At 66.3% G+C, this 56686-nt stretch carries 54 protein-coding genes and 4 tRNA genes (2 of these 58 cut by a window edge); 37 read left to right on the top strand and 21 right to left on the bottom strand.

The window, feature by feature from the left end; translation table 11 throughout:
* From menE to ACFXHA_RS24095, 6 genes are all read right to left on the bottom strand, one after another.
* A protein-coding gene (gene menE, locus ACFXHA_RS24120; RefSeq protein WP_379360701.1) for an o-succinylbenzoate--CoA ligase crosses the window boundary here: on the bottom strand, positions 1-630 show its 5' portion. The gene continues 507 nt to the left of window position 1, outside the view; only the first 630 of its 1137 coding nucleotides appear in the window; the start codon lies at positions 628-630; the stop codon falls past the left edge of the window.
* Between the two features lie 109 nt (positions 631-739).
* Complete coding sequence (locus ACFXHA_RS24115) at positions 740-1084, bottom strand: DUF3349 domain-containing protein (protein ID WP_379360332.1); 345 nt, start codon at positions 1082-1084, stop codon at positions 740-742.
* Between the two features lie 25 nt (positions 1085-1109).
* Complete coding sequence (locus ACFXHA_RS24110) at positions 1110-1379, bottom strand: hypothetical protein (protein ID WP_379360331.1); 270 nt, start codon at positions 1377-1379, stop codon at positions 1110-1112.
* Positions 1380-1388: 9 nt separating this feature from the next.
* Entirely contained in the window at positions 1389-2618 is a 1230-nt protein-coding gene (locus ACFXHA_RS24105) for an anion permease (protein ID WP_379360329.1), read from the bottom strand.
* Between the two features lie 120 nt (positions 2619-2738).
* Complete coding sequence (locus tag ACFXHA_RS24100) at positions 2739-3128, bottom strand: VOC family protein (RefSeq protein ID WP_379360328.1); 390 nt, start codon at positions 3126-3128, stop codon at positions 2739-2741.
* Between the two features lie 81 nt (positions 3129-3209).
* Positions 3210-4103 carry a 1,4-dihydroxy-2-naphthoyl-CoA synthase gene (locus ACFXHA_RS24095; RefSeq protein WP_379360326.1) on the bottom strand — a complete coding sequence of 298 codons (894 nt, stop codon included), beginning with the start codon at positions 4101-4103 and terminating at the stop codon, positions 3210-3212.
* Between the two features lie 351 nt (positions 4104-4454).
* On the opposite strand from ACFXHA_RS24095, the gene ACFXHA_RS24090 reads away from it, so the two are divergent.
* Positions 4455-4901: a DUF6918 family protein gene (locus tag ACFXHA_RS24090; RefSeq protein ID WP_379360324.1), complete on the top strand. Its 447-nt coding sequence runs from the start codon at positions 4455-4457 to the stop codon at positions 4899-4901.
* A gap of 142 nt (positions 4902-5043) precedes the next feature.
* Here ACFXHA_RS24090 and ACFXHA_RS24085 read toward each other — a convergent pair whose 3' ends face one another.
* Positions 5044-5871, bottom strand: a complete 828-nt coding sequence (locus ACFXHA_RS24085; protein ID WP_379360322.1) for a siderophore-interacting protein — start codon at positions 5869-5871, stop codon at positions 5044-5046.
* An 88-nt stretch (positions 5872-5959) separates the two neighbouring features.
* On the opposite strand from ACFXHA_RS24085, the gene menD reads away from it, so the two are divergent.
* Positions 5960-7594 (top strand): 2-succinyl-5-enolpyruvyl-6-hydroxy-3-cyclohexene-1-carboxylic-acid synthase, encoded by a 1635-nt coding sequence (menD, locus tag ACFXHA_RS24080; protein ID WP_379360320.1) that lies wholly within the window; start codon positions 5960-5962, stop codon positions 7592-7594.
* Here menD and ACFXHA_RS24075 read toward each other — a convergent pair.
* The gene (locus ACFXHA_RS24075) at positions 7591-7794 is read right to left on the bottom strand and encodes a hypothetical protein (RefSeq protein ID WP_379360318.1); all 204 of its coding nucleotides are present in this window, start codon (positions 7792-7794) and stop codon (positions 7591-7593) included. The genes menD and ACFXHA_RS24075 overlap by 4 nt on opposite strands.
* Positions 7795-7893: 99 nt before the next feature.
* Positions 7894-8127 carry a hypothetical protein gene (locus tag ACFXHA_RS24070; RefSeq protein WP_379360316.1) on the bottom strand — a complete coding sequence of 78 codons (234 nt, stop codon included), beginning with the start codon at positions 8125-8127 and terminating at the stop codon, positions 7894-7896.
* Between the two features lie 184 nt (positions 8128-8311).
* On the opposite strand from ACFXHA_RS24070, the gene ACFXHA_RS24065 reads away from it, so the two are divergent.
* The gene (locus tag ACFXHA_RS24065; protein WP_379360314.1) at positions 8312-8887 is read left to right on the top strand and encodes a TIGR03086 family metal-binding protein; all 576 of its coding nucleotides are present in this window, start codon (positions 8312-8314) and stop codon (positions 8885-8887) included.
* A gap of 55 nt (positions 8888-8942) precedes the next feature.
* Here the strand turns inward: ACFXHA_RS24065 and ACFXHA_RS24060 are convergent, their stop codons facing one another.
* On the bottom strand, positions 8943-9578 hold the full coding sequence (locus ACFXHA_RS24060) for a TetR/AcrR family transcriptional regulator (RefSeq protein ID WP_379360312.1): 636 nt from the start codon (positions 9576-9578) through the stop codon (positions 8943-8945).
* An 82-nt stretch (positions 9579-9660) separates the two neighbouring features.
* Between ACFXHA_RS24060 and ACFXHA_RS24055 the strand changes: the two genes are divergently transcribed.
* Positions 9661-10695, top strand: a complete 1035-nt coding sequence (locus tag ACFXHA_RS24055) for an aldo/keto reductase (RefSeq protein ID WP_379360310.1) — start codon at positions 9661-9663, stop codon at positions 10693-10695.
* A gap of 4 nt (positions 10696-10699) precedes the next feature.
* Here the strand turns inward: ACFXHA_RS24055 and ACFXHA_RS24050 are convergent, their stop codons facing one another.
* The 4 genes from ACFXHA_RS24050 to ACFXHA_RS24035 all read right to left on the bottom strand — a co-directional run bounded on the left by ACFXHA_RS24050 (position 10700) and on the right by ACFXHA_RS24035 (position 17762).
* A complete protein-coding gene (locus tag ACFXHA_RS24050; protein ID WP_379360308.1) occupies positions 10700-11788 on the bottom strand; it encodes an alpha/beta hydrolase in 1089 nt (362 codons plus the stop codon).
* Positions 11789-11828: 40 nt separating this feature from the next.
* Entirely contained in the window at positions 11829-16259 is a 4431-nt protein-coding gene (locus tag ACFXHA_RS24045) for a molybdopterin-dependent oxidoreductase (RefSeq protein WP_379360306.1), read from the bottom strand.
* Positions 16260-16403: 144 nt separating this feature from the next.
* Positions 16404-17117: a demethylmenaquinone methyltransferase gene (locus ACFXHA_RS24040; RefSeq protein ID WP_379360304.1), complete on the bottom strand. Its 714-nt coding sequence runs from the start codon at positions 17115-17117 to the stop codon at positions 16404-16406.
* 150 nt (positions 17118-17267) lie between these two features.
* On the bottom strand, positions 17268-17762 hold the full coding sequence (locus ACFXHA_RS24035) for a DUF3592 domain-containing protein (protein ID WP_379360302.1): 495 nt from the start codon (positions 17760-17762) through the stop codon (positions 17268-17270).
* A 39-nt stretch (positions 17763-17801) separates the two neighbouring features.
* On the opposite strand from ACFXHA_RS24035, the gene ACFXHA_RS24030 reads away from it, so the two are divergent.
* Entirely contained in the window at positions 17802-18305 is a 504-nt protein-coding gene (locus tag ACFXHA_RS24030; protein WP_379360300.1) for a DUF2505 domain-containing protein, read from the top strand.
* 57 nt (positions 18306-18362) lie between these two features.
* On the opposite strand, the gene ACFXHA_RS24025 is transcribed toward ACFXHA_RS24030, so the two are convergent.
* Positions 18363-18806: a VOC family protein gene (locus ACFXHA_RS24025; RefSeq protein WP_379360699.1), complete on the bottom strand. Its 444-nt coding sequence runs from the start codon at positions 18804-18806 to the stop codon at positions 18363-18365.
* 205 nt (positions 18807-19011) lie between these two features.
* Between ACFXHA_RS24025 and ACFXHA_RS24020 the strand changes: the two genes are divergently transcribed.
* Positions 19012-20661, top strand: coding sequence for a purine-cytosine permease family protein (locus tag ACFXHA_RS24020; RefSeq protein WP_379360298.1), 1650 nt, complete (start codon positions 19012-19014; stop codon positions 20659-20661).
* Between the two features lie 3 nt (positions 20662-20664).
* Here ACFXHA_RS24020 and ACFXHA_RS24015 read toward each other — a convergent pair whose 3' ends face one another.
* The gene (locus ACFXHA_RS24015; protein ID WP_379360296.1) at positions 20665-21084 is read right to left on the bottom strand and encodes a helix-turn-helix transcriptional regulator; all 420 of its coding nucleotides are present in this window, start codon (positions 21082-21084) and stop codon (positions 20665-20667) included.
* Positions 21081-22355 carry a geranylgeranyl reductase family protein gene (locus ACFXHA_RS24010; protein WP_379360294.1) on the bottom strand — a complete coding sequence of 425 codons (1275 nt, stop codon included), beginning with the start codon at positions 22353-22355 and terminating at the stop codon, positions 21081-21083. The genes ACFXHA_RS24015 and ACFXHA_RS24010 overlap by 4 nt, the downstream gene beginning before the upstream one ends.
* Positions 22356-22544: 189 nt before the next feature.
* On the opposite strand from ACFXHA_RS24010, the gene ACFXHA_RS24005 reads away from it, so the two are divergent.
* The gene (locus ACFXHA_RS24005; protein ID WP_379360292.1) at positions 22545-23567 is read left to right on the top strand and encodes a polyprenyl synthetase family protein; all 1023 of its coding nucleotides are present in this window, start codon (positions 22545-22547) and stop codon (positions 23565-23567) included.
* A gap of 126 nt (positions 23568-23693) precedes the next feature.
* A complete protein-coding gene (gene htpX / locus ACFXHA_RS24000; protein WP_379360290.1) occupies positions 23694-24578 on the top strand; it encodes a zinc metalloprotease HtpX in 885 nt (294 codons plus the stop codon).
* A gap of 3 nt (positions 24579-24581) precedes the next feature.
* On the opposite strand, the gene ACFXHA_RS23995 is transcribed toward htpX, so the two are convergent.
* On the bottom strand, positions 24582-25073 hold the full coding sequence (locus tag ACFXHA_RS23995) for a YajQ family cyclic di-GMP-binding protein (protein WP_379360288.1): 492 nt from the start codon (positions 25071-25073) through the stop codon (positions 24582-24584).
* A 140-nt stretch (positions 25074-25213) separates the two neighbouring features.
* Here ACFXHA_RS23995 and ACFXHA_RS23990 point away from each other — a divergent pair.
* The 10 genes from ACFXHA_RS23990 to rplA all read left to right on the top strand — a co-directional run bounded on the left by ACFXHA_RS23990 (position 25214) and on the right by rplA (position 30240).
* Positions 25214-25296 (top strand) — tRNA-Tyr (locus ACFXHA_RS23990).
* 217 nt (positions 25297-25513) lie between these two features.
* Positions 25514-25586, top strand: a tRNA-Thr gene (locus ACFXHA_RS23985).
* 80 nt (positions 25587-25666) lie between these two features.
* Positions 25667-25739: transfer RNA gene (locus ACFXHA_RS23980), tRNA-Met, on the top strand.
* A 43-nt stretch (positions 25740-25782) separates the two neighbouring features.
* Positions 25783-25953, top strand: coding sequence for a 50S ribosomal protein L33 (gene rpmG / locus ACFXHA_RS23975; RefSeq protein WP_029925945.1), 171 nt, complete (start codon positions 25783-25785; stop codon positions 25951-25953).
* Positions 25954-26149: 196 nt separating this feature from the next.
* Positions 26150-27196, top strand: a complete 1047-nt coding sequence (locus ACFXHA_RS23970) for a fused (3R)-hydroxyacyl-ACP dehydratase subunits HadA/HadB (RefSeq protein ID WP_379360697.1) — start codon at positions 26150-26152, stop codon at positions 27194-27196.
* Between the two features lie 197 nt (positions 27197-27393).
* Positions 27394-27466 (top strand) — tRNA-Trp (locus ACFXHA_RS23965).
* 30 nt (positions 27467-27496) lie between these two features.
* Complete coding sequence (gene secE, locus ACFXHA_RS23960; RefSeq protein WP_379360286.1) at positions 27497-27880, top strand: preprotein translocase subunit SecE; 384 nt, start codon at positions 27497-27499, stop codon at positions 27878-27880.
* A 135-nt stretch (positions 27881-28015) separates the two neighbouring features.
* Positions 28016-28858: a transcription termination/antitermination protein NusG gene (gene nusG, locus ACFXHA_RS23955; protein WP_379360695.1), complete on the top strand. Its 843-nt coding sequence runs from the start codon at positions 28016-28018 to the stop codon at positions 28856-28858.
* Positions 28859-29023: 165 nt separating this feature from the next.
* Positions 29024-29458: a 50S ribosomal protein L11 gene (rplK, locus tag ACFXHA_RS23950; RefSeq protein WP_213559194.1), complete on the top strand. Its 435-nt coding sequence runs from the start codon at positions 29024-29026 to the stop codon at positions 29456-29458.
* Between the two features lie 71 nt (positions 29459-29529).
* Complete coding sequence (gene rplA, locus ACFXHA_RS23945; RefSeq protein WP_379360284.1) at positions 29530-30240, top strand: 50S ribosomal protein L1; 711 nt, start codon at positions 29530-29532, stop codon at positions 30238-30240.
* Positions 30241-30394: 154 nt separating this feature from the next.
* On the opposite strand, the gene ACFXHA_RS23940 is transcribed toward rplA, so the two are convergent.
* Complete coding sequence (locus ACFXHA_RS23940) at positions 30395-30649, bottom strand: hypothetical protein (RefSeq protein WP_379360282.1); 255 nt, start codon at positions 30647-30649, stop codon at positions 30395-30397.
* A gap of 229 nt (positions 30650-30878) precedes the next feature.
* On the opposite strand from ACFXHA_RS23940, the gene ACFXHA_RS23935 reads away from it, so the two are divergent.
* From ACFXHA_RS23935 to ACFXHA_RS23855, 17 genes are all read left to right on the top strand, one after another.
* The gene (locus ACFXHA_RS23935; RefSeq protein WP_379360280.1) at positions 30879-31622 is read left to right on the top strand and encodes a hypothetical protein; all 744 of its coding nucleotides are present in this window, start codon (positions 30879-30881) and stop codon (positions 31620-31622) included.
* 302 nt (positions 31623-31924) lie between these two features.
* Positions 31925-32494 carry a 50S ribosomal protein L10 gene (gene rplJ, locus ACFXHA_RS23930; RefSeq protein ID WP_379360278.1) on the top strand — a complete coding sequence of 190 codons (570 nt, stop codon included), beginning with the start codon at positions 31925-31927 and terminating at the stop codon, positions 32492-32494.
* Between the two features lie 63 nt (positions 32495-32557).
* On the top strand, positions 32558-32932 hold the full coding sequence (gene rplL, locus ACFXHA_RS23925) for a 50S ribosomal protein L7/L12 (RefSeq protein ID WP_379360276.1): 375 nt from the start codon (positions 32558-32560) through the stop codon (positions 32930-32932).
* A gap of 276 nt (positions 32933-33208) precedes the next feature.
* Positions 33209-34270, top strand: a complete 1062-nt coding sequence (locus tag ACFXHA_RS23920; RefSeq protein WP_379360274.1) for an ABC transporter ATP-binding protein — start codon at positions 33209-33211, stop codon at positions 34268-34270.
* Positions 34271-34280: 10 nt separating this feature from the next.
* On the top strand, positions 34281-35075 hold the full coding sequence (locus ACFXHA_RS23915) for an MlaE family ABC transporter permease (RefSeq protein ID WP_379360272.1): 795 nt from the start codon (positions 34281-34283) through the stop codon (positions 35073-35075).
* Between the two features lie 3 nt (positions 35076-35078).
* Positions 35079-35945: an MlaE family ABC transporter permease gene (locus ACFXHA_RS23910; RefSeq protein ID WP_379360270.1), complete on the top strand. Its 867-nt coding sequence runs from the start codon at positions 35079-35081 to the stop codon at positions 35943-35945.
* Positions 35942-37294 (top strand): MCE family protein, encoded by a 1353-nt coding sequence (locus tag ACFXHA_RS23905; protein ID WP_379360268.1) that lies wholly within the window; start codon positions 35942-35944, stop codon positions 37292-37294. The genes ACFXHA_RS23910 and ACFXHA_RS23905 overlap by 4 nt, the downstream gene beginning before the upstream one ends.
* Before the next feature lie 8 nt (positions 37295-37302).
* Entirely contained in the window at positions 37303-38379 is a 1077-nt protein-coding gene (locus ACFXHA_RS23900; RefSeq protein ID WP_379360693.1) for an MCE family protein, read from the top strand.
* Positions 38379-39386, top strand: coding sequence for an MCE family protein (locus ACFXHA_RS23895; RefSeq protein WP_379360266.1), 1008 nt, complete (start codon positions 38379-38381; stop codon positions 39384-39386). Before ACFXHA_RS23900 ends, ACFXHA_RS23895 begins: the two co-directional genes overlap by 1 nt.
* 3 nt (positions 39387-39389) lie before the next feature.
* Positions 39390-40661 (top strand): MCE family protein, encoded by a 1272-nt coding sequence (locus tag ACFXHA_RS23890; RefSeq protein ID WP_379360264.1) that lies wholly within the window; start codon positions 39390-39392, stop codon positions 40659-40661.
* A complete protein-coding gene (locus ACFXHA_RS23885; RefSeq protein ID WP_379360262.1) occupies positions 40658-41899 on the top strand; it encodes an MCE family protein in 1242 nt (413 codons plus the stop codon). The genes ACFXHA_RS23890 and ACFXHA_RS23885 overlap by 4 nt, the downstream gene beginning before the upstream one ends.
* Positions 41896-43140: an MCE family protein gene (locus ACFXHA_RS23880; protein WP_379360260.1), complete on the top strand. Its 1245-nt coding sequence runs from the start codon at positions 41896-41898 to the stop codon at positions 43138-43140. Before ACFXHA_RS23885 ends, ACFXHA_RS23880 begins: the two co-directional genes overlap by 4 nt.
* A 45-nt stretch (positions 43141-43185) precedes the next feature.
* Positions 43186-44064 carry a hypothetical protein gene (locus ACFXHA_RS23875; RefSeq protein ID WP_379360258.1) on the top strand — a complete coding sequence of 293 codons (879 nt, stop codon included), beginning with the start codon at positions 43186-43188 and terminating at the stop codon, positions 44062-44064.
* 13 nt (positions 44065-44077) lie between these two features.
* Positions 44078-44824 carry a hypothetical protein gene (locus ACFXHA_RS23870; protein ID WP_379360256.1) on the top strand — a complete coding sequence of 249 codons (747 nt, stop codon included), beginning with the start codon at positions 44078-44080 and terminating at the stop codon, positions 44822-44824.
* 578 nt (positions 44825-45402) lie between these two features.
* The gene (locus ACFXHA_RS23865) at positions 45403-48891 is read left to right on the top strand and encodes a DNA-directed RNA polymerase subunit beta (RefSeq protein WP_379360254.1); all 3489 of its coding nucleotides are present in this window, start codon (positions 45403-45405) and stop codon (positions 48889-48891) included.
* 95 nt (positions 48892-48986) lie between these two features.
* Positions 48987-52940 carry a DNA-directed RNA polymerase subunit beta' gene (locus ACFXHA_RS23860; protein ID WP_379360252.1) on the top strand — a complete coding sequence of 1318 codons (3954 nt, stop codon included), beginning with the start codon at positions 48987-48989 and terminating at the stop codon, positions 52938-52940.
* Between the two features lie 137 nt (positions 52941-53077).
* Positions 53078-53533 carry a hypothetical protein gene (locus ACFXHA_RS23855; protein WP_379360251.1) on the top strand — a complete coding sequence of 152 codons (456 nt, stop codon included), beginning with the start codon at positions 53078-53080 and terminating at the stop codon, positions 53531-53533.
* Positions 53534-53550: 17 nt separating this feature from the next.
* Here ACFXHA_RS23855 and ACFXHA_RS23850 read toward each other — a convergent pair whose 3' ends face one another.
* Together ACFXHA_RS23850 and ACFXHA_RS23845 are read right to left on the bottom strand one after the other, a co-directional pair.
* Positions 53551-54267, bottom strand: coding sequence for a hypothetical protein (locus ACFXHA_RS23850; RefSeq protein ID WP_379360249.1), 717 nt, complete (start codon positions 54265-54267; stop codon positions 53551-53553).
* Between the two features lie 77 nt (positions 54268-54344).
* Positions 54345-55298, bottom strand: coding sequence for a DMT family transporter (locus ACFXHA_RS23845; protein ID WP_379360247.1), 954 nt, complete (start codon positions 55296-55298; stop codon positions 54345-54347).
* A 39-nt stretch (positions 55299-55337) separates the two neighbouring features.
* On the opposite strand from ACFXHA_RS23845, the gene ACFXHA_RS23840 reads away from it, so the two are divergent.
* Positions 55338-55874 (top strand): CGNR zinc finger domain-containing protein, encoded by a 537-nt coding sequence (locus ACFXHA_RS23840; protein WP_379360245.1) that lies wholly within the window; start codon positions 55338-55340, stop codon positions 55872-55874.
* A gap of 144 nt (positions 55875-56018) precedes the next feature.
* A protein-coding gene (gene mqo, locus ACFXHA_RS23835; protein WP_379360243.1) for a malate dehydrogenase (quinone) crosses the window boundary here: on the top strand, positions 56019-56686 show its start. 838 nt of this gene lie beyond the right edge of the window; 668 of the gene's 1506 nt are visible here — the first part of the coding sequence; its start codon is at positions 56019-56021; its stop codon lies off the right edge, out of view.

The following is a 56686-nucleotide window of genomic DNA, read 5'->3' as shown; positions in this document are numbered from 1 at the left end:
CTCGTACACGCAGCCGCCGCAGGTTTCGCTCATGCCGTAGGTGCGGAAGATGGTGAGGCCCGCCGCACGAGCGCGTTCGAGTACCGGCTTCGGGGTTGCGGCTCCGCCGACGAGGATGCCGTCCAGCGAGGCGAGGGCCGCGGTGGCGGCGGGCTCGTCGAGCGCTTTGATCAACTGGGTGGGGACCAGCGAGGTGTAGCGGCGCGGGCCGCGCATGCTCGCGATCGCGCCGACCAGCGCCTCGGGGAGGAAGCCGCCGGAGACGTCCAGCATGGTCGGTTCGGTCCCGGCCAGAATGCTGCGTAGCAGCACCTGAATGCCCGCGATGTGATGGGTCGGCAACGCCAGCAACCACTGGCCGGGCCCGCCCAGCCGGTCGTGGGTGGCATCGCCGCTGGCCCGCAGATTGGCCGCGGTGAGCATGGCGCCCTTGGGGTTTCCGGTGGTGCCGGAGGTGGTGACCACCAGGGCCACCTCCTCGTCGATCTCCTCGCCGGGCCGCAGGCTGCCGCTCAGGCGCTGGGCCTCGCGGCGGTCGGCGGTGGGAACCGGGAGCCAGGCGGGACCGTTGCCCTCCAAGGCTTCTCGGAGATGCGGCAATACTTCGCCCACCGCTGCGCCGGTGGGCATGGGAAGAATTCGGAGGGTATTGCTCACGTTCGCGATCGTGTCATTCCGTGGGGTGGCGGCGCGCGGAGGGGTCGGCGCCCGGTTGTCGATGCTGCAGGGTCTCGTGCGGTCAGTCGGACGTCGGTGTCGCCAGCGGCCATCCACCGGCTGCGAGCCTGGAGGCCACCCGAGCGATATCGTCCTCGCCGGGCTGCTCCTTGGCAACTCGGGCAATCGCCGCCTCGATGTCGGCGCGCTCGATGTCGGAGGCGGCCACGCGGTCGCGGATCAGTTCCTCCACGACGAGGTGAACCTCGTAGTCGGTGAGCCGCCGATGCAGTACCGCCAGCAGCGCCACGTAGTCCGATTGCGGAATACCCTGCGGGTATCCGGCTTTCAACCACGCCAGCACCTTCTGCAGAACATTGGTGCGCGGCGGCGGATTCGGGGCCGGGTTCGATTCGGGGGTGCTCACGAGCGTGCCTTTCGATGAGGCGGCGTCACGCGCCGAGCAGGTGAATTCCGAGTCGGGTGGCCAGGAAGTCCTTGGCGATGTAGAGCACACCGAGGACCACCGCGATCATGACCACCCCGAAGCAGAGCATCGAGACGGCCATCGCCACGGTCCGGGCGGAACCGGTCGCACCATCGTCCACCTGGGCGCGGAAGCGGATGCCGGCGGCGAACACCGTGGGCAGTCCGGCTCCGAAGATCAACGCGGCCAGCGTCACTCGCCACAGATCGGTGAGGTTGTGCAGGAAGTTGTGCATCCGGTCCTCCTAACCGATTCCGACGGTGTCGTCCTTGCGGCCAGCCGCAGTGTCGTCCTTGCGGCCGGCCGCGGTGTTGTTCTTGGGGGCCGGGGCGGGCGTGTCGTCCCAGTCGTCGGTGACGTTGTGCGAGTTCACCGCCGCGCGCCTGGACCGCATCCAGATCAGCGTGGCCATGACGATCAGCAGCGCGAACACCACCAGCACACCGGTGGTGCCGCCGATGCCGTGCAGCAACGCCCAGCACAGTCCGCCCACGATCGCGGCCAGCGGCAGCGTCAGCACCCAGGCGGTGGCCATCCGGCCCAGCACGCCCCAGCGCACCTCCGCGCCCGGCCGGCCGATGCCCGAACCGAGGATGGATCCGGTGACCACCTGGGTGGTGGACATGGGCAGGCCGAAGTGGGCCGAGGTCAGAATGATCGCCGCACTGGTGGATTCGGCGGCGAAGCCCTGCGGCGGCACGATGTCGACCAGGCCCTTGCCCAGGGTGCGGATGATGCGCCAGCCACCCACGCAGGTGCCCGCCGCCATGGCGACGGCGCAGGCGACGATGACCCAGAGCGGGATCTGATCGGTGGGCTTGGCCGTACCGTGCGCGATCAGCGCCAGGAAGATGATGCCCATGGTCTTCTGCGCGTCATTGGTGCCGTGCGCCAGCGAGACCAGGGAGGCGGTACCGATCTGCCCCCAGCGGAAGCCTTTCGACACCGTCTTCTCGTTGCTGCGCTGCGTGATCCGGTACACCACCCAGGAGGCGGTGGCGGCCACCAGCGCGGCCACGACCGGGGAGAGCACGGCCGGAATGATGATCTTGGCGAGCACACCGTCGCTGCCGCGGGCCCAGATCACGCCGTGCCAGCCCAGTGCGGCGATGGTGGATCCGATGATGCCGCCGAAGAGCGCGTGCGAGGAACTCGACGGCAAACCCAACAGCCAGGTGAACAGATTCCACAGAATGCCGCCGACGAGACCGGCGAAGACGATGTCGAGCAGCGCCCGCCCGCTCACCTCCGAGAGGTCCACGATGCCCTTGGCGACCGTCGCGGCGACGGCGACGCTGAGGAACGCGCCGATGAGATTCAGCGCGCCGGACAGGAGTACGGCGGTACGGGGCTTGAGCGCACCGGTCGCAATGGAAGTGGCCATCGCGTTCGCGGTGTCGTGGAATCCGTTGGTGAAGTCGAATGCCAAGGCTGTGCAAACAACGATCAGCAGAACGAGCAGTTCGGCAGACACACCGATCAGTCTGCGCTATACCGTTTGTCCGCCGTTAACCGGTGCCCCCCGACGCATTTCACAGTTACCTTCGTGCTAAGGAGGTGGTGGGGCGCTCGGCGCGGTCGCGGTGGGGCGGACTCAGTCGCCCCGAATGTCCCGCCGGATCGGGTGATTCGCGGGAATTTCCACGAAGACCAGGGGCACCCCGTCGGGGTCGAGGACCCACATTTCGATGAGCCCCCACGGTTCGCGCTGCGGCGCGCGGTCGATCGGCACGCCGCGCAGCGCGAGTTCCGCGGCGGTGTCGTCACAATCACGCACCTGCAACCAGATGGCCCCGGCGAATCCGCTCGGGGCGTCGTCCGCACGCCCGTGCCCGGCCACCTCGATCAGGTTCTGTCCCGCGAAAAAGACCGTCCCGCCCGGATACTCGCGGGCAATGGCCAGGCCGAGCGAGTCGCGATAGAACGCCAGCGTCCGCTCGTGGTCAGTTGGCCGCAGGATGACCCGACTGCTCAGTATCTCCATGAATGCAGCATGACAGCTCGCTGTTTGCCGTATGTGGGGGTTCGGGGGCGAAGCCCCTGAGAGTCTGGAGAGTTCAGAAACTCAGAAGTAGTACGGGTACGGTTTCCAGTCGGGCTCACGCTTCTGGAGGAACGCGTCGCGTCCCTCGACCGCCTCGTCGGTCATGTAGGCCAGGCGCGTCGCCTCGCCCGCGAACAGCTGCTGACCGACCAGTCCGTCGTCCTGGAGGTTGAAGGCGTACTTCAACATCCGGATGGCCTGCGGCGACTTGCCGAGAATCTCCGCACTCCACTCCAGCGCCACGTCCTCGAGCCGCTCGTGATCCACGACCGCGTTGACCGCGCCCATCTGATGCATCTCCTCGGCGGTGTAGGGCCGCCCCAGGAAGAAGATCTCGCGGGCGAACTTCTGTCCCACCATCTTCGCCAGGTAGGCGCTGCCGTAGCCGGCGTCGAAGCTGCCCACGTCGGCGTCGGTCTGCTTGAACCGCGCGTGCTCGCGCGAGGCCAGGGTGAGGTCGCAGGTGACGTGCAGGCTGTGCCCGCCGCCCGCGGCCCAGCCGTTCACCAGCGCGATGACCACCTTGGGCATGAAGCGGATGAGCCGCTGCACTTCCAGGATGTGCAGCCGGCCCGCGCGGGCCACGTCCACGGTGTCGGCGGTCTCGCCGGAGGCGTACTGGTAGCCGTTGCGCCCGCGGATGCGCTGGTCGCCGCCGGAGCAGAAGGCCCAGCCGCCGTCCTTGGGGCTGGGTCCGTTCCCGGTGAGCAGGACCGCGCCGACATCGGGGGTCATGCGGGCGTGGTCGAGGGCGCGGTAGAGCTCGTCGACGGTGTGCGGCCGGAAAGCGTTGCGTACCTCGGGGCGATCGAAGGCGATCCGTACCGTGCCCTGCTCGATGTGCCGGTGGTACGTGATATCGGTGAGGTTCTCGAATCCCGGAACGGGCCGCCACAGCGTCGCATTGAAGGTCACGGGTTCGAACATACTGTTCCGCTTTGCGCCGTGGTGAAGCCCCACCGCAGTTCGGCGCGGTGTTTTGTGCGTCACGTCGGACCCTCGGCGGCGGGATTCGGCCATCGGACAAGCGCGCTGATTGTTAGCGGACAGGGTTGCCGGAAGATGCGATCGGTCGCTTGCTACTCGCCGTTAATGAACGCGGACCGAATGGTTGCCGAAAGTGAAACGCTGCCAATCGATTGCGGAGGGCTTACAGTGCTGTTGCTGCTACGGCAGTAACAGCACGTAGGCGTCGGTGTGCGGGGAAGCCGATGCGTATAGTTGCGTGCGCTCGTTCATCGAAAAACTATCCGGAGGAACCTGAAAGTGGTTGCAGCACTGTCTGAATCCCTGCTCGATGACGCCAAGCGTTCGGCCTTCATCGGCGACGCCGTGAAGGTTCTTGATGAGGAGGTGTCGGACAAGGGCGGCGCGTCGGGCCTCGTCGTCAAGGGCGGCTACGCCGCGATCAAGAAGGTCAGCCCCTCGATCGTGGGTGACGCGCTGGAGTCGTTCGCGCCCAAGTTCGTCGAGCAGCTGGAGCCGTACTGGGCGGAATACCAGAACGGTGGCTCGGGGTCGTTCGCCGATCTGCTCGTCTCGAAGCAGGACGAGGTGGCCGACGCGCTGCTGTCGGTGACCGACGCGCGTGCCGAGGCATCCTCGCGTCCGGCGCTGACCAAGGTCTACAACTCCATGCGCTCGTCGGCGAAGAAGCATGTCGCCGAGGCTCTTCCGCGCCTGGGTGACCTGGTCCAGAAGCACGCTGGCTAATTAGACCGACCGGTTCGCGGCCCGGCGAGGGGCCGCGAACAGTCACTGAAGGGTCGCCGAAAGTAAGACTCGGTGATGATCGCGAATGCCCGCGGAGGTGGTTCCCGGGCACTCGCGTCCCGAATTCCGGAACGTCCCGAATTCAGCCCTGGGACTTACCGACTCGCCAGTAACCGGTGAAAGTGATGTCCGCCTTGGGGATCTCGCGCTCCTGCGCCAGCTGCCGGCGCACTCCCGCGGCCAGCTTCTGCTCGCCCGCGACCATGGCGTAGACGCCCCGCCCGGGCAGGTCCGCCGCCCGTACCGCCTCGGCGGCCAACGCCCCCACCTCGCCGTGCGCATCCGCGCGGACCAGCCAGTTCACCTGCACGCCTGCGGGTTCGCCCAGTTCCTGGGCGTCGTCGGCATGCGGAATCTCGATGTACGCCGCGCCCTTCGTGCCGCGCGGCAGTGACCGCAGTACGCCGCCGATGGCGGGCAGCGCGCTCTCGTCGCCGACCAGCAGGGTCCAATCACTGTGGTCGGGAGCCTGATACGTGATGCCCTCGTCCAGCAGGCCGACCTTGCTGCCGGGGGTGGCGTTGTTCGCCCACGCCGAGGCTGGGCTGTCGTCGCCGTGCGAAACGAAGTCGATGTCGATCTCCGCCGTGCTGCCGAACTCCCCGAAACCGGCGGCCCGGTAGTCGCGCACGGTGTAGTTGCGCGCCAGCGGCCGATGCTCCTTGCCCATCATCAGGTACTGCGCGTACCAGCCGAGGTTGCTGGCGGAGGTGGGCAGTTTCAGGCTGCCGTCGCGGCCGGGCATGAACAGCCGGAACCACTGGTCGAATCCCATGGCGGTGAATCCGGCCAGTCCGGGCCCGCCGAGGGTGACGCGGACGAAATTGGGGCTGATCCGTTTGCTGGCCAGGACTTCCGCGGTGAGTATCTCGCGGTGCTCGGGCTTGACATATTTGCTGCGCTTCGCCATTGGCTTAGGTTAGCAAAGCCTAACTTGTCACAGTAGGTGTGAGCGGGGCGACGCAGCGCGAATGATCGCTGTCTGGGAGGCTTGGGGCGTGAATCCTTCGACTGCACAGGCGCACGTCGTCGTCGACGAGCTCGCCCGCGGCGGAGTGCGGGACGTCGTCCTGTGCCCCGGATCGCGAAACGCACCGCTGGCCTTCGCATTACAGGCCGCAGACCAGGCCGGACGCATCCGGCTGCACATGCGTATCGACGAGCGCAGCGCCGGATTCCTGGCGATCGGTCTGGCCGCGGCCGCCGGGCGGCCGGTGCCCGTGGTGATGACCTCCGGTACCGCCGTGGCGAATCTCGGCCCGGCCGTGCTCGAGGCCAACTACGCACGCATTCCGCTGATCGTGCTGAGTGCCAACCGGCCGTACGAGATGCTCGGCACCGGCGCGAACCAGACAGTCGAACAGTTCGGGCTCTTCGGTAGCCAGGTGCGTGCGGCCATCAGCCTCGGGCTCGCCGAGGTCGAAACCGGCGAGGATCTCTACCCGTCGCAGAACAGCGTGTGGCGTTCGGCCGTGTGCCGCGTGCTGGCCGCCGCCCGCGGCACCCGTTCCGGCAATGCCGGACCCGTGCACTTCGACATCCCGCTGCGCGAACCGCTGGTCCCGGACCTGGCCGCCGGTGCCGCGATTCCCGCCGGGCGGGCCGATGACCGGCCTTGGACGGCAACGCAATACGCCACCCTCGATGTGCCGCTCGATATCGATCTGACCCCGGACACGGTGGTCATCTCCGGGCACGGCGCGGGCCACCGTCCCGAGCTCGCGGCCCTGCCCACGGTCGCCGAGCCGACCGCGCCCATGCACGGGCCCGCGCTGCATCCGCTGGCGTTGTCGCTGCTGAAGCCCAAGCAGGCCATCATCACCGGGCGGCCCACCCTGCACCGGCAGGTGTCGAAGGTGCTGGCCGATCCGGAGGTCACCGTGTACGCGCTGACCACCGGTCCGCGCTGGCCCGATGTCTCCGGCAATGTGGTCGGCACGGGTACCCGCGCGGTCACCCACGGCACGCCCCGGCCGGAGTGGCTCGAGCAGTGCCGGGAGCTGAACGAGAAGGCGGTGTCGGTGGTGCGGGCCGAGCTGGCCGGACATCCGAAGCCGACCGGTTTGCATGTGGCGGCGGTGGTCATGAACGCCCTGCGTGAGGGCGATCAACTGCTGCTCGGCGCATCCAATCCGGTGCGCGACGCGGCGCTGGTCGCGCGGCCGCGACCCGGCGTCCGGGTGCTCTCGAACCGTGGCGTCGCGGGCATCGACGGCACGGTCTCCGCGGCAGTCGGTGCGGCCCTCACCCATTCGGGTCGCACGCTGGCCCTGATGGGTGATCTGACCTTCCTGCACGACGCGTCCGGGCTGCTCATCGGCCCGGGCGAACCGCGGCCGGAGGACCTCACCATCGTGGTCGCCAATGACGACGGCGGCGGCATCTTCGAACTGCTCGAACAGGGCGATCCGCAATACGCGGGCGTGTTCGAGCGGGTCTTCGGGACCCCGCACGGCATGGACCTGGCCGCGTTGTGTGCCGCCTACCGGATTCCGCACCGGCAGGTCGACCCGTCGGAACTGGCCGTCGAGCTCACCGGAAACGCCCACGGCATGCGCGTGCTCGAGGTCGCGACCGAACGCTCGAGCCTGCGCGAGTTGCACGCCACCGTGCGGGCAGGCGTGTCGAGTTAGATCGGGTAGTCGTCGTCCATGGGGACGACGATGGACTGCTCCACCAGATCGCCTTCGGAGGCGGTCCAGCCGTTGTCGTCGGCCGGGAGCGGATTGATCTCGGAATCAGGGGTTTCGAGCTCTGCCGCTTCCGCCGGGTACGCGGGCATGCTCTGCTCGGCGTAATCGGCCTCGGGTACGGCGTCGATGCGATCGATCATGGGTTGCTCCTGTCTGCCGGGCGGTGCAGTCGGGCACTCGGATGCAGTCGGGCACTGTCGAGAATGCGCCCTATCGGGGCGCTCGGCAACCGCCGTTCCTCACTCGCCGGGCAGCGGACCGTCGTCGGCCGGATGCTCGACGAGCGCCAGCACCCGGCCCGCCATGAAGCGAGCGGTGCGTACCGAACTCCCGGTCCGGGTCACCTCGCTGACTTCCACAATGCCGCGCGCGATGCGGGTCTCGATCCGCCGCCCGGCTCTGGTCGCGATAATTTCGTAATTCCGAGACCCGTCGCCGGTATCGACGACGATCTCCACACGATCACCCTTCATCTATCAATTCTCCTCCCCACCAGGGGATTTCGCCGCTGATCGCAGCTAACGAACGGGTTGCGACGCGAGGTTGCAAGCACATCTCGAGCGCCCGCGATGAATTTCTGTGCCCCGCTTCGTCCTAACCGGTGACCGGGCCGCACCGGTGGTTCGGCATGTCGTTCGCACTGCTCCGGGAGGACCCATGACCACACCGGCCTTCGATCTGGAAGCCGCCGCCACCGCGGTGGAGGCGGTCGTCGCCGCCGTCGCCGACACCGATTTCGACCGGCGCACGCCGTCCGGCATCACCGTGCGCGAGATGCTCGCCCACACCCAGGGCTTCACCGAGGCCTTCCGGCAGGGCGCGACCAAGGAGATGCTCGGCCGCTCGCAGCCGCCCGGGCCCGGGGCGCAACTGGCCGGGGACTGGCGGGATCGGATTCCCGCGCAACTGAAGGCGCTGGTCGCCGCCTGGCGTGAGCCCGCCGCCTGGGCAGGCGACACCGAGGTCGGCGGCGTGGTTTCGCCGGCACCGCAAATGGCGATCTTCGCCCTAGACGAACTGGTGGTGCACGGCTGGGACCTGGCCCGAGCCATCGGCGCGCCCTACACTCCCGCCGAATCGGATCTGGCTGTCCTGCACGGCTTCCTGCGCGACACCCCACGTGAAGGCATCCCCGGCCTCTTCGGCCCGGTCATCGAGATCCCGGCCGAAGCACCCCTGCTCGATCGCGTGATCGGCCTGACCGGCCGCGACCCGTCCTGGGCGGCGGACTGACCGGAAACCCCGGCCCGCAGGCGCGGCGAGGGGTCGCGCCCGCGGGGCGTTTTGTTCAATCCGTGGATTTCTTTGCGGCGAAGGTGAATACGCCGTTCCGGGCGGCGAGCGCCGCGGCCTCCGCGGCGGCGGTCATCGCTGCCTCGTCGACCGGGTCGCCGCTGGCCAGCAGGCGGTAGTAGAGCGGGGCGGAGACGGCGGAAAGGACTGCGCGCGGGTCGGTTTCGGCGGGGATCTCGCCGCGGGTGATGGCCGCTTCGATGCAGGGGGTCCATTCGCGCAGGCGGGTGTCGTAGAAGGTGTGCAGGGCGGTGGCGGCGGTGTCGTCGCTGGTGGCGGCGGCGATGACGGCGCGGAAGAGGCGGCCCTGGCGGGGGTCGGTGAGGGTCTTGCCGACCAGGCGGGCGTTTTCGAGCAGGTCACCGCGCAGGGTGCCGGTATCGCTGTGGGGGAGTGAGGTTTCGGCCATGTCGGCCAGTAGGTCGGCGACCAGTCCGGCGGGGGTGCGCCAGCGGCGGTAGACGGTGGTCTTGCCGACTTCGGCGCGGGCTGCCACCTCGCCCAGGTCGAGGGTGGCGAAGCCGTGTTCGGCCAGCAGGTCCCCGGCGGCGCGCAGCACGGCGTCTCGAACGCGGGCGGTGCGACCGCCCGGGCGGATCGAGCCTGGGGTGATGTCCTCGTCGAGGCTCATAACGGGTCTCCGGTTTCATTTGCGGCGAGATGAGTGTAGCGTCCAGGTTGTTAATGAAACTGCAGTACCGTTAGGAGTCATCATGGAATACCGTCGGCTCGGCGCATCGGGTCTGCTGGTTCCGGCCTTGAGTTTCGGTGCGGGCACCTTCGGCGGACGGGGCGAACTCTTCTCCGCCTGGGGTGACACCGACGCCCAGCAGGCGCGCCGGCTGGTGGATATCAGCCTGGACGCGGGCGTCACCATGTTCGACACCGCCGACGTCTACTCCGACGGCGCCTCGGAAGAGGTGCTGGGGGAGGCGATTCGGGGCCGCCGCGATCAACTGCTGCTCTCGACCAAGGCGGGTCTGCCGACCGGCCCCGGCCCGGCCGACGCGGGATCCGGTCGCGCCCGGCTGGTTTCGGCGGTCGAGGGCTCGCTACGCCGGCTGGGCACCGATCACATCGACCTGTTCCAATTGCACGCCTTCGATGCCGGCACACCGGTCGAGGAGGTGCTCTCGGCGCTGGATCAGCTGGTGCGTTCGGGCAAGATCCGCTATGTCGGCGCTTCCAACTTCGCGGGCTGGCAGCTCATGAAATCCCTTGCCGCAGCCGACAAGTACGGGTTCCCGCGCTATGTCGCGCACCAGGTCTACTACTCGCTGGCCGGCCGCGATTACGAATGGGAGCTCATGCCGCTGGGCCTGGATCAGGGTGTCGGTGCCGTGGTCTGGAGCCCGCTCGGCTGGGGCCGGCTGACCGGGAAGATCCGCCGCGGCCAACCACTTCCGGCGGGCAGCCGCCTGCACACCACGGCCGAGGCCGGGCCGCCGGTCGATGACGAGAAGCTCTACGACATCGTCGACGTGCTGGACGAGATCGCCGCGGAAACCGGCCGGACCGTCCCGCAGATCGCCTTGAACTGGCTGCTCCAGCGGCCGACCGTGGCGACCGTCATCGTGGGCGCGCGCAATGAGGAACAGTTGCGGCAGAACCTGGGCGCGGTCGGCTGGAGTCTCGATGCCGAACAGCAAGCCCGCCTGGACAAGGCGAGCGCGGTCACGCCGCCGTATCCCTACTACCCGTACTACCGGCTCGCGGACTTCGCCCGGCTCAATCCGCCTGCCGTCTAAGGGTTCACGGGTTCGAGTAGAGGCCTTGGGCGAGCACCGGCCACGACGCCTTCAAATCGTCCTGCCAGTAACCCCAGATATGGGTTCCGGTGGTCCGGAATTCGAAGGTCGCCGGAATGTTCAGCGATTGCAGACGGGTCTGCAGGATCGAGGTGGACAGTTCCACGTTCGCTTCGATGAACGAGCCCAGGGCCACCGTCTTGGTGGTGTCTGCCGGATTCTTTTCCATGCGCCCGCGCGCTCCCGGCACGTCGAACGCGCCGGGAATGCCATTGCCGGTGGAGATGAAAAGGTTGGTGCCGCGCAGTTTCTCGGCATTCAGGGTGGGGTCGTTGGCGGCCCACAGCGGGTCGTTGTCGGGGCCCCACATGTTCTCCACCTTGCCGCCGCCGTAGAGCTCGGTGACCATGCGGATGGATTCGCGCCCCAGTGTCGAGGTGGTCTGGAAGAACCCGCTGTAGACGGCCGCGCTGCGGAACAGGCCCGGATTGAAGATGACCGAATTCAGCACGGGCAGACCGGCCATGGAGATTCCGGCGATGGCATTGACGCCGTTGCTCTCCAGCGCGGCATTCATCAGCGGCGGCAGTTCCTTGCCGAGGTAGGTGGACCACTTGTTCACCCCGAGCGCGGGGTCCGGATTGATCCAGTCGGTGTACCAGGTGAACGCGCCGCCGATGGGCTGCACCACGTTCACGTTCTTGTCGGCCAGGAAATCCAGTGCGTCGGTGCGCAATTGCCAGGTGGCCTGGTCCACGCCGCCGCCCGCGCCATTGAGCAGGTAGAGGGTGGGGCGGGGTTGCGAGGTGTCCTGGGGGCGCAGCACGTCGACCGGGAAGACCTGGTTCATGGCGGCGGAGTAGATGGTGAAGGTGACGGTGTGCTCGTCCTTGGCCGCTACGTTCTTGATGTAGGAGCCATCATCGGTTTTCAGGTCCGGCAGGCTGACACCGGGCAGGGTCGCCGGGGCGGGCGGGACGGCGGGTACGCCGTCATCGGCCCCGGCGGGGATACCGCCCATGCTCAGCGCCGCGGCGGCGGTGAGGGCTGCGACCGCCAACCGTGTGGTGATTCGACTGATCCGGACCGACATTGGTCTTAAATATCATGATTTCAGATATGCCGGACCGAAATCAGTAGACGTCGCGCACGTAGCGCTTCTCCGCGACCATTTGCTTCTTGAACGCCAGCGCGCCCTCTTCACTGAGCTTCCCGTGAATCCGTGCGATCCGCAGCAGCGTGTCATCCACATCCTTGGCCATGCGCGCGGCATCACCGCACACATAGAAATGACCGCCCTCGCGCAGCCACGCCCACAGTTCCGCGCCGTGCTCGATCATCCGGTGCTGCACGTAAACCCGTTCGCGCTGATCGCGCGAGAACGCCAGATCCAGGCGAGTCAGGAAGCCCGAGCGGAACATGTCCTCCAGTTCGGACCGGTAGTAGAAATTGTCCCTGGCGTGCTGATCGCCGAAGAACAGCCAGTTCCGCCCGGTGCAACCCAGCGCACGGCGTTCCTGCAGGAACCCCCGGAACGGCGCGATCCCGGTGCCCGGACCGACCATGATCATGGGCGCGGTCGGATCCAGGGGTGGCCGGAAATGCGGGGCCCGCTGCAGGAAGATCGGCACCGGGGCGTCGGCGCGATCGGCCAGGAAGGTCGAGCACACCCCACCGCGCCGGGCCTGCGATCCGATCGCGGCCGGATCGCCGTAGCGCACCACGCCGACGGTCAACTGCACCTCGCGCGGGTCCACCAGCGGACTCGACGAGATCGAATACTGGCGTGGTTGCAGCTTTTTCAGCGTCCCCAGCCACTCCACCAGGTCCGCCTGCACCGGGAAGTCGCGCAGCACGTCCACGACCTGCCGATCCCACAGGTACCCGTCCAGCTCATTGCGATTGTCGCGCCGCAACAGCTTCGCCAATCGCGGACTGGCATTGTGGTCGGCCACGAAGGACAGCAGATCCGTGCTCACCCGGGTGATGTCGAAGCGGGTCCGCAGCGCCTGCGCCAGCGTCATCTCATCGTCGTCCACATCGATGATCCGACGTCCGTCCAATCCGGTCGCCGCGAGCCATTCCGCCACCAGCGCATCGCAATTCGAGGGCCGGATGCCGAGCGAATCCCCGACCTCGTAGCTCGCCTCCAGATCGCTGAGATCGAACCCGAACCGCCGCACCTCTTTCCCGGATCCGTCACGCGAGAGCAACTCGTTGCGAACCAGTTTCGCGAGCACCGGCGCGTTCCGGGTGAACGGCGCGGCCTCCAGGGTGCGCGTGCGCCCCGAGGTGAGACCCCCGGTTGTCCGGGAGGTGGGCTGTCCACCGTTCGGCCGGGCACCGGAACCCTGACCCGGCGCGGTCCAATTCGGCACGGGGCCGTCACCACCACGAGGTCCGTTGGACCTCGGCACGGTGCGACCGGCTGCGGTCGCGGATTCGCCGTGGGAGTCGCCGCCGACCGGGGTGCCGAATCCAGCCGGACCGAATGCGGTGTCACCGCCGCCGGATTCGGGCGCCGGGGCGGTGAGGATCGCGGCGACCTCGTCGATCCAGGTCGCCGACAGCTCTTCGTGATCGGGTTCGCTGTCGACGCGGGGCAGCAGGCGGGTGGCGCCGCGCGCGGCGAAGAGTTCGTCGAGCTTGCGGCCGTGGCCGCAGAAGTCGTCGTAGGAGGAGTCGCCCAGCGCGAAGACCGCGTACCGCATGCCGGTCAGCCGGATCGCGCTGTCGTTGAGCCGCTCCCAGAAGTCCGCGCCATTATCCGGCGGCCCGCCGTCGCCGAAAGTGCTGCTGATAACCAGCACATCGCCGGTCAGATCGGACAATTCGGCCGAATCCATATCGAGCAGTCGCGGTTCGATGCCGGAATCGAGCAGATACGTGGTGAGCGCGGCGGCCAGATCTTCGGCCGTGCCGGTCTGCGAGGCCCACAGCACGGTCACCGTGCGGATCGCGAAACCCATTGCGCCCGAGGGTTCCCCGCCCGCCACACCGCCGAGCATCGGCGTCCCGGCCGCGTCGAGAATCGGCGAACCGGCCTGTGGCCCACGGGAGTACATCCCACCCAGCAGCCCGTTGAGCCAGGTCCGGCTGCGCTCCGAGATCGGTGCGGTCTCCGGCAGCACGGGCACACCGCTGACCGGCAGGCTCTGCAGCGCAGCGAGATATCCGCCGAGGTAGGTGCGCTCGATCTCGCTCAGCGTCGGCGCACTTCCGGTCTCCAGCCCGAGCATGACCGCCAGCGGATGCGGCCCGCCGACGGCGACGGGCGGCATCCCGAAGCCGCCCAGGGTGTTCGAATCACCGCTCGCGGCAACCGGTTCGGTGTCAGCCACGACATCCGGGTTACCGGGGGTCTGATCCGTATTCGCGCTGCGGGGCACTGCCACTTTGCGCAGTCGGACCGCGCACGCTTTGAATTCCGGCTGCAGCGAGATCGGGTCGACGGCGTCGTTGGTGACGGCGTTGATGGTCAGGTATTCGCCCTGCTCATCGTTCCAGTGGAAGGGCGCGAAGCAGGTGCCGGGCAGGACGCGGTCGCTGATCTGGACGGGCAGGACCGCGCGTCCACGCCGCGAGGCGATCTCGAGCTGATCACCGTCGCGCACCTCGAGTTTCGCGGCGTCGTCCGGGTGCACCTCCAGGAACGGCTTGCCATTGAGCTTGTTCAGCTTCGCCACCTTCCCGGTCTTGGTCATGGTGTGCCACTGGTGTTGCAGGCGGCCGGTATTGAGCACGAACGGGTGATCGTCGTCGGGCATCTCGGCGGGCAGCAGGTGCGGGCGCGGGAAGAACACGGCGCGGCGGCTGGGGGTGGCGAAGGCCAGGCGCGGCGTGTGGCCGTGTTCGTCGGTGTACAGGGTCTGGCTGACACCGTCGTTGCGATAGCGAATCGGGTTGCGGCGCTGCGCCGGATCGGGGCACGGCCACTGCGCAGGACCGTCGGCGAGCCCTTCGTAGTCGATGCCGCGCAGGTCGTAGCCGGTGGCGGGATTGTTGAATTGCCGCAGCTCGTCGAAGATCTCGGCGCTGGAGGCGTACTCGAAGCCGGGAAAGCCGAGCGCGGTGGCGAGCTGCGCGATCAGCTGCCAGTCCGGCCGGGCGTCGCCGATCGGGTCGACCGAGCGCCGCAGCAAAGTCAGGTTGCGTTCCGAATTGACCTGGACGCCATCGGATTCGGCCCACAGGGTGGCGGGCAGCAGCAGGTCGGCGTAGGCGTTGGTGGCGGTGTCGGTGTACACGTCCTGGGCGATCACCAGCTCCGCGGCCTCCAGCCCGGCGATCACGGTGCGCCGATTCGCCATGGACGCCACGGGATTGCTGCAGATCACCCAGGCGGCCTTGATCTCGCCGTCGGCCAGCCCTCGGAACATCTCGATGGAACCAGGCCCGGCCTCGTCGCGGATCGTGCCCGGAGCCAGCCCCCAGATCTCTTCGGTGAAGGCCCGGTCGGCGGCCGAGAGCAGGCTGCGCTGCCCCGGCAGTCCCGGTCCCATGTAACCCATTTCGCGCCCACCCATGGCATTGGGCTGCCCGGTCAACGAGAACGGGCCGCTGCCGGTGCGGCAGATGGTGCCGGTGGCCAGGTGCAGGTTGATCAGGGCGTTGGTGGACCAGGTGCCGTGGGTGGACTGGTTGATGCCCATGGTCCACAGCGACATCCACTCACCGGCCGCGCCGATCCACTCGGCGGCGGTGCGGATATCGGCCTCGGCCAGCCCGGTCACCTCGGCCACCAGCTCGGGCTGGTACCCGGCCAGAAATTCCGGCATGCCCGCCCAGCCCTCGGTGTGTTCGGCGATGAACTCGGCGTCGATGTCGCCGTTCGCGACGAGCAGGTGCAGCAGACCGTTGAGCAGGGCGAGATCGGTGCCGGGCCGGATCTGCAGGAACAGGTCGGCGCGGTCGGCGGTGGCGGTGCGCCGCGGATCCACCACGATAAGTTTCGCGCCCGTCTTGAGTCGATCGGCCATGCGCAGGAACAGGATCGGATGGCAGTCGGCCATGTTCGCGCCGATGACGAAGAACAGGTCGGCGTGATCGAGGTCGTCATAGGAGCCGGGCGGGCCGTCCGCGCCGAGCGAGAGCTTGTAGCCGCCGGCCGCGCTGGCCATGCACAGCCGCGAATTGGCCTCCATGTGCACGGTGCGCAGGTGGCCCTTGGCGAGTTTGGTGGCGAGGTACTGGGCCTCGATCGACATCTGGCCGGACACATAGAGCGCGATGGCGTCCGGTCCGTATGTGTCCAGGATCACCCGAAGTCGTTCGGCCGCTTCGTGAATCGCCTCGTCGACCGGCAGCGGCACGGGCGGCTGCCCGCGTTCGGGACGCCGGTAGGCAGTCTCCATCCGGCCGGGCGCGGCCATCAACTCGGCGTGCGTCGCGCCCTTGGTGCAGAGTCGCCCCGCATTGACCGGGTGGTTCTTGTCGCCCTTGACCTTGGTGATGATCGGCAGCCCGCGCGCATCGGGCTTGGTCTCCACGGTGATTCCGCACCCCACCCCGCAGTACGAGCACGCGGTCCGGGTGCTCGTCGGGGGCGTGGACTGATCCGGCATGGTTTCGAGTTAAGCCAGCGCGGGTTGCGGGCGATTTACCGAACGTTATCTCCAGATGACAATCGGCCTCACAGCCGGATTTCACGACGGTGAGGCCAGGTCAGAGCGCTGTAGTGAGCGATCCCACACCGGCGGGGCGGGCGTTCAGCCCAGCTTGTAGCCGCGATGCAGGGCCACGATCCCGCCGGTGAGATTGCGCCACTTCACCGAGGACCAGCCGGCATCCGCGATGCGCATGGCCAGCTGCGGCTGGTTCGGCCACTCTCGGATGGATTCGGCCAGATACACGTAGGCATCCGGATTGGAGCTGACCGCGCTGGCCACCTGGGGCAGCGCCTTCATCAGGTATTCCATGTACACCGTCCGGAACGGTGCGAGGGTCGGGGTGGAGAACTCGGCCACCACCAGCCGGCCGCCGGGTTTGGTCACCCGGGCCATTTCGCGCAGCGCCAGATCCGGGTCGGCGACATTGCGCAGCCCGTAGGAGATGGTGACCGCGTCGAAGGAGTCGTCGGCGAACGGCAGCGCCATGGCATCGCCCGCCACCATCGGCACATTCCGCCAGCGTCCGGCCCCGAGCATGCCCTGGGAGAAATCGGCGGCCACGCACCAGGCACCGGACTTGGCCATCTCCACGGTCGAAACGCCGGTCCCCGCAGCGAGATCGAGCACCCGTTCACCGGGCCGCAGCGCCAACGCTTTTCGGGTCATGAGCCGCCAATAACGGTCGATACCGCCGGTCATTACCGTGTTGGTGATGTCGTACCGCTTGGCGACGCCATCGAACATCGACGCGACATCGCGCGGCTGCTTGTCCAGCTGGGCCCGAAACGATTCCCGCTGCCTGATTTTCGCCACGGTGCTTATTTTGCCCTCCGCTTCGCTTCGGGCGGGTTCGCGGCCCCGAAGTCTCGTTCTTCCCTCCCTCCGCTCCTCCGCTTCGCTCCCCCGCTCCACTCAGTCCAGAACGAGACGGCCGCGAACCTGGTAGGTGGACGATGGGACTGTCTACTGCCGGAGCCTAGTTCGCACGCGTGCCCGCAGCGCGCCCAGCCAACGCCGTGGCGAGGAGCCGAGCAGCCAGAGGATGGGCAGGGCGACGGCCCAGCAGACCACGATGACCGAGGCCGCCGGGATCACGGCGACACGCGCATCGCGACCCGCCACCCGTACGAGATCGGGATCGCTGCGCCGGTATTCGACATTGATGCGTTCGCCGACGGTCAGTTTGGTCGGATACAGCACGCCGGTCTTGGGATTGTGGGTCTCGCCGTCGGGGGTGACGAAGATGACCGCCGAGCGCAGCGTGCCGGCCGAAAGAACTTCGGCGCTGGTCACGCCCTTGTCGGAGTTGATCAGATGGTCGTCGCGCCAGGCCGCCAACACCAGCAGGACCGACAGGAAGCTGATGGTCGCGGCGGCGACCACGATCCCGATCCGAGCCCGCCGAAACCGAACCGCCCGATGCTGTTCAGCCCTATGAGACTGGCTAGTTTCCGACACTTCAGCAGGCTATTCCATCGCTGAAGTACGGTCTTCGCCATGTCCCGAAAATTCAGCTTCACCGTGCAGTACAGCGTTCCGGTCGAAGATCTTCACCGGGCACTCACCAACGACGAGATGTGGCAGTCCCGCTTCGCCGAAGCGACGACCGCCACGCTGGAGCTCACCCACCCGGACGGCCCCGGCACCATCAGCATTCATATGACCGAAAAAGCTCCCGAAGATCAGATTCCCGGCATCGTCAAGAAGGTCCTCAAGAGCGAGCTCGAGCTCGAGCGCACCGACACCTGGGGCCCGCTCACCGACGGCGTCGCCAAGGGTTCCTTCACCGGCCGCTCCGGCGGCATCACCACCGAGATGGCGGGCGCGTTCGAATTGCGGCCCACCGCCGAGGGTTCCGAGATCGAGGTCACCGGCACCGTCGACGTGAAGGTCCCGCTGGTGGGCGGGGCCATCGAGCCGCTGGTCGAGAACCTGCTCAAGAAGGTCATGAACAGCGAGCGCAAGTCCGTCGAAACCTGGTTCGCCGCGCAGAACGCCTGATCCCGGTAAAACCGTGGATGCGGGGGTGGTCCCGCATCCACGGGGCGAAACGGATCGCTACTGCGGCCCGAAGTCGCCCTTACTGGGATCGAATTCGCGGTTCTCGACCAGGACCAGCCAGTTGCCGGAGTTGTCGCGGATGATGGCCTCCACGCCGTAGGGGCGTTCGGCGGGCGGCTGGATGAACTCGACACCCTTCGCGGTGAGTTCCTCGAAAGCCTTCTGGCAGTTCTCGGTTCGCAGGCCGAGCGCGCCGTGCGTGCCGTTGGCCATGGAGCGGCGGATCGCCTCGGCCAGGTCGTCGGTGAGCGGGGGACCGGGCACCATCAGAGTGACCTCCAGTTCCGGATGGTCCGGGTGCGCCACCGTGACCCAGCGGAAGCCGTTGTCTCCCATGGTGATGTCGGAAGTCTCCACGAAACCCAGATTGTCGATGTACCAGCGCTTGGACTCGGTCTGGTCGGTCACGTACACGGTCACGAGCGAGACATTCGAGATGATCGTCATGCCCCCAGGCTATGGATCGCCGGTTCGTCCGTGCTTCTCCAAAATTGCTGAGTCGGCACACTCGGAAATTGCTGAGTTCACACACTCGGAACCTCGGTGAGCCTGACGTAACAACCCGGCAACGGTTCGGAAAGCCATGATCAACATTCGCTGACCACTCTCGAACTCGGAACAAGCTCGTGACGAGCCCGAACGAGGAGTGCCGGTGGTTCAAGTAGAAACCCCGACGGCCAATGCGGTCGCGGCGTCCAAAGAGACGCTGGAGGATTACACGCTGCGGTTCGCGCCCCGCAGCTACCGCAAATGGAGTCCGGCGGTGGTCGGCGTCTCCGCGCTCGGCGGCATCGCGTACCTGGCCGACTTCTCCATCGGCGCCAACATCGGCATCGCCAACGGCACCGGCAACGCGCTGGTGGGCATCGGCATCTTCGCGATCATCATCATGATCACGGGCTTCCCGCTCGCCTACTACGCGGCCCGCTACAACATCGACCTGGACCTGATCACCCGCGGCAGCGGCTTCGGGTACTACGGGTCGGTGGTGACGAACATCGTGTTCGCCTCCTTCACCTTCATCTTCTTCGCGCTCGAGGGCTCGATCATGGCGCAGGGCCTGAAACTCGGCCTGCACGTGCCACTTCCACTCGGCTACCTGGTGTCGACGCTGATGATCTTCCCGCTCGTCATCTACGGCATGAACACCCTCGCCAAACTCCAGGTGTGGACCACCCCGCTGTGGCTGATCCTGATGGTGCTGCCCTTCGGCTTCCTGCTGGTGCGCCACCCGGATTCGGTCGGCACCTTCCTGGCCTACGGCGGCCAGGACGGCAAGGGCGTCTCATTGTCGGGCGCGCTGCTCGCCGCCGGCGTCTGCCTCTCGCTCATCGCCCAGATCGCCGAACAGATCGACTACCTGCGCTTCATGCCGCCCCGCACCCCCGACAACGCCCGCAAGTGGTGGGGCTGGATGCTGCTGGCCGGACCCGGCTGGGTGCTCTTCGGTGCGATCAAGCAGGTCGTCGGCCTGTTCCTGGCCGTCTACCTGATCGCCAGCCTGCCCGGTGCGCAGAACATCGCCAATCAGCCGGTGCACCAGTTCCTCGAGATCTACCGCGACATGATGCCGGCCTGGCTGGCCATGACCCTGGCCGTCGTGCTGGTCGTCATCAGCCAGATCAAAATCAATGTGACCAACGCGTATTCGGGTTCGCTGGCGTGGACCAACTCCTTCACCCGCGTCACCAAGACCTACCCGGGCCGCCTGGTGTTCCTCGGCCTGAACCTCGCGATCGCGTTGATCCTGATGGAAGCCAACATGTTCGACTTCCTCAACAACATCCTCGGCTTCTACGCCAACTGCGGCATCGCCTGGATCGTCACCGTCGCAACGGATATCGCGATCAACAAGTACGTGCTGAAGCTCTCGCCGAAGGAGCCCGAGTTCCGCCGCGGCATGCTCTACGACTTCAACCCGGTCGGCCTGGTCGGCTTCGGACTGTCGGCCGTGCTGTCCATCGCGACCTTCTTCGGCCTCTTCGGCGAGACCCTGAAGCCCTACTCGCCCATCGTGGCCGTGCTGGTCTCGTTCCTCGCCACGCCGCTCACCGCCATCCTCACCAAGGGCAAGTACTACCTGCGCCGCGACCACGACGGCATCGAACTCGACATGTTCGACGAGCACGGCAACCCGTCGGGGGAGACCCTCACCTGCGCGGTCACCGGCATGGAATTCGAACGCCCCGACATGATCGCCTCGGCGGTCCCGGGACCGGAGGGCGAGATCCAGTACATCAGCTCGCTGGCGCTCTCCACCGACAAGACCGGCATCCACGTGCTGCCCGCGAAATAACCGCTACGGCTGCGGTTTCCGATCCGAGAGACCGTGCATGAAGACGTAGCAACCCGGGATATGGGGTGCGCCCTCGGCAGCGAATTTCGCTTGGTACTCCGAGGGCGACATCCCGACCAGGTCGGTGAATTTGCGGCTGAAGGAACCGAGACTGCTGTAGCCGACCAGCATGCAGGTCTCGGTCACCGTGATATTGGTGGCGCGCAACAGATCCTGCGCCCGCTCGATGCGCCGCTCGGCCAGATACACCGCCGGGGTCTTGCCGTAGGTCGCGGCGAAACATCGCAGGAAGTGATACTTCGACACCCCCGCGGCCGCCGCCAGCGCGTCCAGGTCCAGCGGCTCCGCGTAATGCCGGTCGGCCAGATCCCGTGCTCGCCGCAGATGCGGCAGCAGATCCTCGGGAACCGGCCGACTCGTCACGAGAACGGCCGGATCTTGTCGAATCGCAGCGACGCCCGTCCCGACGCCCGCCACAGCCGGGCCGTCAGATCCACGTCCTCATCGGTGACCAGATTGCCCATCACCCGGACCGCGGTGCGCTGCAACAGCTTCGAGCGCATCATCGGCGGCCCGCCCAGCGGCACCGTGCGCGGATGCGTGGCCAGCCCCGCCAGCCGCCGCGCCACCGAATAGGTGCGGCCGTAGCGCTCCCGCAGCATCTCCGGCCAGATATGCGTCAGATCCGGCTGATCCAGGATTCCGGCGAGCATGTGCCCGCCCTCCAGGCCGTAGTCGATGCCCTCACCGTTGAGCGGATTCACGCATCCGGCCGCGTCGCCCAGCAACGCCCAGTTGCGGCCCGCCAGATTCGACACCGCGCCGCCCATGGGCAGCAGCGCCGAGGCCACCGCCCGCGCCTCACCCTCGAAACCCCATTCCGCGCGCCGCTGCGAGACATAGTGCTGCAGCAGCGGTTTCAACGCGATATGCGACGGGCGCTTCTCGGTGGCCAGCGAACCGACCCCGATATTGACCTCACCGTTGCCGAGCGGGAACACCCAGCCGTAGCCGGGAATCAATTCCCCGGCGGCATCCCGCAATTCGAGATGCGAGGTGATCCACGGATCGTCGCTGCGCTCGGATTTGATGTACGCCCGCGCCGCCGTCCCGTACGCGTACTGCCGATGCCAGGTGCGGCCCAGCATCTTTCCCACCGGCGAGCGCACCCCATCGGCCACGATCAGCGTCTTACATGCCACCGCCCGCAGCCCGCCGTCGGTCTTGATCGTCACCCCGGTGACCCGGTCGCCCTCGCGGGCCACCTCCACCACCTTGGCCCCGTCGACCATGCGCGCCCCCGACTGCACCGCGGTCTCGCGCAGCTTGTCGTCGAGTTCGGTTCGCGGCACGGCACTTCCGTAGGTGGGGAACGACCCGTCCGGCCAGCGCAGCAGCGCCTCCCGCCCGAACCCGGCCATCCGCAACCCGTGATTGACCGTGTGCGCCCGCACCCAGTCACCCAGCCCGAGATGCTCGAGTTCGGCGGTCGCGCGCGGCGTCAAACCGTCACCGCAGGTCTTGTCTCTGGGGAACACCGCGGAATCGGCCAGCAGCACATCGCGTCCGGCGCGTGCCGCCCATGCGGCCGCCGCGGAACCCGCGGGACCCGCACCGACCACCAGCACATCGACATGCGAAGGCAAAACGTCCGACGATTTCCCCTGCTCGGGCGCGACTTCCGGTGAACCCATGCGGTCAATACTTGCAGCACATCACCGAGCGCGCATATCTGCCCCGTACTCCATCCGGCCCCGGCCTGGGCCGTTTCGATTCACATAGCGATTGTTTCCTGCGTCGCACTACGGTGGTGTGCATAGGGGGTGATCGGTCCACACGCTAGGTTCTTTGGCGTGGGGTCGGACGCGGCACTGGGAGATGAAATGAGCGCATCAGCTGTGAGCGATGAGAGCACCGTGGTCGCGGGGGTGGATCTGGGTGATCCCGAGCTCGCGGCGACTGTGCGCAAGGGTCTGATCGAGGTCGAGGATCTGTTGATCACCGAGCTGTCCGACGGTGAGGAGTTCCTGCAGGAGGCCGCGCTGCATCTGGCCAAGGCCGGCGGCAAGCGTTTCCGTCCGCTGTTCACCATCCTCACCGGCCAGCTCGGACCGGACCCGACCAGCCCCGACCTGGTCATCGCGGGCACGGTCGTGGAACTCGTGCACCTCGCGACCCTCTACCACGACGACGTCATGGACGAGGCGTCCATGCGCCGCGGCGCACCCAGCGTGAACTCGCGCTGGGGTAACAGCGTGGCCATCCTGGCCGGCGACTACCTGTTCGCGCATGCTTCCCGCCTGGTCTCCACCCTCGGCCCCGATGCCGTCCGCATCATCGCCGAGACCTTCGCGGAGCTGGTCACCGGTCAGATGCGCGAGACCATCGGCGCGCGGCAGTCCCAGGATCCGGTCGAACACTACCTGCGTGTGGTGTGGGAGAAGACCGGTTCGCTGATCGCGGCCGCGGGCCGTTTCGGCGGCACCTTCTCCGGTGCCGGCCACGACCACGTGGAACGCCTGGCCCGCCTCGGCGACGCCGTCGGCACCGCCTTCCAGATCGCCGACGACATCATCGACATCTCCTCGGTGTCCGAGCAGTCCGGCAAGACCCCGGGCACCGACCTGCGCGAGGGCGTGCACACCCTGCCGGTCCTCTACGCCCTGCGCGACGAGGGCGCCGAGGGCGACCGCCTGCGCAAACTGCTGGCCCAGCCGCTGCAGACCGATGCCGAGGTCGACGAGGCCCTGTACCTGCTCTCGCGCTCGCGCGGGCTGGTGCTGGCCAAGGAGAAGCTGCACGGCTACGCCGATATCGCGCACGCCGAACTGTCGGCGCTGCCGGGCGGTCCGGCCAACGAGGCCCTGGAACAGCTGGTCCGCTACACCATCGAACGCGTCGGCTGATCGGGTCGCGGTGGCTGCCGCGACCCATCCGAAACCGATCAGTCGAACAACTGGGAACTTCACCCTGCGGCTCTATCGTTGACCTCGTGTAACTCAGCGATGAGGGGGCACAGAAGGAGACCGTTTATGCATGGGCACGGGTATGCGAACGGGTTGAAGACGTTCGGCCTCTTGGTGGGCATGTCGGCGTTGATCGTGTTCGCCGGGGCCATGTTCCGGAGCCCGATGATCCTGGGCTTCTCGATCCTGCTGGCCGTCGGCATGAACGCCTACGCCTACTTCAACAGCGACAAACTGGCACTCAAGGCGATGCACGCGCAGCCGGTGTCCGAGCTGGAAGCCCCGGCCATGTACCGCATCGTGCGCGAGTTGGCCACGGCCGCACGGCAACCCATGCCGCGGCTCTTCATCAGCCCCACCAACGCCCCGAATGCCTTTGCCACGGGCCGCAATCCGCGCAATGCGGCGGTCTGCTGCACCACCGGCATCCTGCAGATCCTGGACGAGCGCGAACTGCGCGCCGTCCTCGGCCACGAGCTCTCGCACGTCTACAACCGCGACATCTTGATCTCGTCGGTGGCGGGCGCGCTCGCCGCGGTGATCTCCGGCCTGGCCAACCTCGCGTTCTTCGCCGGTATCTTCGGCGGCGGCAACCGGGACGGCGAAGGCCCGAATATCGTTGGCATCCTGCTGGTTTCGCTGCTCGGCCCGATCGCGGCCTCGCTCATCAAACTGGCCGTCTCGCGTTCCCGCGAGTATCAAGCAGACCAGGACGGCGCGGAACTCACCGGCGACCCCCTGGCCCTCGCCTCGGCCCTGCGCAAACTCGAAAGCGGCACCCAGGCCGCCCCGCTACCCCCCGAACCCCAGCTGACCGCTCAGTCCCACCTGATGATCGCCAACCCGTTCCGCAACGGCGACAAGATGGCCCGCTGGTTCTCCACCCACCCCCCGATGGCGGACCGTATCGCCCGCCTCGAGGAAATGGCCGGTGGCAACCGCAATTACTAGCGGCTAGCGGTAATTGACGAACTGCAGAGCAACCTCGAAGTCGCCGCCCTTGAGTAGGGCGATGACGGCCTGCAGGTCGTCACGGTTCTTGGAGGTGACCCGCAACTCCTCGCCCTGGATCTGCGCCTTGACGCTCTTGGGGCCCTCGTCGCGGATCTTCTTGGCGATCTTCTTCGCGTTCTCGGTGGTGATCCCCTGCACCAGGGTGCCTGTGATCTTGTACACCTTCCCGGAGGCCTGCGGATCGCCGGCGTCGAACGCCTTGAGCGAGATATCGCGGCGAATCAGCTTCTCCTTGAACACATCCAGCGCGGCCTCCACTCGGTCCTGGGAATCCGCGGTGAGAACGATCTTCTCCTCGCCGGACCATTCGATGCTCGCGCCGGTGTTGCGGAAGTCGTAGCGCTGGCTCAGCTCCTTGGCGGCCTGGTTGAGCGCGTTGTCCACCTCCTGGCGATCGATCTTGCTCACCACATCGAACGACGAATCGGCCACGCTTGTGCTCCTTGTCCGAGATCGGAAAATTGGGGGTTCGCCCGCCGACGCTAGTCCCTGCGGCGTGGCGATATCCAGCCGGTTTGCATTGCGGGAGGGGGTTCGATGTATTCTCGTCACCGCACCGCAAGGCGCACCCCGGCAGATTGCCCGAGCGGCCAATGGGAGCGGACTGTAAATCCGTCGGCGAAAGCCTACGTAGGTTCGAATCCTACATCTGCCACCCGAGAACCCCGTGGATGAAAATCCACGGGGTTCTTTGTATTTCGGACTGTGTCATGTCATCCGGGTCCGCGACCTCCGTCGCAGTCGCCCCCCCGTACCCGCTCCGATCTGTCCCAAAACATGCTCTGACCACAGGATTTGGAAGTGTGGCGGGGGAGTGTGTAATCTCGTTCAAGTCGTCAGCGCCCCGGCCCAGACCGGAGCAAGACAGACACGCCCCCTTAGCTCAGTCGGTAGAGCGTTTCCATGGTAAGGAAAAGGTCAACGGTTCGATTCCGTTAGGGGGCTCGCCGGATTGCCGGTGGTGACCGACTCGGCTTCTCCTTGCAGGACCGGGACATCCCCGCCGTCAAGTACCGACACCAGATGGCGGTGTAGCTCAGTCGGTAGAGCAAACGACTCATAATCGTTGTGTCGCCGGTTCAAGTCCGGCCATCGCTACATACTGATATTCCAATCAGGCTGACCGGAAAGAAGGAAAATCGTGGCCGCGAAGTCCACTGATATCCGGCCAAAGATCACCTTGGCCTGCGAGCAGTGCAAGCACCGTAACTACATCACCAAGAAGAACCGGCGCAACGACCCGGACCGCTTGGAGCTGAAGAAGTTCTGCCCCAACTGCGGCACCCACCGGGCGCACCGCGAATCTCGATAACTTAACCCCGCGCGCTCTACCGCGTGGAAGAAGTGCCGGATCGGCAAGTCAGACAGTCTCTTGAAAAGGGACATTGGCTCCGGTCCGGCACTTGGTGTATATAGCGGTGGTTCAGCGCTCCGCCCGATCCTGATGAAGGATCAGATAGGGACTTCCTGCCGTGACTCTCAACACCGAGATCGATTCCGAGGCCGCCATGCTCGATCCGAGCGAGGCCTTCGACCCCGCCGCGCACGCCGCCGCGATGGTCGGTTATCACTACCGCGTCGACGACTACTACGAGGTCGGCCGCGAGAAGGTGCGTGAATACGCCCGCGCCGTGCAGGACTACCACCCGGCCCACTGGGACGAGGACATCGCCCGCGGCTACGGCCACGACGGCCTGGTGGCCCCGCTCACCTTCATCTCCCTGGTCGGAATCCTGGCCCAGCGCAAGCTCTTCGAGCAGATCGTCACCGGCTACGACCTGAGTCAGATCATGCAGACCGATCAGATCCTGGAATTCCACCGGCCCATCAAGGCCGGCGACCAGCTCTCCTGCATCGTGTACCTGCACTCGTTCCGGCAGGCCTTCGGCGGCGACATCATCGTCACCCGCAACGATGTGGTCGCCCAGAACGACGAGCTGGTGCTCACCACCTACACCACCCTGATCGGCCGCAGCGGCGGTGACATCGACCCCAATATCGGTGACGCCGTGCGCAATGTGCTCATGCACGGGGTCGGTCCGGATGCCGCCGACGCCGACAAGCCGGTCGAGATCGACGACCCCGAGCACGCCGTCGCGGTCGTCCCGACCGGGCGCGTGGTGGCGAGCGCGCAGACCCGCCGCTTCGACGACATCGCGGCCGGCGACGAACTGCCTTCGCGCACCGTGCAGCTCACCCGTGGCGACCTGGTGAACTACGCCGGCGTCTCCGGCGACGCCAACCCGATCCACTGGAGCGACGATGTCGTGAAGCTGGTCGGCCTGGAAAACGTTGTGGCGCACGGCATGCTGACCATGGGCCTGGGTGGCGGCTTCGTCACCTCGTGGCTCGGCGACCCGGGTGCGGTCAAGGAGTACAACGTCCGCTTCACCAGCCCCGTGTACGTCCCCGCCGACCGTCCCGCGGAGATCGAATACACCGGCAAGGTCAAGTCCGTGGACCCCGAGACCCGCACCGCAGTGATCGCGATCGTGGCGAAGTCGGAGGGCCGCAAGATCTTCGGCCGCGCCACCGCAACCGTCCAGCTGGGCTGAGCCCACACCCGAGGTAGGCTGCGACACCCCGATTGGCGATCGCCACGCGGGGTAACGTAGTATCGAAAATCTGGGGTCACCAGCCGATGCGCGCTGCTCCGAGGAGCGGCGCGTATGTTGTGTGAAACCCCGTGTACAACTGAATGAGACGTACAACTGAATCAGAAACAGTGGCTGGACCAACCCCGTCCAGCCGAAGGGGCGTAGCTCAACTGGCAGAGCAGCGGTCTCCAAAACCGCAGGTTGCAGGTTCAAGTCCTGTCGCCCCTGCCCTGGATGCCGACGTTAGAGAGGATCGACGTGAGCGACGAGCGGGACACTCGCCACGAAGATGGCGACGACACCGCCGCGGTGGCTCGTCCGAGCGGCAAGCGGTCCGCCCGGCGTTCACGCGCCGCGTCGTCGACTGCCACGATCGAGCGACCGTCGGAAGCGGCCAAGGCAACCACCAAGAAGTCCGGCAAGGACAAGAAGACCGGCCGCGGTGGAATGGGCAATCCATTCCTGAGCCTGTGGACGTTCCTCAAGCAAGTTGTTGCGGAACTTCGCAAGGTCATCTGGCCCAACCGCAAGCAGATGGTCACCTATACGAGCGTTGTCCTGGTGTTCGTGATCTTCGTGATCGCGTTCATCGGCGGGTTGGATGTGGCGTTCATCAAGGGTGTGAGCTGGCTCTTCGGCTAGGCGGCACGATGACCGCCTCTGACCGTCGCAGCCGGTGACCGGCCCCCGTGCAGAGGCGGGGAGCGGGACCATCCGCCGGGCGTATTGCCCCGGCGCGCAGAGGATTACGTGACGACCAAGAAAGCGAGTGCCCCAGTGAGCACCCCGGAGAACGGCACAACCGAGGAATTCCCGGTGGATGACGTGGTGATCGACGAGACCATCGCGGACGTCGAGGACGTCGAGGACGCCGAGTCCGCCGATGTCGAGGACGCTGAGGCCACCGCCGCCGAGTTCGACGCGGACGAGTTCGCCGCGGACGCCGAAGAGGACGAGCCCGCGCAGCCCGCCGCCGACATCTCCGACGAGCCCGCCGACCCGGTGGCCGAGATGACGGCCGCGCTGCGTCGCGCCCCCGGTGACTGGTACGTCGTGCACTCCTACGCCGGCTACGAGAACAAGGTGAAGACCAATCTCGAGACCCGCGTGCAGAACCTCGGTCTCGAGGAGTACATCTTCCAGGTCGAGGTCCCGACCGAAGAGGTCACCGAGATCAAGAACGGCCAGAAGAAGAACGTCAACCGCAAGGTGCTGCCGGGCTACATCCTGGTCCGCATGGAGCTGAACGACGAGTCCTGGGGCGCGGTGCGCAACACCCCCGGTGTCACCGGATTCGTCGGCGCCACTTCGCGACCCTCGCCGTTGACCATCCCCGAGGTCGTGAAGTTCCTGGTCCCGGCCGCGCAGCAGAAGAAGGCCGCCCCGGCCACCGCCGCTGCCGCCGCGACGGGCTCGGGTGACTCCTCGTTCGTGAAGCCGGTCATCGAGGTCGACTTCGAGGTCGGCGAGTCGGTCACCGTCATGGACGGCCCCTTCGCCACCCTCCCGGCCAGCATTTCCGAGGTCAATGCCGAGCAGCAGAAGCTCAAGGTGCTGGTCTCGATCTTCGGCCGCGAGACTCCGGTCGAGCTGGCCTTCACGCAGGTCGCCAAGATTTAGTCGCATGGAGGCGGTGGCCCGGGGTTTCACCCGGTGTCACCGCCTTTTTTGCGTTCACGTAGACTTGCCGGGTTGTGCCTTGGGCTGATGCTTGACAGTCCCCATGGCGCGCAATCCCGGAAAAGGCTTGCGGGTAATCGCAAGGAACCTAACCAAGGAAGAAAGATGCCCCCGAAGAAGAAGAAGGTCTCTGGGCTTATCAAGCTCCAGATCCAGGCCGGTGCCGCTAACCCGGCCCCGCCGGTCGGTCCCGCGCTGGGCCAGCACGGCGTCAACATCATGGAATTCTGCAAGGCGTACAACGCGGCGACCGAGTCGCAGCGTGGCAACGTCATTCCGGTCGAGATCACGGTCTACGAAGACCGCTCGTTCGACTTCAAGCTGAAGACGCCGCCCGCCGCGCGTCTGCTGCTGAAGGCCGCCGGAATCCAGAAGGGTTCGGCCGAGCCGCACCGCCTGAAGGTCGCGCAGATCACCATGGACCAGGTCCGTGAGATCGCCAAGACCAAGCAGGAAGACCTGAACGCCAACGACATCGACGCCGCGGCGAAGATCATCGCCGGCACCGCCCGCTCGATGGGTATCACCGTCGCGGAGTAAGAGCCTTCCGGCTCTTGTGGGAGGGACGGCCAGTCCCGCACCACTTCTGACTTAGACAAGGACAGAGAATCATGGCAAAACGCAGCAAGGCTTATCTCGAGGCGGCCGCCAAGGTCGACCGCGACGCCCTCTACCTCCCGCTGGCCGCCGCGCGCCTGGCGAAGGACACCGCGACCACCAAGACCGACGCGACCGTCGAGGTCGCCGTCCGTCTGGGCGTCGATCCCCGCAAGGCCGACCAGATGGTCCGTGGCACCGTCAACCTGCCGCACGGCACCGGTAAGACCGCCCGCGTCATCGTGTTCGCCGTCGGTGACAAGGCCGCCGAGGCCGAGGCCGCCGGTGCCGACGCCGTGGGCGCCGAGGACCTGATCGAGCGGATCCAGGGCGGCTGGCTGGACTTCGACGCCGCCATCGCCACCCCGGACCAGATGGCCAAGGTCGGTCGTATCGCGCGTGTCCTGGGCCCGCGTGGTCTGATGCCGAACCCCAAGACCGGCACCGTCACCCCCGACGTGACCAAGGCCGTGCAGGACATCAAGGGCGGCAAGATCAACTTCCGCGTCGACAAGCAGGCCAACCTGCACTTCGTGATCGGCAAGGCTTCCTTCGACGAGAAGAAGCTGGCCGAGAACTACGGCGCCGCGCTCGACGAGATCCTGCGTGTGAAGCCCTCCACCGCGAAGGGCCGCTACGTCAAGAAGGTGACGTTCTCGACGAACACCGGACCGGGCATCCCGGTGGACCCGAACCGCACCCGCAACTTCGCGGAAGAGGACTGAGTCCCCTCCGCGTAGCGTAGCGACGCAAGAACAAACAAAGGCCGGCGCGATTACTCGCGCCGGCCTTTGGCGTTGGTGGAGAGCTTGCTTCGTGACCTGGTGGGGTAGGCCGGAAGTCGCGACGGCCCTTGGTGTTCGGTGGTGCGGGCTGCTGTTAGGCGGAGCCTGAGTTCAGGGTGTTGCAGAGGGGGTTCGGGTTGGGGTTGGGCGAGGCCCACATGCCGCAGAGCAGGACGGCGATGAAGGACAGCGGGACCTTCAGGAGTTGGGCGGAGCCCGAGGCGGAGCCGGAATCGGCGATGGACTGCGCGGGGGCGGCGGGGGCAGCCATGGCGGGGGTGGCCGCGATGCCTGCGAGGGCCGCGGAGATTGCCACGGTGGCAAGGGATTTGGTGAGCATTCGACTCATGGGGGACCTCCGATTCGGTGAACGCGTTGAACCTATCCGGCGGAATCACCGCTTTGAAATACCCACTTTCCATGGGCGCGTGGAGCTGTAACGCCGCGGAGGGGGAACCGACACGCCGGGTGACCGGGTGATCGGTCGGGGTCGCGGAGGGGCGCAGGCCTAGCGCTTGGATGGGAATCAGGCGTGGTGAGGGCGTCTGTGTTGATCGTCCATCCGGCTCGGAGGCGTGATGACCAGATTTCGCTCGGCGGCAATACTTTTCGGTGCGGCGCTGGTGGCCGTCACCTCGTTCGCGGCCCTCGCCCGCGCGGACGAGCCGCGGCGGGTGCCGGTGGGTGGTGGGACGGGACTGGCCTTGCAGTGGGGAGTGCCCACGGGATCGCTGTCGCTGCTGCACTTTTGCACGCTCACCGCGATCGGGTCGGACGCGTCGGGGAATCTGGTGGGGCTCACCAATGCCCACTGCGCCTACGACAGTCAGCGGCAGGGGGCCGGGGACGCGGTCTACCTGCAGTCCGCGGTCGAATACGGGCCCGCCCACGACGCCGCCCTCGGGCGGATCGGGACGGTCGACTACATCAGCGGGGGCAACCCGATCGCGCCGGGCCCGCACGGGGTCGGGTTGGACTACGCCGTCATCGTTTTCGATCGGTCGAAGGTGGATCCCGTTGCCACCGTGGGGGATACCACCATTCGCAGCATCGCCGACCCGCCGCCGGAAGGCACCCCGGTGTGCAAACAGGGCACCACGAGCGGCCGGACCTGCGGGACCACCCTCACTTCGATGGGCCCGTACCTGGTGACCACGGTGCCCGAGTTCCCAGGCGACTCCGGTGCGCCGGTGGTCGCGGGTGACGTCCTGATCGGCAATCAATGGGTGTGGGGCGGCAGCTCCTCGATCACCGCGATCCTCGAGGATCTGGCCACGCGCGACGGAGTCGGAGCCGGGTTCCACCTCGATTTTGCTGGTTAGATGCGCGTCCGCTATATTGGACGACGGTCATCGGCTCGCTTTTCGGAGTGACTGCCGGAGATCAACCCCAAATCGTTCTACCGAAGACCGTTGGTTGCTGCCGTCAGGCGGCTGAAGGTCCGGCGATATTGCCGGCGACCCACGCAGGGAAGAACCGAGGTCGGGAAACCCGCGAGCGATCGCGACCGTTTCTTCTGCGCCCCGGATCGCCTTGCGACCGGGGCGTTAGCTTTGTCGCCGGCCCCTGTGGCGGAACTCGGTAGTTCATACGAGATTCCGACCATCCAGAGAGGAGGCGAAGTATGGCAAACGCTGAGAAGATCACCGCCGTCGCGGAGATCACCGAGCAGTTCAAGGAGTCGACCGCGACCGTCGTCACGGAATACCGTGGCCTGTCGGTCAGCAAGATCACCGAGCTGCGTCGTGCCCTCGGTGCGAACGCTACCTACTCCGTCGCCAAGAACACCCTGGTCAAGCGTGCCGCCGCCGAGGCGGGCGTGGAAGGCCTGGATGACTTGTTCGTCGGTCCGACCGCTATCACCTTCATCAAGGGTGAGCCGGTCGACGCCGCGAAGGCGCTGAAGGCGTTCGCCAAGGACAACAAGGCGCTCATCATCAAGGGCGGCTACATGGACGGCGTCGCGCTGTCCGTGTCCGAGGTCGAGCGCATCGCCGACCTCGAGTCGCGCGAGGTGCTGCTGGCCAAGCTGGCCGGCGCCATGAAGGGCAACCTGTCGAAGGCCGCGGGTCTGTTCGCTGCCCCCGGCAACCAGGTCGCTCGCCTGCTCGCCGCGCTGCAGGAGAAGAAGCAGGCCGAGGGTGGCGCTGCCGCTCCGGTCGCCGACGCTCCGGCCGACGCTGCCGCCGAATAAGTCACTACCCCAAACCTATTCGCTGCCGTACGTACGGCAACGAACCTACGAAAGGAAATATCAATGGCTAACGTTGATGAGCTGCTCGAGACCTTCGCCGGCATGACCCTGCTGGAGCTGTCCGAGTTCGTGAAGGCGTTCGAGGACAAGTTCGAGGTCACCGCTGCCGCTCCGGTCGCCGTCGCCGTCGCGGGTGCCGCCCCGGCCGAGGCCGTCGAAGAGCAGGACGAGTTCGACGTCATCCTCGAGGGTGCCGGCGACAAGAAGATCCAGGTCATCAAGGTCGTGCGTGAGATCGTCTCCGGCCTGGGCCTGAAGGAAGCCAAGGACCTGGTCGAGGGTGCCCCGAAGGCCATCCTGGAGAAGGTCAACAAGGAGGCCGCCGAGGCTGCCAAGGCCAAGCTCGAAGAGGCCGGCGCGAAGATCACCGTCAAGTAAGACGGAGATTGTGTGCCGGGGTCATACTCCGGCAACGCGTTCCTTGTGAAAAGGGCGGTTCCCATTGTGGGACCGCCCTTTTCGCGTATTCTGCCGTCGTAATCGGGGCGTGATGGGGAATGCGGTACAAAACTTTCTACCGACCAGTCAGGTCCCAGTGTCCGAGACGGTATATATGCGATACAGTGGCCGAACCTACTGTGACGCGCCACACCGCGCGAAATTTGTGGCGCGCGGTCACATGTAGAGCGCTCGTCGGAGAAAGTGGAGGTTGGCGTGGGCGTCGAGGTCAGGACCGAAGGCATCACGAAGTCGTTCGGTTCTCAGCGTATTTGGCAGGACGTCACGCTGACGCTGCCGCCGGGGGAAGTCAGCGCTCTGCTCGGCCCGTCCGGTACCGGTAAGTCCGTCTTTCTGAAGTCGTTGATCGGTCTGCTCCGTCCGGAGAAGGGCTCGATCTACATCGACGGCACCGACATCACCACCTGTTCGAACAAGGACCTCTACGAGATCCGCAAGCTGTTCGGCGTCTTGTTCCAGGACGGCGCGCTGTTCGGGTCGATGAACCTGTTCGACAACACGGCATTCCCGTTGCGCGAGCACACCAAGAAGAGCGAATCCGAGATCAAGAAGATCGTCATGGAGAAGCTCGAGTTGACCGGTCTGCTCGGCGCCGAAGGCAAGCTCCCCGGCGAGATCTCCGGTGGTATGCGCAAGCGTGCCGGCCTGGCCCGCGCGCTGGTGCTGGACCCGCAGATCATCCTCGTCGACGAGCCGGACTCCGGTCTGGATCCCGTTCGTACGACCTATCTCTCGCAGCTGTTGATCGATATCAACGCGCAGATCGACGCGACGATCCTGATCGTCACGCACAACATCAACCTGGCTCGTTCGGTGCCCGACAACATCGGCATGCTGTTCCGCCGCCAGCTGGTCATGTTCGGTCCCCGCGAGGTGCTGCTCACCTCGGAGGAGCCGGTGGTCAAGCAGTTCCTCAACGGCCGCATGCAGGGCCCCATCGGTATGTCCGAGGAGAAGGACGAAGCCCAGATGGCCCGCGAGCAGGCCATGTTCGACGGTGGCCACCATGCCGGTGGCGCCGAAGAGGTCGAGGGCATCATCCCGCAGATGAAGGCGCAGCCGGGCATGCCCGTGCGTGGCGCGGTTCAGCGTCGGCGCGAGCGGGTCCGTCAGATCATGCACACGCTGCCCCCGGCCGCTCAGGAAGCCATCCGAGAGTCGATGTCGCAGAACGGCGATGATTCCGACACACAGGTGATGCCCGCCTATACCGGCGGGTATGACACCACGGTTCGACAGAACCTGACTAACGGGTAACATACGGCGCGTGAATCCCACCCTGACGCGACTGCGCACCCCGGTCGAGTCGGGACTTGCCCAGGCCGGCAACATTTTCGCACTGTTCCTGGACGTGCTTCGCAAGACGTTCCGGCGGCCCTTCCAGGTCCGGGAGTTCATCGAGCAATCGTGGTTCATCGCGAGTGTCTCGATCCTCCCGGCCGCCCTGGTGGCAATCCCGTTCGGTGCCGTGGTGGCCCTGCAGACCGGCTCGCTCATCAAGCAGCTGGGTGCGGAGAACTTCACCGGCGCGACCAGCGTGCTGGCGACCGTGCAGCAAGCCGCACCGGTGGTGACCGCATTGATCATCGCCGGCGCGGCCGGTTCGGCCGTCGCCGCCGATCTCGGCTCGCGCACCATCCGCGAAGAGATCGACGCGATGGAGGTGCTGGGCATCGATCCCATTCAGCGCCTGGTGGTTCCGCGCGTGCTCGGCATGATGCTGGTCGCTTTCCTGCTCAACGGGCTGGTGTCGGTGGTCGGTATCTGCGGCGGTTACTTCTTCAATGTCGGGCTGCAGGGCGGCACCCCGGGCGCGTACCTCGCGTCCTTCTCCGCCCTCGCACAGATCCCCGACCTGGTGATCGGCGAGATCAAGGCGCTGATCTTCGGCGTGGTGGCGGGCGTGATCGCCGCATACAAGGGCCTGCATCCGAAGGGGGGACCGAAAGGAGTGGGTGACGCGGTGAACCAGTCCGTGGTGATCACGTTCCTGGTCTTGTTCTTCCTCAATCTGGTGCTGACCCTGATCTATCTTCAGGTCGTCCCCGCAAAGGGCGCGTGACCCATGGTCGTTTCGCAGCGTTCCACCGTTTTCACCCGGTCGGCGCGCCGGGTGAAGCCTGTGCTTCAAGCCCCGGTGAACCTGGTCGACAAGGCCGGGGACCAGATGTCGTTCTACTCCAGGGCGATCGGCGCGATCCCGAAGACCATCGTGCACTTCCGCAAGGAGGTCATGCGGCTGCTCGCCGAGGTAACCTTCGGTTCGGGTGCGCTGGCGGTCATCGGCGGCACCATCGGTGTCATCGTCTTCATGTCGGCCTCGGTCGGTGTGGTCGTCGGCCTGCAGGGCTTCAAAGCCCTTGACGCCCTTGGCTCGGGAGTCCTCACCGGCTTCCTGACCGGCTACATCAACACCCGAGAGCTCGCGCCCCTGGTTGCGGCGCTGGCACTTTCGGCGACCGTCGGCTGTGGCTTCACCGCGCAACTCGGCGCCATGCGGATCTCCGAGGAGATCGACGCACTCGAGGTGATGGCGGTGCCGTCGGTGCCGTTCCTGGTGACCACGCGCGCCATCGCGGGCTTCCTCGCGGTGATTCCGCTGTACGTGGTCGGCCTGCTGGGCACCTATGTGGCGTCGCGGCTGATCAGCATCTACTTCAACGGGCAATCGAGTGGTTCTTACGACCACTACTTCAGCCTGTTCCTGCCACCGGAAGACGTGCTCTATTCGTTCGTGAAGGTGCTCGTCTTCGCGTTCGTGATCATCCTGGTGCACTGCTACTACGGCTACAACGCCTCCGGCGGTCCGGCGGGTGTCGGCGTGGCCGTGGGCCGCGCGGTGCGTGCCGCGATCGTGCTGATCAACGTGCTGGACTTCTTCCTGTCCCTGGCGATCTGGGGCACGACCACGACGGTGCGGGTGGCCGGATGAGCAATCCGAAGAACGTCGAGTTCTGGCGCTCCACCGAGAAGGTGCGCAAGCGCACCCTCGGCGTGCTGTTCTTCGCGGTGGTGGCCCTGTTCCTGTGGACCACCATCGCCATCTACAACAAGCAGTTCACCGATACGGTGCGGGTCAACCTGATCACCGACACCGTCGGAAACGCCTTGACCCGCAACGCGGATGTGAAGGTCCGCGGGGTGACGGTCGGCGAGATGCGGTCGAGCAAGTACGACGGCAAGAACGTCACCCTGGATCTGGCCATCGATCCGGACAAGGCGAGCAAGATCCCGGCCAATGTGACCGCGCGACTGCTGCCCAAGACGCTCTTCGGTGAGCGCTACATCGATCTGATGTGGCCGGACAACCCGCAGGGGCACCTCACCGCGGGTGTCACCCTCAAGCAGGACACCACCGGCAATGCCGTCGAGGTGAGCCAGCTGCTGGACCACATTCTGCCGCTGCTGCAGGCGATTCCGCCGCAGTACCTGTCCTCCACGCTGGGCGCGCTGTCCAACGCGCTGCAGGGTCAGGGTGAGGAACTGGGTAAGACCGTCGACCGGCTCGACGACATCATCACCCAGGTCAACGGTGAAATGCCGACGCTGCAGCAGGATCTCAAGAGCCTGGCCGACGTGGCCACCACCTACTCCGATGCCGCGCCGCAACTGGTGAACGCGCTGGACAACCTGCGCACCACCAACGCGACCATCGTGCAGAAGCGTTCGCAGATCGACACCCTGCTGGCGACGCTCACCCCGAGCGCCTCGACCACCGCGGACTTCCTGGTGGCCAACCGCGACAACATCATCGACGTGGCCGCCGACTCGCGGCCCGCGCTCGAGGCACTGGCCAAGTACTCGCCCAGCTACGCCTGCGCGCTGGCCGGTTTCGCGGAGCTCAAGCCGCGCATCGACCAGATCTTCGGCAAGGACACCGACCTGCCGGGTTCGCGGGTGACCGTGCAGATCGTGAATCCGCGCGGCCGCTACATCCCCAACCAGGACGAGCCGCGCTGGTTCGATACGCGTCCGCCGCTGTGCGTCCCGATGTACCCGCCCGGCACCGACCCGGGCCAGTACACCGACGGTTCCGCGAATGACGGCTCCTACCAGCCGCCCAGCCGCAATCCGGGTGACCAGAACATCGGCAAGATGGCGGAACCGCAGTACAAGGTGTACGGGCCGCAGGCCCCCAGCACCGCGTACTCGCCGCAGGAGGCCCAGGCGCTGGGCGCCATCTACGGTGCCGCGCACGGAGTTTCGCCCGAAGAGGTGCCCACCTGGGTGACCAAGATTGCCGCCCCGGCGTTCCGCGGCAGTGAGGTGAGCGTCAAGTGAAGGATCTGTTGCGCGGCCTCGGGCCGACGCTGACCAAACTGATCGCCTTCATTCTCGTCACGGTCTTCCTGACGGGCGTGCTGGCGCTGACCATCGCCAATTACGGTGGCGGCGGCACCAAGTTCAATGCCCGTTTCACCGATGTGACGTCGCTGAACAAGGGCGACGAGGTGCGCATCGCGGGTGTCCGCGTCGGCAAGGTGACCGGGGTGTCCATCGTGGACAAGCGCCTGGCCAATGTGGAATTCGAACTGAGCGACCGGAATTGGCTGCCCGCCTCCACCACCGCGACCATCAAGTACCGCAACCTGGTGGGCCAGCGCTACATCGCGCTGGAGCAGGGCGCGGGGCAGCAGGGCCGCAAGATGAACAAGGGCTCGACGATTCCGCTGGAGCGCACCAAGCCCGCGGTCAATCTGACCGAGCTGTTCAACGGCTTCCGGCCGCTGTTCCAGACCCTCACCCCCGAGGACGTGAACAAGCTGTCCTCGGAGATCATCCAGGTCTTCCAGGGTGAATCCGGCACCATCCGGGATCTGGTGGCCACCACCGCCTCGCTCACCAACAAGGTGGCCGACAAGGACGCGGTGATCGGTTCGCTGATCACGAACCTGAATGCCGTGCTGGACAGCATCAATTCGCGTGGCGACCAGCTCGACCAGCTGATCGTGAACACCGAGGCGCTGGTCACCGGGCTCAACGCGGATCGCGGCACCATCGGTTCCGCGATCACCTCGCTGGGCAATCTGGCCTCGGCCACCGGCGACCTGCTGGTCCCGGTGCGGCCGAACCTGCAGGGCGCGATCGCGGGCCTCAACCAGCTCACCGGCACGCTCAACGACCGCAAGGACGAGGTCGACCAGGGTCTGACGAACCTGCCGATCAAGATGGAGAAGCTCGGCCGCGCCGCCTCTTACGGCTCCTGGTTCCAGTTCTACCTGTGCGGCATCGACATCGTCGCCGGGCCGGGCACCAAGGACGCGCCGCAGCTGAATCTGCCGCCCGCACTGGCGAACATGCCGACGGTGAATCAGCCGATCTACACGAATCCGGCCCCGCGCTGCCATGGGAAGGGAGGCCGCTGATGGACGACCGCGCCGTACTCGGCAAGCGCAGTCCGGCATTCATGGGCGGGCTCGGCCTGCTCATGGTGTTGCTGGTGACCATGTCCGCGTTCAGCCTCGACAAGCTGCCGCTGCTCTCGGCGGGTACCAAGTACACCGCCGAATTCTCCGAGGCCGCCGGCCTGAAGAAGGGCAATGAGGTCCGCATCGCCGGTGTGAAGGTGGGCGCGGTCTCCGACGTCCGCCTCGACGGCGACAAGGTGCTCGTCGACTTCCGCACCCAGGACGCCTGGGTCGGTAACGAGACCACCGCCTCGATCCAGATCAAGACCCTGCTCGGGCAGAAGTATCTGGCGCTCGATCCCAAGGGCACCAAGCTGCTCAGCCCGTCGGATCGGATCCCGCTCTCGCGCACCGTGTCTCCCTACGACGTGGTGGACGCCTTCAGCGATGCCGCCAAGAACATCGAGGACACCAAGACCGATCAGCTCGCGCAGAGCTTCCGGGTGCTCTCGGACGCCTTCTCGGCGACCCCGCCGGAACTGCGCGGCTCCATCGACGGCGTCGCCCGGCTTTCGGAATCCCTGGCCAAGCGCGACGATCAGCTCAAGCAGCTCTTCGCCGCCACCAAGACCACCTCCAAGGTGCTCGCGGACCGCAATCAGGAATTCGAGCGGCTGATCGCCAACGGCGGCCAGCTGCTGGCCGAGCTGAACGTCCGCCAGCAGGCCATCCACCAGCTGCTCACCGGCGCGAAAACCGTTGCGACGGAACTGACCGCGCTGGTCAAGGACAACGAGGAACAGATCGGCCCGGCGCTGACCAACCTCAACAAGACCATCGACCTGCTCAACAACCATCAGGCCGACATCTCCAAGACCCTCACCCTGGCCGCGCCCTTCTACGGGCTCTACTCCAACGTGCTGGGCACCGGCCGCTGGTTCGACGCGGTCATCACCAACCTGATTCCGCCGGCCCTGCCGGATGTTCCGGGCAACCGGGATCCGATCCGAAAGCTGGGAGGTTAGTCCGTGACGAATCCGCTGACCGCCCTGCGCGGTTCGAGTACCAAGAGCAAGGTCATCGCCGCGGTGGCCGTGCTGGCCGTCGTGCTCGCGGGTGCCGGGTGGTGGGGCTTCCAGAAGCTCAACACCACCACCATCACCGCGGCCTTCGACAAGTCCATCGGCATCTACGAGGGCTCGGACGTCCGCATCCTGGGCGTCCCGGTCGGCCATGTCACCAAGGTGACGCCCAAGGGCGACATCGTCGAGGTGGTCATGGAGGTGGATCGCAAATACGACATCCCCGCCGACGCCAAGGCCGCCCAGATCACCCCGTCGGTGGTGTCGGACCGGTACATCCAGCTCGCGCCCGCCTACAAGGGCGGACCCAAGATGGGCCGCAACGCCAGCATCCCGAAGGACCGCACCGCGACTCCCGTCGAGGTGGACCGGCTCTACAAGAGCATCACCGAACTGTCCGACGCCCTCGGCCCGGACGGCGCGAACAAGCCCGGCGCGAATGGTGAAGGCGCACTGAACCAGCTGGTGCGCACCGGCGCGGAGAACCTCTCCGGCAACGGTGAGGCACTGGGCAACAGCTTCACCCAGCTGTCCAAGGCCGCGCACGCGCTCTCGGATTCGCGTACCGACATCTTCGACACGGTCAAGAACCTGCAGACCTTCGTGCAGATGCTGGCCGACAACGACACCCAGGTGCGGACCTTCAACACCCAGCTGGCCTCGCTGGCCGGGTTCTTGTCCGACGAACGCCAGACCCTCGGCGACGCGCTGAGCCTGCTGTCGGTCGCGCTCGGCGACGTGGCCCGGTTCATCGACAACAACCGGGATCTGGTGCAGTCCAACGCCGACGCGCTGACCAAGCTCACCCAGACCCTCGCCGATCAACGCGACGATCTGGCCAAGGCGCTGCCGCTCATCCCGACCGCGCTGAGCAACCTGATCAACGTGCACGACGCCGAGACCGGCACGCTCAACATGCGCACCAACTTCACCGATATGCAGGACCCGTTCGGTGTCGTCTGCAAGATGCTGGACCTGGGCAAGCTGCGTCCCGGCGACCCCAAGTTCGACGCCATCTCCCGGCAGCTCGGGCCGATCCTGAACAACTGCAAGGCGATCACCGATCAGATCACCGCGGGCGTGAAGACGCCGTCGCTGGTGCTGCCCTTCGGCATCCTGAGCGGCGAGAACGAGCAGCACAACACGGTCCCCGGCTCCGTCCCCGGCAATCCGTCCGACCAGCTGCCGCCGTCGCAGCAGGAAGGTGGGCAGCGATGAGCGCCAACCGGATTCGCGGAGGCCGGATCAGGCGGGCCGCCCTGGTCGCCACCTCGCTGGGCGCGGTCACCCTGGTGGCCGCGGGCTGCGGCGCGGACAGCATTCCGCTGCCCGGCGGCCCCAATGTGGGTAAACACCCGCTGCACCTCGACATTCGCTTCGCCGACGTGCTGGACCTGGTCCCGCAGTCGTCGGTGAAGGTCGACGGTGTGGCCGTGGGCCGCGTCGACAAGATCCGCATCGCACCCGACAACTCCTGGGAAGCCAGCGTGCAGGTGCTGGTCAACGATGACGTGAAGCTGCCCGCCAATGCGCACGCCGAGGTCAAGCAGACCAACCTGCTCGGTGAGAAGTACATCGAACTGTCCGCTCCCGCAAAGGATGCCGACTCCGCGCCACTGAAGGACGGAGCCAAGATCCCGGTCGAGAACACCCAGACCGCGACCGAGGTCGAGCAGGTGCTGGGCGCGCTGTCGCTGCTGCTCAACGGTGGCGGCGTGGCGCAGTTGCAGCCGATCGTGGTGGAGCTCAACAAGACTCTCGGCGGTCGCGAGGGCAAGGTCCGCGATCTGCTGGACCAGGCCAACACCCTGATCAAGGGCCTCGACGACCAGGTCGGCAACATCACCCGCGCACTGGACGGTCTCGACACGCTCTCGACCCGGGTGGCGCAGCAGACCACCCAGATCTCCAAGGTCCTCGACGAGCTGCCCGCCGGCATCAAGATCCTCAATGAGCAACGGCCGCAACTGATTCAGCTGCTCACCCAGCTGGATCGGGTGGGACAGGCCGGATTCGACGTGCTCAACCACTCGAAGGACAACCTGATCACCGACCTGTCCTCGCTGCGGCCCACGCTGCAGGCGCTGGGCGCGTCGTCCAACGACCTGGTGTCCGCGTTCCCGCTGCTGCCGACCTACCCGTTCCCGGACGAGGCGATCAAGTCCACGTTCGGCGGCCAGGTCAACACCTGGCTCTCGGTGGACCTGCAGATCGGCACCCTGCTGTCGAATCTCGGTGTCGGCAAACAGGATCCGCAGTACCTGCCGCCCACCGGCCGCCCGGTGTACGTCGATCCGACCAACCCGTACTACAACGGCAACGGGCCGCGCGGCGGCTGGCCGACCATCTCCCTGCTGCCGCTGCCGCCCACCGTGGCGCGGCCGACCGGGGCCACCGGACCGACCGATCCGCTCGGATCGATCCTCGAGCAGCTGGGAGTGGGTGGTCCGCGATGACACGCCTGGTACGCAATCAGTTGATCGCCTTCGCGCTCATCGCCGTGCTCGGCGTGGTGTTCGTCGGCGCGAAATACGTTCGCCTGGACAACATGCTGGGCTTCGGGCTCTACAAGGTGAAGGTCGAGGCCAAGGAGACCGGCAACCTGTCCAAGGGCGCTGAGGTCACCTACCGCGGCGTGCCCGTGGGCCGCGTCGGCGACCTCGACGTCACCCCCGACGGCGTGCTCATCACCCTGGAGATGAACTCCGGCAAGCCCAAGGTGCCCACCAACGCCGTCGCCGTCATCGCCGACCGCTCCGCCATCGGCGAGCAGTACGTCGACCTGATGCCGACCAGCGACACCTCGCCCTACCTGCACGACGGGTCGGTCATCAAGGGTGCGGCCACGCCCATCCACGTCGAGGAACTGCTCTCCAGCGTCGACAGCTTCGCCAGCACCACCGATCTGAAGGCGTTGTCCACCACCATCACCGAGCTGGGCAAGGCGTTCGACGGCCGCGGCGACGACCTCAAGATCCTGGTCGACTCGCTCAACAAGTTCACCGCCACCGCCAGTGGCGACAACCTGCAGCAGACCCTCGCGCTGATCCGCTCTGCCCACACCGCGCTGGACACCCAGGCCGAGCAGTCCCCGGCGATCCTGCAGTTCAGCGACGGCCTCGACAAGCTCACCGCGCAGCTGAAGTCCAACGACCCGGACATCCGCCGCCTCATCGGCACCGGCACCGACGCGGGCTCCGCGATCCAGCGCCTGCTGCAGGAGAGCGGCCCGGCCCTCACCACGAACCTCGCCAACCTGCGCACCCTGCTGCTGACCGTGTCGCCGAAGTTCTACGCGCTCGGCCCGGTGCTGGCCATGCTGCCGCTGCTGCCGCTCGGTGGCTCCTCCACCGCGCCCGGCGACGGCACCACCCACTTCGGCCTGGTGCTCGAGACCAACAACCCGCCCGCCTGCACCGTCGGATACGAAGGCACGCAACGGATTCTGGACCAAATGAAGGCCCAGAACCCCAACTTCGACGACAGTCGCGACGACTTCCCGTTCAACACCCAGGCCGCCTGCACCGTTCCGCAGGGCAGCGAAACCGCCGTCCGCGGCGGCGCGCGCGCCGAACTGGCCGACCCGAGCGTCCCGCAGCCGTGGGACGACAAGCCCAAGTACGACCCGGAGAAGCTCAACCTGAACCCGGTCGCGACCCAGCTGTCCACGCTGATGGGCGTCACAGTCAAGCACTGACCGCGTGCCAGCTAGGACGCGAAGAGAGGAAAGTATGGTGGCGGCGTGAGCCAGCAAAAGGACAGCGATTCGGGGGAGAACCTCGAGAAGCCGACGAGCGAGTCGGTTCCCGAAACAACCCCGGACCCGTCCTGGGCCGACGTCGCGACCAGCGAAACCTTTCAACAGGCGGGCGCGGACACCGAGTCCGAGACCGTTGAGCACCCGGAGTCCGAGACCGTCGAGGACGCGGTGACGGATGAAACCGAAACCGCGACAGCCGAATCCGCCGGGCCGACCGTGGTGCTGGAGAAGCCTGCTCAGCCCGAGGCCGCGGCACCGTCCGTGGATCAGCCGCCCGCCTCGGACATGCAGCGTTTCGCGCTGATCGGCTCGGTCGTGTTGCTGGCCGCCTCCATCGTCGCCGCGGCGGTGGTCGGCTTCCTCTGGTTCGGCGACCACAAGGACGACAACCGCGCCTCGGCCCGCGACGCCGCCCTGACCGATGCCCGGCAGGCCGTGGTGAACCTCATGACCATCAACCCGGACGATATCGACGGGTCGCTGGCAAATATCCGGTCATCCATGACCGGGGACCTGCTCAAGCAGCAGGAGGACGGGCAGGATCAGCTCAAGCAGACCGCCCAGGACTCCAAGACCCGCATCACCGCCGACGTCGAGGGCCTCACGCTCACCACGCTCAACAGCGAACTCGACCACGCCTCCGCCTTCGCGGTGCTGAAGATCACCCGCAGCTGGCCCGGCGGCCAGCCCGCCACCTTCCGCCAACTGTGGACGCTCGACATGGTCAAGGTCGGCAGCACCTGGAAGGCCGAGAAGGCCCAGAACCTGGGCGAACCGGTGCCGCTGGGCACGGCCGCGCCGCAGCAGGACGCCCAGCAGCCGACCTCGACCCAGACCCCGTCCCCCAAACCGGGCAACTAGGAGGGAGTGACCCATGGCCAATCGGAAACGCCCCGTCAACCGCGTCACCACCCCGCGCCGCCCGGCCGCCGCTCGCGGCACCGCGTCGCGCAGGACCGCGGCAGACGTGCAGAACGCCTCAACAGTGAAGAACGCCCGGTCCACCACCGAGCGTTCCGGCCGATCCGCGTCACGTTCCACCCCGCCGCGCGGTTCGGGTCTGACCAAACTCCCTGCCTCGCAACAGTATTCCAAGCCGACCCGGCAGGGCGGATTTTGGCGTAACTGGGGTGTCGCCACGATCTGCGGAGCGGTCTCGGTGCTGCTGCTGGCCTTCGCGGTGACCGGCGCGGTGTTCCACTGGGTGGAGAAGCCCAAGTCGGATTCCGGAAATCTCGCCTACGTCGACAACGGCGCCACCGACGAGGTGAAGGCCGCCGGCGATCACGCCCTGGCCACCCTCTACGGCTACAAGGCCGCCGATATCGACAAGTGGAAGTCCACGGTCAACTCGGTGCTCACCGACAAGATGCAGAAGGACTTCGCCAAGTACGTCGACACCACGGTCGACACCATCAAGCAGACCCAGACCGACACCGAGGTCAAGACCGACCCGATCGGCGTGACCCTGCTCACCGGCGACCGCGCGGAACTGCTGGTCAACCTGAATATCTCGGCCATCAAGGACGGCAAGCCCGAACCCTTGGCCTCGGGCCCGATCGTGCTGCGCATGCAGAAGGTCGGCGGCCATTGGCTGGCCTCCGATATCACCGACAAGTAGGCGCGGACATCACCGACAAGTAGTCGCGAATCACCGGTGAAGTGGTCTCCGACCGGGCCGCTCACCGGTGTCTTTCCGGTATTGCGCCACGTCGCCGGGTGATCTTGTAGTGGGACAGGCGATCTCGCGATTTGTCAACTCGGGCCGCCACTTGACGACTTTCGCCCGAGCCGTCACGCTATTCACAACAGCGGCGGCTGTCACAGGGGACAGGACGCCGGCGAGGGCCTTGCGAACGCAGCCAGCGGACTCTGCGGCCCAGCCGGAAATCCATGTGGAGACCGTCACTCGGAAGTGCCGATATCGGGCGCGGGTCGCCCCGATATCGACACAGACACACCGGGGCGAAGTTGCCGCCCACGGATCGCCACGGGTGGTACTTTGACACCCCCGTAGGTTTGGGTGTAGTTTTGGACGTTGCGCTGGCTGCCTCCTGTCCATACCTCGATCGCATCACGAAAGTTCCACCTTCCGGTGTTACTTCCGCTGTCTGCTGTTCGGGTTTCGTTCGGGGTAGTAACCAGCGGAATTCGTAGCAGACAAGCGACGGTCGCGGACCACCACGCGACGCGCGTGAGGTGCTGGAAGGACGCATCTTGGCAGTCTCCACCCAGACCAAGGCCGGTATCCCCGGAGCCCCGAAGCGGGTGTCTTTCGCGAAGATTCGCGAACCCCTCGAGGTTCCCGGACTTCTCGATCTACAAACCGAATCGTTCGCCTGGCTGGTCGGTTCAGCAGACTGGCGTGAACGTGCCATCGCGCGCGGCGACGTCACGAACCCCGTCGGGGGCCTCGAGGAGGTGCTCGAGGAGCTTTCGCCGATCGAGGACTTCTCCGGTTCCATGTCACTGTCCTTCTCCGACCCGCGCTTCGAAGAGGTCAAGGCCTCTATCGAAGAGTGCAAGGACAAGGACATGACGTATGCGGCTCCGCTGTTCGTGACGGCGGAGTTCATCAACAACAACACCGGTGAGATCAAGTCTCAGACGGTCTTCATGGGTGATTTCCCGATGATGACCGACAAGGGCACGTTCATCATCAACGGCACCGAGCGCGTCGTCGTGTCGCAGCTGGTCCGTTCGCCGGGTGTGTACTTCGACGACTCCATCGACAAGTCGACCGAGAAGACGCTGCACTCCGTGCGTGTCATCCCCTCGCGCGGCGCGTGGCTGGAGTTCGACGTCGACAAGCGCGACACCGTCGGTGTGCGTATCGACCGCAAGCGTCGCCAGCCGGTCACCGTGCTGCTGAAGGCGCTGGGGCTGACGGCCGAGGAGATCACCGAGCGTTTCGGTTTCTCCGAGATCATGATGTCCACCCTCGAGAAGGACTCCACCCCGGGTCAGGACGAGGCGCTGCTCGACATCTACCGCAAGCTGCGTCCGGGCGAGCCGCCGACCAAGGAGTCCGCGCAGACCCTGCTGGAGAACCTGTTCTTCAAGGAGAAGCGCTACGACCTGGCGCGCGTCGGTCGCTACAAGATCAACAAGAAGCTGGGCCTGAACCTGGACCAGCCGGTCACCGGCTCGACGCTGACCAAGGAAGACATCGTCGCGACGATCGAATACCTGGTCCGTCTGCACCAGGGCGATCGCATGATGACCGCCCCCGGTGGCTCCGAAGTCCCGGTCGACGTCGATGACATCGACCACTTCGGCAACCGTCGTCTGCGGACGGTTGGCGAGCTGATCCAGAACCAGATCCGCGTCGGCCTCTCGCGTATGGAACGTGTCGTGCGTGAGCGCATGACCACCCAGGACGTCGAGGCCATCACGCCGCAGACCCTGATCAACATCCGTCCCGTCGTGGCGGCGATCAAGGAATTCTTCGGCACCTCGCAGCTGTCGCAGTTCATGGACCAGAACAACCCGCTCTCGGGTCTGACCCACAAGCGTCGTCTCTCGGCGCTGGGCCCGGGTGGTCTGTCCCGTGAGCGCGCCGGCCTGGAAGTCCGTGACGTCCACCCGTCGCACTACGGCCGCATGTGCCCGATCGAGACCCCGGAAGGCCCGAACATCGGCCTGATCGGTTCGCTCTCGGTCTACGCCCGCGTGAACCCGTTCGGCTTCATCGAGACCCCGTACCGCAAGGTCGTCGACGGCCGCGTCACCGATGAGGTCAAGTACCTCACCGCCGACGAGGAAGACCGCCACATCCGCGCCCAGGCGAACTCGCCGGTGGACTCGGACGGCAAGTTCCTCGAGGATCGCGTCCTCGCCCGCCACGGCAACGAGGAAATGGAATACGTCCCGGCCAAGGACATCGACTACATGGATGTCTCGCCGCGCCAGATGGTGTCGGTCGCGACGGCCATGATTCCGTTCCTCGAGCACGACGACGCCAACCGTGCCCTCATGGGCGCGAACATGCAGCGTCAGGCCGTGCCGCTGGTCCGTTCCGAGTCGCCGCTGGTCGGCACCGGTATGGAGCTGCGTGCCGCGGTCGACGCCGGCGACGTGGTCGTGAACCAGAAGGCCGGTGTGGTGGAAGAGGTTTCGGCCGACTTCATCACCGTCATGCACGACGACGGCACCCGCCGCAGCTACCGCCTGCGCAAGTTCGAGCGCTCCAACCAGGGCACCTGCGCCAACCAGCGTCCGATCGTGGACGAGGGCACCCGCGTGGAGTCCGGGCACGTGCTCGCCGACGGTCCTTGCACCCAGAACGGTGAGATGGCCCTGGGCAAGAACCTGCTCGTGGCGATCATGCCGTGGGAAGGCCACAACTACGAGGACGCGATCATCCTGTCGCAGCGCCTCGTGGAGGACGACGTGCTCACCTCGATCCACATCGAGGAGCACGAGATCGACGCTCGCGACACCAAGCTCGGTGCCGAGGAGATCACCCGGGACATCCCGAACGTCTCCGACGAGGTCCTCGCGGACCTGGACGAGCGCGGCATCGTGCGCATCGGCGCGGAGGTCCGTGACGGCGACATCCTGGTCGGCAAGGTCACCCCGAAGGGCGAGACCGAGCTGACCCCCGAAGAGCGCCTGCTGCGCGCCATCTTCGGTGAGAAGGCTCGCGAGGTTCGCGACACCTCCCTCAAGGTGCCCCACGGTGAGTCCGGCAAGGTCATCGGCGTGCGCGTCTTCTCGCGTGACGACGACGACGATCTGCCCCCCGGCGTCAATGAGCTTGTGCGCGTTTACGTTGCGCAGAAGCGCAAGATCCAGGACGGCGACAAGCTGGCCGGCCGCCACGGCAACAAGGGTGTCATCGGCAAGATCCTTCCGCAGGAAGACATGCCGTTCCTCCCGGACGGCACGCCGGTCGACATCATCCTGAACACCCACGGTGTGCCGCGTCGTATGAACATCGGTCAGGTGCTGGAAACCCATCTGGGTTACATCGCCAAGACCGGCTGGCAGGTCGACGGCACCCCGGACTGGGCGAAGAACCTGCCCGCCGAGATGATCGGACAGCCCGCCGACACGAACATCGCCACCCCGGTGTTCGACGGTGCGCGTGAGGAAGAGCTGACCGGCCTGCTCGGTTCGACTCTGCCGAACCGCGACGGCGAGAAGATGATCGACGACAACGGCAAGGCGATCCTGCTGGACGGCCGCTCCGGCGAGCCGTTCCCGTACCCGGTCGCCGTCGGCTACATGTACATCCTGAAGCTGCACCACCTGGTCGACGACAAGATCCACGCGCGTTCGACCGGTCCGTACTCGATGATCACGCAGCAGCCGCTGGGTGGTAAGGCGCAGTTCGGTGGTCAGCGCTTCGGTGAAATGGAATGTTGGGCCATGCAGGCGTACGGCGCGGCCTACACCCTGCAGGAGCTCCTCACCATCAAGTCGGACGACGTGGTCGGCCGTGTGAAGGTGTACGAGGCCATCGTCAAGGGCGAGAACATTCCGGAGCCGGGTATCCCGGAGTCGTTCAAGGTTCTGCTCAAGGAACTCCAGTCGCTGTGCCTGAACGTGGAGGTGCTGTCCTCGGACGGTGCCGCCATCGAAATGCGCGACGGTGACGATGAGGACCTGGAGCGCGCCGCGGCGAACCTGGGTATCAACCTGTCCCGCAACGAGGCTGCGACGGTCGACGACCTGGCGCAGTGAGCGATCGGTCGTGGGGCGCCGTCAAAAGCGCCCCACGGCAACGGATTTAGCGAACTTTTGCTCAAACTCAACCCGAACAGGGGAAAGGAAGTTACGTGCTAGACGTCAACTTCTTCGATGAACTCCGGATCGGCCTGGCCTCTGCCGAAGACATTCGTAATTGGTCGTTTGGCGAGGTCAAGAAGCCGGAGACCATCAACTACCGCACGCTGAAGCCGGAGAAGGACGGCCTCTTCTGCGAGAAGATCTTCGGTCCCACCCGGGACTGGGAGTGCTACTGCGGTAAGTACAAGCGCGTCCGCTTCAAGGGCATCATCTGCGAGCGCTGTGGTGTCGAGGTGACTCGCGCCAAGGTGCGTCGTGAGCGCATGGGCCACATCGAGCTGGCCGCCCCGGTTACCCACATCTGGTACTTCAAGGGTGTGCCGTCGCGACTGGGCTACCTGCTCGACCTCGCGCCGAAGGATCTCGAGAAGATCATCTACTTCGCCGCGTACGTGATCACGGCCGTCGACGACGAGCTGCGTCACAACGAGCTGTCCACGCTCGAGGCGGAGATGGAGGTCGAGAAGAAGACCGTCGCCGATCAGCGTGACGCCGACCTCGAGGCCCGGGCCCAGAAGCTGGAAGCCGACATGGCCGAGCTGGAGGCCGAGGGCGCCAAGTCCGACGTCCGCCGCAAGGTCAAGGACGGCGGCGAGCGCGAGATGCGTCAGATGCGCGACCGTTCGCAGCGTGAGCTGGACCGGCTCGACGAGATCTGGACCACCTTCACCAAGCTGGCCAAGAAGCAGCTGATCATCGACGAGGTGATCTACCGCGAGCTGCAGGACCGCTACGGCGAATACTTCACGGGCGCAATGGGTGCCGAGGCGATCCAGAAGCTCATGGAGACCTTCGACATCGACGCCGAGGCCGAGTTCCTGCGCGAGACCATTCGTACGGGCAAGGGCCAGAAGAAGCTTCGCGCGCTGAAGCGTCTGAAGGTCGTCGCCGCGTTCCAGACCAACGGCAACTCGCCGATGGGCATGGTCCTCGACGCCGTGCCGGTGATCCCGCCGGAGCTGCGCCCGATGGTGCAGCTGGACGGTGGCCGCTTCGCGACCTCCGACCTGAACGACCTGTACCGCCGCGTCATCAACCGCAACAACCGTTTGAAGCGACTGATCGATCTGGGTGCGCCCGAGATCATCGTGAACAACGAGAAGCGCATGCTTCAGGAGTCGGTGGACGCGCTGTTCGACAACGGCCGTCGTGGCCGTCCGGTCACCGGTCCGGGTAACCGCCCGCTGAAGTCCCTGAGCGATCTGCTCAAGGGCAAGCAGGGTCGTTTCCGTCAGAACCTGCTCGGTAAGCGTGTCGACTACTCGGGCCGTTCGGTCATCGTGGTCGGTCCGCAGCTGAAGCTGCACCAGTGTGGTCTGCCGAAGCTGATGGCGCTCGAGCTGTTCAAGCCGTTCGTCATGAAGCGTCTGGTGGATCTCAACCACGCGCAGAACATCAAGTCCGCCAAGCGGATGGTCGAGCGTCAGCGTCCCCAGGTGTGGGATGTCCTCGAAGAGGTCATCTCCGAGCACCCGGTGCTGCTGAACCGTGCGCCCACCCTGCACCGCCTGGGTATCCAGGCCTTCGAGCCGCTGCTGGTCGAAGGTAAGGCCATCCAGCTGCACCCGCTCGTGTGTGAGGCGTTCAACGCCGACTTCGACGGTGACCAGATGGCCGTGCACCTTCCGCTGTCCGCGGAGGCGCAGGCCGAGGCCCGCATCCTGATGCTGTCCTCGAACAACATCCTGTCGCCGGCGTCGGGTCGTCCGCTCGCCATGCCGCGTCTGGACATGGTGACCGGTCTGTACTACCTGACCCGTCTCGAAGAGAACGCGAAGGGCGAGTACCGCCCGGCTGCCAAGGATCAGGCCGAGTTCGGCGTCTACTCCTCGCCCGCCGAGGCGCAGATGGCCGTCGACCGCGGTGAGCTGACCGTGCGTTCGCTGATCAAGATCCGTCTGACCGAGCAGCGCCCGCCGCGCGACGTCGAGACCGAGCTGTTCCCGAACGGCTGGCAGCGTGGCGACGCGTGGCTCACCACCACCACGCTGGGTCGCGTCATCTTCAACGATCTGCTCCCGGCGGACTACGCGTTCATCGACGAGCCGATGCCGAAGAAGCGTCAGGCGGCGATCATCAACGATCTCGCCGAGCGCTACCCGATGATCGTGGTCGCGCAGACCGTCGACAAGCTGAAGGACTCGGGCTTCTACTGGGCCACGCGTTCCGGTGTCACGGTCGCCATGTCGGACGTGCTCGTGCCGACCGAGAAGGCCGAGATCATGGCGCGTTACGACGCGCAGGCCGATCAGATCGAGAAGAAGTACCAGCGTGGTGCTTTGGATCACCAGGAGCGCAACAACGCCCTGGTCAAGATCTGGCAGGAAGCGACCGAAGAGGTCGGTAAGGCGCTGCGTGCGCACTACCCGGCCGACAACCCGATCATCACGATCGTCGACTCGGGCGCCACGGGTAACTTCACCCAGACTCGTACCCTCGCCGGTATGAAGGGTCTGGTGACGAACCCGAAGGGTGAGTTCATCCCGCAGCCGATCAAGTCCTCCTTCCGTGAGGGTCTGACGGTTCTGGAGTACTTCATCAACACCCACGGTGCGCGAAAGGGTCTGGCCGACACCGCGCTTCGTACCGCCGACTCGGGTTACCTGACCCGTCGTCTGGTGGACGTGTCGCAGGACGTCATCGTGCGCGAGACCGACTGTGGCACCGAGCGCGGCATCGTGGTGCCGATCGCGGAGAAGCAGGCCGACGGCTCGCTCATCCGTGACGCCCACGTGGAGACCAGCACCTACGCTCGTACGCTGGCCACCGACGCGGTCGACGCCAAGGGCAACGTGGTGGTCGAGAAGGGCCACGACCTGGGCGATCCCGCCCTGGAGGCGCTGCTCGACGCCGGTATCACCGAGGTGAAGGTCCGCTCCGTGCTGACCTGCACCACCGGCACCGGCGTGTGTGCGACCTGCTACGGCCGCTCGATGGCGACCGGCAAGCTGGTGGACATCGGTGAGGCCGTCGGTATCGTCGCCGCGCAGTCCATCGGTGAGCCCGGTACCCAGCTGACCATGCGTACCTTCCACCAGGGTGGTGTCGCGGGTGACGACATCACGGGTGGTCTGCCCCGAGTTCAGGAGCTCTTCGAGGCTCGTGTTCCCAAGGGCAAGGCTCCCATTGCCGAGGTGTCGGGTCGCGTGCGGCTCGAGGACGACGACCGCTTCTACAAGATCACGATCATCCCGGACGACGGGTCGGACGAGGTCCTGTACGACAAGCTGTCGAAGCGTCAGCGACTGCGGGTGTTCAAGCACGAGGACGGTTCCGAGCGTCTGCTCGCCGACGGCGATCACGTGGAAGTCGGCCAGCAGCTGCTGGAGGGCTCCGCGGATCCGCACGAGGTGCTGCGCGTGATGGGTCCCCGTCAGGTGCAGATCCACCTGGTCCACGAGGTCCAGGAGGTCTACCGCTCGCAGGGTGTGTCGATCCACGACAAGCACATCGAGGTCATCGTGCGCCAGATGCTGCGTCGCGTGACGATCATCGATTCGGGTGCGACCGAGTTCCTGCCCGGCTCCCTGGTGGAGCGCGCCGAGTTCGAGAACTCGAACCGTCGCGTTGTGTCCGAGGGCGCCGAGCCGGCTTCCGGCCGTCCGGTCCTGATGGGTATCACCAAGGCGTCGCTCGCGACCGATTCGTGGCTGTCGGCGGCCTCCTTCCAGGAGACCACCCGCGTGCTCACGGACGCCGCGATCAACTGCCGCTCCGACAAGCTGATCGGCCTGAAGGAGAACGTGATCATCGGTAAGCTGATCCCGGCCGGTACCGGCATCAACCGGTACCGCAACATCCAGGTTCAGCCGACCGAAGAGGCGCGTCAGGCCGCGTACGCTGTCCCGTCCTACGACGACAGCTACTACAGCCCGGACGGCTTCGGCACCTCCACCGGTGCCGCGGTGCCGCTGGACGACTACGGCTTCAGCGACTACCGCTAAGCCTGTAGGCAGCCAAGAGATTTCGGCCCCCGCTCCTTCCCGGAGCGGGGGCCGTTTTCGTTTCGGGGCCGATTCGCCGAAGCCGGGTTTATGCTGGTTGCGACGGTTTTGCTAGCCCCCGGCCGGGAGGATTCGGCATGTCTGCTCGTCGTGGTGTGGTCGTGGCCCTGCTGTGCGGGGCGGCGTTGTCGGTGAGTCTGCCGCTCGCGCAGGCCGATCCGGGGCCGGGCGGGTGTGCGCACGGCGGTCTGCTGACCGGCAGCATGGTGCCCGGTACCGGCAGCGCGGGCCAGAGTATCCATCGCGAAGCGGATGTCTGGGGCTGTTCGAGTCCGTGGTTGCCCGGCATCGTGTCGGGCCACTTCACCGCCGAATTACCTTGGAACGCACTCGATTCGCCGACCCTCGGGCAGTTCGCCTGGTCCGACGGCAGTGTCAGCCGCGTGATCGGCCAGCCCAACGGCTTGTGGACGGTTGTGGATGGCCCAGCGGCCGGACACACGCTCCGCTTCGGTCTCACTCAGGAAGTGAATGTCTGGTGGTACCACTGGGCCAACACATTGCCGATCGAATCGGTGAGTTTCCTCGACTGATTCGGTTGGCGGGCTGGTCAGTTCGTGGGCATCGGGATGGGGAGGGTGGACAGCGCCGCGAAGGCGGGCCGGAAGGCGTCCCCGGTGCCGGGGGCCAGTGAGTTGAGGTAGTCGGTGGTGGCGTCGGAGGCTTCCTGGCCGCCGTCCACCGCGAGTCCGACCACGCCGCCGATGACCCCGCCGACCACGGCGAGCAGCGGGGCGGTGATGAAGTCGACGACGAACAGGCCGAGGGGGAAGCCCGCGATGAACCCGATGGTGGCTCCGATGGCCGCGCCGGTGGCGACCGCGGGCATGTGCGCCTGGACCACGTCGAAGAGGCGTTGCTGGGCGTCGACATCGTGCAGCGGGGTCGTGGATTCGCCGACCGGGGTGAGGGTGAGGCGGTGGTTGTCCTGGTCGATGACCGGGGTGAATTCGGCTGTCTTACCGGCGATGTCGTACTTCAGCGGGATGGTGGAGACCAGGACGCCGTTGTCGTCGGTGACGATGACGGCGTCGCCGTCCCAGGTGGCCAGGAAGTGCCCCGCCTGCAGCGTGCTGACGGCCGAACGCTGGTCGGTGGAGAGTGCCACGTCGTAGCCGATGTTGTGGTCGGTGCCCTTGATCTGGAGGGCGGGCTGCGCGGGCGCGGGGGCCGGTTCGGCGGCGGCGGTACCCGGGAACGCGGTGCCCGCGACCGCGGTGGCGGTCAGGCAGAGCAGAGCGGGCGCAAGGTATTTGGTGACACGCATGGTGGCTTCTCTCGGTCGCGGACGAGTTCCCCCGGCATTTGCGACAAACTACCGTTATCAACTCGAGATGTGAAGAGTTATGGCGCAGAGAGGTCGTCCGCGGGCTCGCCGAGGCGCACGACCACCACGCCGATGAGAATCAATGCGCCGCCGAGCAATTGAATCGGCGCGGGCGTCTGGCCCAATAGCGCCCACGAGAACAGGATGGCGGCCAGCACTTCGCCGAGCGCCGCGAAGGAGGCGAGCCGGGAGCCGAGCAACCGCGTGGCGGTGATGCCGGTGACGTAGGCGATGGCCGCGGTGACCACGCCGAGCGCGAGCAGCGGCACCCACCAGTCGACCGTGAAGCCCTGGAACGCCACCGCATTCGTGGTGGCATGCAGCGGCACGATGCCGATCAGTCCGGCCGCCAGGATGCCGATCCCGCCGACCAGCAGCCCGCCGGTGGCCAGCACGGTGCCGGGCACCGCGTCGCCGGCATGCGCGGACAGGATGAAATACGCTGCCGCGCCGACCATCGCGCCCATGGCCCAGGCGATGCCGATCCAGCTGGTGTGCGCCGCGTCGCGCAGGTTCAGCACCAGGATCAGTCCGGCGATGCCGATGATCGCGCCGAGAACCGTTGCGCGCCCCGGCTTCTGGCTGTGCCGCAACCACAGCCATACGATGACCGCGATGGGCGCGGTGTATTCGATGAGCAGTGCGACGCCGACCGCCATATGGGCGACGGCATTGAAGTAGGCCAGTTGCGCCGAGGCGACCGCGAGCAGCCCGTAGCCGAGCAGCAGTCCGGCATTGCGGCGCAGCAGGTTCCAGTCGCCGTGTAGCTGCACCAGGGCGACCGGCAGCAGGACGGTCGCGCCGAGCAGGACGCGCACGATGACGACCGAGGCGGGACTCCAGCCCGCGTCCATGAGACCGCGTGCCAGGGGGCCGGAGAGTCCGAAGGCCGACGCCGACAACGCGGCGGTGAGCAAGCCAGTGCGCAACCGGTGCGAGGTCACCACCGTGTCATGAGTCAAGGTCGCCATGACTAATGACGCTAAGGGGCGGGTGTGTAATATGTCAACGTGCTTTTCGCTGATGACACGGTGGCATCCATGGCCGCGGCGGTCGAGCTGGTGAACTCGGCCGAGGAGCCGGACACCCTCACCGAGGTCGCCCAGCTCGACGCCTTCTTCGTCAGACATCGCTACACCGGCGTGCACGCCCGAACGGCCGCCGAACTGGCCGCCGTCCGCGCTCAGCGCGCCCCGCTGCGCCGCCTGCTGACCGCCGATCGCGATACCGCCGTAGAGCTGGTGAACGGCATCCTGGCCCGGCATCGGGCCGTTCCGCAGCTGGTCCGGCACGATGCGCTGGACTATCACATCCACGCCGTCTCGCCCGATGCCCCGCTGGAGGTGCGGATCGCGGTCGAGACCGCGATGGCCATGATCGACCTGATCCGCGCCGACGAATTGTCGCGCCTGGCCATCTGCGCGGACGACACCTGTGAAGGCATCGTGCTGGACCTGTCCCGCAACCGTTCTCGCCGCTATTGCTCACCGGCGTGTACCAATCGCAATGCGGTGGCGGCCTATCGGGCGCGTAAGGCCGTCGGCTGATCGGTTCGGGTGCGGGCCGATAGCTCCGGGTGCGTCATAGCGGGTTCGGCGATAGGGTTGCTGCGCCGCCCTGGCGGGCCGGTGGATAGTGCTAGCGTGCCCGTACGCTGTACGAGTTCAATCGGGGTTTTCCAGGTAATGACGATGAGAACACAACTGCCGCTCCGGCCTTACGATGTCGTATTGATCGGCGGCGGCATTATGAGTGCGACGCTGGCGATGCTGATCAAGCATCTGGAGCCCAGTTGGACCATCGCGGTCTACGAGCGTTTGCCCGAGGTCGGGTCGGAAGCCTCGGCGGCCTGGAACAATTCGGGTACCGGGCATGCGGGTCTGTGCGAACTCGATTACACCGTCGAAAATCCGGACGGTTCGATCGATATCGAGCCCGCGCTCGCACTCAACGAGCAGTTCCAGCTGACCCGCCAGCTGCTGGCGTCGCTGGTGGAATCCAAGGTGTTGCGCGATCCGTCGACCTTCATCAATCCGGTGCCGCACATGACGCTGGCGCGCGGCCGTGACGAGGTGGATTTCCTGCGGCGCCGCCACGAAACCCTGTCCGCGCATCACCTTTTCGCGAATATGCGATTCAGCGACGATCCGGCGGTGATCGGCGAGTGGGCTCCGCTGCTCACGGCCGGACGCGACGCTTCCGAGCCGATCGCCGCGACCCGCGACATCACCGGCAGTGATATCGATTTCGGTGAGCTCACCGGCCAGCTTTTCCATTGGCTGCGCTGGCGTGATGTCGAGATCCATCGCAATTGCGAGGTGCGCGGCATGCGCCGCAACAATGACGGCACCTGGCAGTT

The organism is Nocardia sp. NPDC059240 (assembly GCF_042753865.1).
Classification (GTDB): Bacteria; Actinomycetota; Actinomycetes; order Mycobacteriales; family Mycobacteriaceae; genus Nocardia.
This window is presented reverse-complemented; position numbering and strand designations above follow the sequence as displayed.

What these genes read in the sequence shown, in the direction of transcription:
- ACFXHA_RS23880 (WP_379360260.1), top strand. Translation starts at nt 41,896, where the DNA reads ATGACACGCCTGGTACGCAATCAGTTGATCGCCTTCGCGCTCATCGCC.
- ACFXHA_RS24050 (WP_379360308.1), bottom strand. Translation starts at nt 11,788, where the DNA reads ATGTCGGTCCGGATCAGTCGAATCACCACACGGTTGGCGGTCGCAGCC.
- ACFXHA_RS24045 (WP_379360306.1), bottom strand. Translation starts at nt 16,259, where the DNA reads ATGCCGGATCAGTCCACGCCCCCGACGAGCACCCGGACCGCGTGCTCG.
- ACFXHA_RS24005 (WP_379360292.1), top strand. Translation starts at nt 22,545, where the DNA reads ATGAGCGCATCAGCTGTGAGCGATGAGAGCACCGTGGTCGCGGGGGTG.
- ACFXHA_RS23940 (WP_379360282.1), bottom strand. Translation starts at nt 30,649, where the DNA reads ATGAGTCGAATGCTCACCAAATCCCTTGCCACCGTGGCAATCTCCGCG.
- ACFXHA_RS24060 (WP_379360312.1), bottom strand. Translation starts at nt 9,578, where the DNA reads ATGAGCCTCGACGAGGACATCACCCCAGGCTCGATCCGCCCGGGCGGT.
- ACFXHA_RS23855 (WP_379360251.1), top strand. Translation starts at nt 53,078, where the DNA reads ATGTCTGCTCGTCGTGGTGTGGTCGTGGCCCTGCTGTGCGGGGCGGCG.
- ACFXHA_RS23895 (WP_379360266.1), top strand. Translation starts at nt 38,379, where the DNA reads ATGGACGACCGCGCCGTACTCGGCAAGCGCAGTCCGGCATTCATGGGC.
- ACFXHA_RS23910 (WP_379360270.1), top strand. Translation starts at nt 35,079, where the DNA reads ATGGTCGTTTCGCAGCGTTCCACCGTTTTCACCCGGTCGGCGCGCCGG.
- rplA (WP_379360284.1), top strand. Translation starts at nt 29,530, where the DNA reads ATGGCAAAACGCAGCAAGGCTTATCTCGAGGCGGCCGCCAAGGTCGAC.
- ACFXHA_RS24100 (WP_379360328.1), bottom strand. Translation starts at nt 3,128, where the DNA reads ATGGAGATACTGAGCAGTCGGGTCATCCTGCGGCCAACTGACCACGAG.
- ACFXHA_RS24110 (WP_379360331.1), bottom strand. Translation starts at nt 1,379, where the DNA reads ATGCACAACTTCCTGCACAACCTCACCGATCTGTGGCGAGTGACGCTG.
- htpX (WP_379360290.1), top strand. Translation starts at nt 23,694, where the DNA reads ATGCATGGGCACGGGTATGCGAACGGGTTGAAGACGTTCGGCCTCTTG.
- ACFXHA_RS23850 (WP_379360249.1), bottom strand. Translation starts at nt 54,267, where the DNA reads ATGCGTGTCACCAAATACCTTGCGCCCGCTCTGCTCTGCCTGACCGCC.
- rplJ (WP_379360278.1), top strand. Translation starts at nt 31,925, where the DNA reads ATGGCAAACGCTGAGAAGATCACCGCCGTCGCGGAGATCACCGAGCAG.
- rplK (WP_213559194.1), top strand. Translation starts at nt 29,024, where the DNA reads ATGCCCCCGAAGAAGAAGAAGGTCTCTGGGCTTATCAAGCTCCAGATC.
- ACFXHA_RS24085 (WP_379360322.1), bottom strand. Translation starts at nt 5,871, where the DNA reads ATGGCGAAGCGCAGCAAATATGTCAAGCCCGAGCACCGCGAGATACTC.
- ACFXHA_RS24055 (WP_379360310.1), top strand. Translation starts at nt 9,661, where the DNA reads ATGGAATACCGTCGGCTCGGCGCATCGGGTCTGCTGGTTCCGGCCTTG.
- ACFXHA_RS23845 (WP_379360247.1), bottom strand. Translation starts at nt 55,298, where the DNA reads ATGGCGACCTTGACTCATGACACGGTGGTGACCTCGCACCGGTTGCGC.
- ACFXHA_RS23870 (WP_379360256.1), top strand. Translation starts at nt 44,078, where the DNA reads ATGGCCAATCGGAAACGCCCCGTCAACCGCGTCACCACCCCGCGCCGC.
- ACFXHA_RS24075 (WP_379360318.1), bottom strand. Translation starts at nt 7,794, where the DNA reads ATGATCGATCGCATCGACGCCGTACCCGAGGCCGATTACGCCGAGCAG.
- ACFXHA_RS24030 (WP_379360300.1), top strand. Translation starts at nt 17,802, where the DNA reads ATGTCCCGAAAATTCAGCTTCACCGTGCAGTACAGCGTTCCGGTCGAA.
- ACFXHA_RS23935 (WP_379360280.1), top strand. Translation starts at nt 30,879, where the DNA reads ATGACCAGATTTCGCTCGGCGGCAATACTTTTCGGTGCGGCGCTGGTG.
- rplL (WP_379360276.1), top strand. Translation starts at nt 32,558, where the DNA reads ATGGCTAACGTTGATGAGCTGCTCGAGACCTTCGCCGGCATGACCCTG.
- ACFXHA_RS23905 (WP_379360268.1), top strand. Translation starts at nt 35,942, where the DNA reads ATGAGCAATCCGAAGAACGTCGAGTTCTGGCGCTCCACCGAGAAGGTG.
- ACFXHA_RS24065 (WP_379360314.1), top strand. Translation starts at nt 8,312, where the DNA reads ATGACCACACCGGCCTTCGATCTGGAAGCCGCCGCCACCGCGGTGGAG.
- ACFXHA_RS23885 (WP_379360262.1), top strand. Translation starts at nt 40,658, where the DNA reads ATGAGCGCCAACCGGATTCGCGGAGGCCGGATCAGGCGGGCCGCCCTG.
- ACFXHA_RS24070 (WP_379360316.1), bottom strand. Translation starts at nt 8,127, where the DNA reads ATGAAGGGTGATCGTGTGGAGATCGTCGTCGATACCGGCGACGGGTCT.
- ACFXHA_RS23970 (WP_379360697.1), top strand. Translation starts at nt 26,150, where the DNA reads ATGCTCGATCCGAGCGAGGCCTTCGACCCCGCCGCGCACGCCGCCGCG.
- ACFXHA_RS24010 (WP_379360294.1), bottom strand. Translation starts at nt 22,355, where the DNA reads ATGGGTTCACCGGAAGTCGCGCCCGAGCAGGGGAAATCGTCGGACGTT.